General features: G+C 64.8%; 44 protein-coding genes, 1 tRNA gene and 2 rRNA genes (2 of these 47 cut by a window edge). 33 read left to right on the plus strand and 14 right to left on the minus strand.

Features of this window, described 5'->3' with window-relative positions; translation table 11 throughout:
• The 5 genes in view from narI to GB880_RS03925 are tightly spaced (at most 10 nt apart) and all read right to left on the minus strand, a layout consistent with a single transcriptional unit that may run on beyond the window.
• Positions 1 to 297: the 5' end (the start) of a respiratory nitrate reductase subunit gamma gene (gene narI, locus GB880_RS03905; protein ID WP_154493546.1), read on the minus strand. Its footprint begins 492 nt before the window's first position; the window shows 297 of its 789 coding nt (coding positions 1–297); it begins with the start codon at positions 295 to 297; its stop codon lies off the left edge, out of view.
• Between the two features lie 10 nt (positions 298 to 307).
• On the minus strand, positions 308 to 994 hold the full coding sequence (narJ, locus tag GB880_RS03910; RefSeq protein WP_154493545.1) for a nitrate reductase molybdenum cofactor assembly chaperone: 687 nt from the start codon (positions 992 to 994) through the stop codon (positions 308 to 310).
• Positions 991 to 2511 (minus strand): nitrate reductase subunit beta, encoded by a 1521-nt coding sequence (gene narH, locus GB880_RS03915; RefSeq protein WP_154493544.1) that lies wholly within the window; start codon positions 2509 to 2511, stop codon positions 991 to 993. Before narH ends, narJ begins: the two co-directional genes overlap by 4 nt.
• Positions 2508 to 6257 (minus strand): nitrate reductase subunit alpha, encoded by a 3750-nt coding sequence (locus GB880_RS03920; protein WP_154493543.1) that lies wholly within the window; start codon positions 6255 to 6257, stop codon positions 2508 to 2510. Before GB880_RS03920 ends, narH begins: the two co-directional genes overlap by 4 nt.
• Complete coding sequence (locus tag GB880_RS03925) at positions 6254 to 8986, minus strand: nitrate/nitrite transporter (protein ID WP_154493542.1); 2733 nt, start codon at positions 8984 to 8986, stop codon at positions 6254 to 6256. The genes GB880_RS03920 and GB880_RS03925 overlap by 4 nt, the downstream gene beginning before the upstream one ends.
• A 449-nt stretch (positions 8987 to 9435) precedes the next feature.
• On the opposite strand from GB880_RS03925, the gene GB880_RS03930 reads away from it, so the two are divergent.
• Positions 9436 to 9735: a hypothetical protein gene (locus GB880_RS03930; protein ID WP_263467306.1), complete on the plus strand. Its 300-nt coding sequence runs from the start codon at positions 9436 to 9438 to the stop codon at positions 9733 to 9735.
• A 214-nt stretch (positions 9736 to 9949) separates the two neighbouring features.
• Here the strand turns inward: GB880_RS03930 and GB880_RS03935 are convergent, their stop codons facing one another.
• Both GB880_RS03935 and GB880_RS03940 read right to left on the minus strand, forming a co-directional pair.
• Positions 9950 to 11290, minus strand: coding sequence for a DUF2384 domain-containing protein (locus GB880_RS03935; protein ID WP_154494624.1), 1341 nt, complete (start codon positions 11288 to 11290; stop codon positions 9950 to 9952).
• Between the two features lie 65 nt (positions 11291 to 11355).
• Positions 11356 to 12509 (minus strand): IS3 family transposase gene (locus tag GB880_RS03940; RefSeq protein ID WP_263467155.1). Its coding sequence is split into 2 segments (ribosomal slippage): positions 11356 to 12251 and positions 12251 to 12509, totalling 1155 coding nucleotides; the frame shifts between segments, so codons are not numbered across the junction.
• 464 nt (positions 12510 to 12973) lie between these two features.
• Here GB880_RS03940 and GB880_RS03945 point away from each other — a divergent pair.
• Together GB880_RS03945 and GB880_RS03950 are read left to right on the plus strand one after the other, a co-directional pair.
• Entirely contained in the window at positions 12974 to 14236 is a 1263-nt protein-coding gene (locus GB880_RS03945; RefSeq protein ID WP_154493008.1) for a DNA methyltransferase, read from the plus strand.
• The gene (locus GB880_RS03950) at positions 14233 to 15561 is read left to right on the plus strand and encodes a site-specific DNA-methyltransferase (protein WP_154493006.1); all 1329 of its coding nucleotides are present in this window, start codon (positions 14233 to 14235) and stop codon (positions 15559 to 15561) included. The genes GB880_RS03945 and GB880_RS03950 overlap by 4 nt, the downstream gene beginning before the upstream one ends.
• An 84-nt stretch (positions 15562 to 15645) precedes the next feature.
• Here GB880_RS03950 and GB880_RS03955 read toward each other — a convergent pair whose 3' ends face one another.
• The 3 genes from GB880_RS03955 to GB880_RS03965 form a co-directional block, all read right to left on the minus strand.
• A complete protein-coding gene (locus tag GB880_RS03955; protein ID WP_154493004.1) occupies positions 15646 to 16422 on the minus strand; it encodes an abortive infection family protein in 777 nt (258 codons plus the stop codon).
• Between the two features lie 98 nt (positions 16423 to 16520).
• A complete protein-coding gene (locus tag GB880_RS03960) occupies positions 16521 to 17087 on the minus strand; it encodes a DUF3489 domain-containing protein (protein WP_154493002.1) in 567 nt (188 codons plus the stop codon).
• A gap of 95 nt (positions 17088 to 17182) precedes the next feature.
• Entirely contained in the window at positions 17183 to 17410 is a 228-nt protein-coding gene (locus GB880_RS03965; protein WP_154493000.1) for a hypothetical protein, read from the minus strand.
• A 116-nt stretch (positions 17411 to 17526) separates the two neighbouring features.
• Between GB880_RS03965 and GB880_RS03970 the strand changes: the two genes are divergently transcribed.
• The 29 genes from GB880_RS03970 to GB880_RS04110 all read left to right on the plus strand — a co-directional run bounded on the left by GB880_RS03970 (position 17527) and on the right by GB880_RS04110 (position 46141).
• The gene (locus GB880_RS03970) at positions 17527 to 18063 is read left to right on the plus strand and encodes a hypothetical protein (RefSeq protein ID WP_154492998.1); all 537 of its coding nucleotides are present in this window, start codon (positions 17527 to 17529) and stop codon (positions 18061 to 18063) included.
• The gene (locus GB880_RS03975) at positions 18011 to 20065 is read left to right on the plus strand and encodes a phage terminase large subunit family protein (protein WP_154492996.1); all 2055 of its coding nucleotides are present in this window, start codon (positions 18011 to 18013) and stop codon (positions 20063 to 20065) included. Before GB880_RS03970 ends, GB880_RS03975 begins: the two co-directional genes overlap by 53 nt.
• Complete coding sequence (locus GB880_RS03980) at positions 20065 to 20280, plus strand: phage head-tail joining protein (RefSeq protein ID WP_154492995.1); 216 nt, start codon at positions 20065 to 20067, stop codon at positions 20278 to 20280. Before GB880_RS03975 ends, GB880_RS03980 begins: the two co-directional genes overlap by 1 nt.
• 2 nt (positions 20281 to 20282) lie before the next feature.
• Positions 20283 to 21794 carry a phage portal protein gene (locus GB880_RS03985; protein WP_154492993.1) on the plus strand — a complete coding sequence of 504 codons (1512 nt, stop codon included), beginning with the start codon at positions 20283 to 20285 and terminating at the stop codon, positions 21792 to 21794.
• Positions 21794 to 23116 (plus strand): S49 family peptidase, encoded by a 1323-nt coding sequence (locus GB880_RS03990; RefSeq protein WP_154492991.1) that lies wholly within the window; start codon positions 21794 to 21796, stop codon positions 23114 to 23116. Before GB880_RS03985 ends, GB880_RS03990 begins: the two co-directional genes overlap by 1 nt.
• Positions 23117 to 23170: 54 nt before the next feature.
• Positions 23171 to 23551 carry a head decoration protein gene (locus GB880_RS03995; RefSeq protein ID WP_154492989.1) on the plus strand — a complete coding sequence of 127 codons (381 nt, stop codon included), beginning with the start codon at positions 23171 to 23173 and terminating at the stop codon, positions 23549 to 23551.
• A 27-nt stretch (positions 23552 to 23578) separates the two neighbouring features.
• Positions 23579 to 24601: a major capsid protein gene (locus GB880_RS04000; protein ID WP_154492987.1), complete on the plus strand. Its 1023-nt coding sequence runs from the start codon at positions 23579 to 23581 to the stop codon at positions 24599 to 24601.
• An 11-nt stretch (positions 24602 to 24612) separates the two neighbouring features.
• A complete protein-coding gene (locus GB880_RS04005; RefSeq protein WP_154492985.1) occupies positions 24613 to 24927 on the plus strand; it encodes a head-tail joining protein in 315 nt (104 codons plus the stop codon).
• 4 nt (positions 24928 to 24931) lie between these two features.
• Positions 24932 to 25561: a DUF6441 family protein gene (locus GB880_RS04010; RefSeq protein ID WP_154492983.1), complete on the plus strand. Its 630-nt coding sequence runs from the start codon at positions 24932 to 24934 to the stop codon at positions 25559 to 25561.
• 63 nt (positions 25562 to 25624) lie between these two features.
• Complete coding sequence (locus tag GB880_RS04015) at positions 25625 to 25882, plus strand: type II toxin-antitoxin system ParD family antitoxin (protein WP_154492981.1); 258 nt, start codon at positions 25625 to 25627, stop codon at positions 25880 to 25882.
• Positions 25882 to 26226 carry a type II toxin-antitoxin system RelE/ParE family toxin gene (locus GB880_RS04020; protein WP_154492979.1) on the plus strand — a complete coding sequence of 115 codons (345 nt, stop codon included), beginning with the start codon at positions 25882 to 25884 and terminating at the stop codon, positions 26224 to 26226. Before GB880_RS04015 ends, GB880_RS04020 begins: the two co-directional genes overlap by 1 nt.
• 33 nt (positions 26227 to 26259) lie before the next feature.
• A complete protein-coding gene (locus GB880_RS04025) occupies positions 26260 to 26682 on the plus strand; it encodes an acyl-CoA transferase (protein ID WP_154492977.1) in 423 nt (140 codons plus the stop codon).
• 23 nt (positions 26683 to 26705) lie between these two features.
• Positions 26706 to 27644: a phage tail tube protein gene (locus GB880_RS04030; protein WP_154492975.1), complete on the plus strand. Its 939-nt coding sequence runs from the start codon at positions 26706 to 26708 to the stop codon at positions 27642 to 27644.
• A 2-nt stretch (positions 27645 to 27646) separates the two neighbouring features.
• On the plus strand, positions 27647 to 28084 hold the full coding sequence (locus tag GB880_RS04035; protein ID WP_154492973.1) for a hypothetical protein: 438 nt from the start codon (positions 27647 to 27649) through the stop codon (positions 28082 to 28084).
• Between the two features lie 98 nt (positions 28085 to 28182).
• The gene (locus GB880_RS04040; RefSeq protein ID WP_256376871.1) at positions 28183 to 28314 is read left to right on the plus strand and encodes a DUF7697 family protein; all 132 of its coding nucleotides are present in this window, start codon (positions 28183 to 28185) and stop codon (positions 28312 to 28314) included.
• Positions 28307 to 30748: a phage tail tape measure C-terminal domain-containing protein gene (locus tag GB880_RS04045; protein ID WP_263467307.1), complete on the plus strand. Its 2442-nt coding sequence runs from the start codon at positions 28307 to 28309 to the stop codon at positions 30746 to 30748. The genes GB880_RS04040 and GB880_RS04045 overlap by 8 nt, the downstream gene beginning before the upstream one ends.
• 61 nt (positions 30749 to 30809) lie before the next feature.
• Positions 30810 to 31436, plus strand: coding sequence for a DUF2460 domain-containing protein (locus GB880_RS04050; RefSeq protein ID WP_154492971.1), 627 nt, complete (start codon positions 30810 to 30812; stop codon positions 31434 to 31436).
• Complete coding sequence (locus tag GB880_RS04055) at positions 31433 to 32317, plus strand: DUF2163 domain-containing protein (protein WP_154492969.1); 885 nt, start codon at positions 31433 to 31435, stop codon at positions 32315 to 32317. The genes GB880_RS04050 and GB880_RS04055 overlap by 4 nt, the downstream gene beginning before the upstream one ends.
• Positions 32314 to 32760 (plus strand): NlpC/P60 family protein, encoded by a 447-nt coding sequence (locus GB880_RS04060; RefSeq protein ID WP_263467308.1) that lies wholly within the window; start codon positions 32314 to 32316, stop codon positions 32758 to 32760. The genes GB880_RS04055 and GB880_RS04060 overlap by 4 nt, the downstream gene beginning before the upstream one ends.
• A 9-nt stretch (positions 32761 to 32769) precedes the next feature.
• On the plus strand, positions 32770 to 36744 hold the full coding sequence (locus tag GB880_RS04065) for a baseplate multidomain protein megatron (RefSeq protein WP_154492967.1): 3975 nt from the start codon (positions 32770 to 32772) through the stop codon (positions 36742 to 36744).
• Between the two features lie 20 nt (positions 36745 to 36764).
• A complete protein-coding gene (locus tag GB880_RS04070) occupies positions 36765 to 38687 on the plus strand; it encodes a DUF2793 domain-containing protein (protein WP_154492965.1) in 1923 nt (640 codons plus the stop codon).
• Positions 38688 to 38712: 25 nt separating this feature from the next.
• A complete protein-coding gene (locus GB880_RS04075) occupies positions 38713 to 39021 on the plus strand; it encodes a hypothetical protein (protein WP_154492963.1) in 309 nt (102 codons plus the stop codon).
• Between the two features lie 67 nt (positions 39022 to 39088).
• Positions 39089 to 39763: a YcbK family protein gene (locus GB880_RS04080; RefSeq protein ID WP_154492961.1), complete on the plus strand. Its 675-nt coding sequence runs from the start codon at positions 39089 to 39091 to the stop codon at positions 39761 to 39763.
• Complete coding sequence (locus tag GB880_RS04085; RefSeq protein WP_442793770.1) at positions 39760 to 40005, plus strand: hypothetical protein; 246 nt, start codon at positions 39760 to 39762, stop codon at positions 40003 to 40005. Before GB880_RS04080 ends, GB880_RS04085 begins: the two co-directional genes overlap by 4 nt.
• A gap of 22 nt (positions 40006 to 40027) precedes the next feature.
• Positions 40028 to 40159, plus strand: a complete 132-nt coding sequence (locus GB880_RS04090) for a hypothetical protein (protein WP_256376870.1) — start codon at positions 40028 to 40030, stop codon at positions 40157 to 40159.
• Positions 40160 to 40342: 183 nt separating this feature from the next.
• Positions 40343 to 41077, plus strand: a complete 735-nt coding sequence (locus GB880_RS04095) for a hypothetical protein (RefSeq protein ID WP_154492959.1) — start codon at positions 40343 to 40345, stop codon at positions 41075 to 41077.
• A 157-nt stretch (positions 41078 to 41234) separates the two neighbouring features.
• On the plus strand, positions 41235 to 44090 hold the full coding sequence (locus tag GB880_RS04100; protein WP_154492957.1) for a UvrD-helicase domain-containing protein: 2856 nt from the start codon (positions 41235 to 41237) through the stop codon (positions 44088 to 44090).
• Positions 44091 to 44347: 257 nt separating this feature from the next.
• Positions 44348 to 45553, plus strand: coding sequence for an IS256 family transposase (locus tag GB880_RS04105; RefSeq protein WP_013654810.1), 1206 nt, complete (start codon positions 44348 to 44350; stop codon positions 45551 to 45553).
• Between the two features lie 75 nt (positions 45554 to 45628).
• Positions 45629 to 46141, plus strand: coding sequence for a hypothetical protein (locus GB880_RS04110; protein ID WP_154494659.1), 513 nt, complete (start codon positions 45629 to 45631; stop codon positions 46139 to 46141).
• Positions 46142 to 46237: 96 nt separating this feature from the next.
• Here GB880_RS04110 and GB880_RS04115 read toward each other — a convergent pair.
• Positions 46238 to 47391, minus strand: a protein-coding gene (locus GB880_RS04115; protein WP_263467155.1) for an IS3 family transposase whose coding sequence is annotated in 2 segments (ribosomal slippage) — positions 46238 to 47133 and positions 47133 to 47391 — 1155 coding nt in all. Because the reading frame shifts where the segments join, the coding sequence is not laid out codon by codon here.
• A 163-nt stretch (positions 47392 to 47554) separates the two neighbouring features.
• Between GB880_RS04115 and GB880_RS04120 the strand changes: the two genes are divergently transcribed.
• Positions 47555 to 48693, plus strand: a protein-coding gene (locus GB880_RS04120; protein ID WP_154494628.1) for an IS3 family transposase whose coding sequence is annotated in 2 segments (ribosomal slippage) — positions 47555 to 47818 and positions 47821 to 48693 — 1137 coding nt in all. Because the reading frame shifts where the segments join, the coding sequence is not laid out codon by codon here.
• Between the two features lie 255 nt (positions 48694 to 48948).
• On the opposite strand, the gene GB880_RS04125 is transcribed toward GB880_RS04120, so the two are convergent.
• The 3 genes from GB880_RS04125 to GB880_RS04135 form a co-directional block, all read right to left on the minus strand.
• Positions 48949 to 49025 (minus strand) — tRNA-Met (locus tag GB880_RS04125).
• A 37-nt stretch (positions 49026 to 49062) separates the two neighbouring features.
• Positions 49063 to 49177, minus strand: a 5S ribosomal RNA gene (gene rrf / locus GB880_RS04130).
• Positions 49178 to 49268: 91 nt separating this feature from the next.
• A 23S ribosomal RNA gene (locus GB880_RS04135) occupies positions 49269 to 52036 on the minus strand; it runs 68 nt beyond the window's last position.

The following is a 52036-nucleotide window of genomic DNA, read 5'->3' on the forward strand; positions in this document are numbered from 1 at the left end:
CGCCATCAACCCGGCAATGCCACCTGCTGTCATCGCCAGGATCTGCTTGGCCCCATGGCTGATGCCCAGCGCATCGAATACCGCGACCGGCGTCAGCAGGCCGACCAGATGGCCGAACAGGATGAACAGCACGCCGACATGGAACAGGACCGAACCCAGCACGAACTGGCGGCGGCGCAGCAGCTGGCTCGAGGACGATTTCCAGCTGAACGGCGCCAGCTCATAGCGCAGGACCGAGCCCAGCACCATGACGGCGATGGCGATATAGGGAAATACGCCGAACAGGAAATGATGCATCTGATCCTCCTTAGCGGGCGGGGGTGGACGGGGTGTCGATGCGGGCCAGCAGGTCGCGGCTGACCGGGCAACCGGCGTTCGGATCGGGGCCGAAGGTGACCTGTGCCTCGGCCCAGGCGGCATCCAGCGCAGCGAGATCCTCGGGGTCGTCGTCAGGCTCTGCCAAGAGCGGCGCCACCTCGGGGGTGTCGGGATCGGCCTCGGCCAGGGCCACCAGGGCCTCGAACACCGCCGCATAGGGCGAATGGCGCCGGGTCAACCGTTCGGCCAGCGCCAGCAGGATGTGACCGGCGCCTTGCAGGATGTCGCGCGCCTCGGCCAGGGGGCGCTGGGACAGGTATTCCAGCAGCACCGGCAGATGGTCGGGCAGTTCCGGCCCGGTCAGGTCGAAGCCGCCGGCGCGATAGGTTTCCAAGAGGTCGACCATCGCGCCGCCGCGGTCGCGGCTTTCGCCATGGACATGCTCGAACAGGTTCAGCGACAGCGTGCGCGACCGGTCGAACAGCAGCACATAGCGTTCCTGCAGATCGACCAGATCATCCTGGCGCAACTGCGCCAGCAGCGGCTCGAGCGCGGCGAGCCGACGCGGGCCGATCAGGCCTTCGGCCCGCAGGACCGCGTCGATCGCGTCGGCGGCCGCCTGAAGCTCGACCGAGGGATAGCCCAGCAGCGCCGACATTGCCTTGAACGTCCTCATGCGATGAACTCCTGCGGGCTGCGGAACTTCTTGCCGGAAAACAGCTTGGCGGTGCTGTGCCCGGACGAGCAGCCGTTGCCGTCGGTAAAGCCGCAGCCGCCGCGCAGGTCATAGGCGTCCTCGACCAGTTCGCGGTGGGTGGTGGGGATGACAAAACGATCCTCGTAATTGGCGATGGCCAGCAGCTGATACATCTCGTCGATCTGCTGCGGCGTCAGGCCGACGCGCTTGGCCACGCCCAGGTTCACAACCCCGTCGACGGTTTTCGAGCGCATGAAGCTGCGCATGGCCAGCATCCGTTCCAGCGCCGCCGCCACCGGCACCTCGTCGCCGGCGGTCAGCATGTTGGCCAGATAGCGCAGGGGAATGCGCAGGCTGCGGACATCGGGCATGTCGTCCTGGGCGGCGATGCGGCCGGCCTCGGCCGCGTTCTGGATCGGCGACAGCGGCGGCACATACCAGACCATCGGCAGGGTGCGGTATTCGGGATGCAGCGGGAAGGCGATCTTCCATTCCATCGCCATCTTCCAGATCGGGCTGTTCTGCGCGCCGCGGATCCAGTCCTCGGGGATGCCTTCGGCGCGGGCGGCCGCGATGACCTGCGGATCATGCGGGTCCAGGAACACCCCCAGCTGCGCCTGATACAGCGTGCGTTCGGATTCGACCGCCGCCGCCTCGGCGATGCGGTCGGCGTCGTAAAGCATCACCCCCAGATAGCGGATGCGGCCGACGCAGGTTTCCGAACAGACCGTGGGCTGGCCGCTTTCCAGCCGCGGATAGCACAGGATGCATTTTTCCGATTTGCCGGTGGACCAGTTGTAATAGATCTTCTTGTAGGGGCAGCCCGACACGCACATCCGCCAGCCCCGGCATTTTTCCTGGTCGATCAGCACCACGCCGTCGTCCTCGCGCTTGTAGATCGCCCCCGAGGGGCACGAGGCGACGCAGGCCGGGTTCAGGCAGTGTTCGCACAGCCGCGGCAGATACATCATGAAGGTGTTTTCGTATTCGCCGTAGATGTCCTTCTGCACGCCCTCGAAGTTGTAATCCTGGCTGCGCTTGGCGAATTCGCCGCCCAGGATCTCTTCCCAGTTCGGGCCCCATTCGATCTTTTCCATCCGCTCGCCGCTGATCTTCGAGCGCGGCCGCGCGGTCGGGAAGGCCTGCATCTCGGGCGCGGATTTCAGGTGGTCATAGTCGAAATCGAAGGGCTCGTAGAAATCGTCGATCTCGGGCAGGTCGGGGTTGGCGAAGATATTGGCCAGGATGCGCCATTTGCCGCCCTGACGCGGTTGCAGATGGCCGGCGCGGTTGCGGCTCCAGCCGCCCTTCCAGCGCTTCTGGTTTTCCCAGTCCTTGGGATAGCCGATGCCGGGCTTGGTCTCGACGTTGTTGAACCAGGCGTATTCGACCCCCTCGCGCGAGGTCCAGACGTTCTTGCAGGTGACCGAACAGGTGTGACAGCCGATGCACTTGTCCAGGTTCAGCACCATGCCGATTTGCGCACGCACTTTCATTCCGCTGCCTCCGGGATTTGGGTTGCGGGCTGGTCCATCCAGTCCACCCGCGACAGTTTGCGCACGATGACGAATTCATCGCGGTTGGCGCCGACGGTGCCGTAATAGTTGAAACCGTAGGACAGCTGGCCATAGCCGCCGATCATATGCGTGGGTTTGGGCACGATCCGGGTTACCGAATTGTGGATGCCGCCGCGCAGGCCGGTCACCACGCTGCCGGGGGTGTTCACGATCTTCTCCTGGGCGTGATACATGAACATGCTGCCTTCGCGGATGCGCTGGCTGACCACGGCGCGGGCGGTGATGGCGCCGTTCTGGTTGAACACCTCGACCCAGTCGTTGTCGACAAGGCCGGCGGCGCGGGCGTCGGTTTCGGAAATCCACACCACCGGCCCGCCGCGGTTCAGCGTCAGCATCAGCAGGTTGTCGGTATAGGTCGAATGGATGCCCCATTTCTGGTGCGGGGTCAGGAAGTTCAGCACCACATGCTTTTCCCCCGCCGCCAGCGCCCGTGTCGCCTGCGGTCCCAGCGTCTTGAGATCCAGCGGCGGCCGCCAGGTGACGAATGCCTCGCCAAAGGCGCGCATCCATTCGTGGTCCTGGTAAAGCTGCTGGCGGCCGCTGAGCGTGCGCCAGGGGATCAGCTCGTGCACATTGGTCCAGCCGGCGTTGTAACAGACCTCTTCGCTTTCGATGCCCGACCAGGTGGGGCTGCTGATGATCTTGCGCGGCTGGGCGGCGATGTCGCGGAAGCGGATCTTTTCGTCCTCCTTGACCTCAGCGAGGTGCTTGTGATCGCGCCCGGTGGCCTTTGACAAAGCCTGCCAAGCCTTGACGGCCACCTCGCCGTTGGTTTCGGGGGCCAGCATCAGCACCACCTCGGCCGCGTCGATGGCGGTCTCGATGCGGGCCATGCCCTGGGTGGGCAGGTCGCCGGTCACGGTGCCGTTCAGCGCCCGCAGATGCGCGACCTCGTGGCCGGTTTCCCAGCTGATGCCCTTGCCGCCGTTGCCCAGCTTTTCCATCAGCGGGCCCAGCGCGGTGAAGCGGTTGTAAAGGTTGGGATAGTCCCGCGTCACCTCGATATAGGCGGGGGCGGTGCGGCCGGGGATCAGCGGGCACTGGCCGCGTTTCCAGTCGGCGACCTGGGGCTGCATGACCTCGGACGGGCTGTCGTGCTGCAGGGGCAGCTGCACGACATCGGTTTCCACGCCCAGCACCTCGGGGGCAATTTCGGAAAACTTGCGGGCGATCGACTTGAAGATTTCCCAGTCCGATTTCGATTCGTAGGCCGGATCCACCGCCGCCTGCAGCGGATGGATGAAGGGATGCATGTCCGAGGTGTTCAGGTCGTCCTTTTCATACCAGCTGGCGGTCGGCAGCACGATGTCGGCATAGACGGCGGTGGTGGACATGCGAAAGTCGATGGTCACCAGCAGGTCCAGCTTGCCTTCCGGGGCGCGATCATGCCAGACCGCCTCGACCGGCTTCACCCCGCCCTGTTCGCCCAGATCCTTGCCCTGGATGCCGTGATCGGTGCCCAGCAGATGGCGCAGGAAATATTCGTGCCCCTTGCCCGACGATCCCAGCAGGTTCGACCGCCAGACGAACAGGTTGCGCGGCCAGTTTTCCGGCGCATCCGGATCCTCGCAGGACATCTGCAAGGCGCCGGATTGCAGCTCGCGGGCGACATATTCGGCCACCGGGATGCCTTCGGCGCGGGCGCGGCGGCCGACCTCGAGCGGGTTGGTGCGCAGCTGCGGCGCCGAGGGCAGCCAGCCCATGCGTTCGGCGCGGATGTTGCAGTCGATCAGGCTCAGCCCGTCCCAGTCGCCGCGCGGCGCGGTCGGCGACAGGATTTCCGATGGCCGCACGGTTTCATAGCGCCACTGGTCGGTATGGGCATACCAGGCGCTGGTCGAATTCATGTGCCGCGGCGGCCGCGCCCAGTCGAGCGCAAAGGCCAGCGCGGTCCAGCCGGTCTGCGGGCGCAGCTTTTCCTGGCCCACGTAATGCGCCCAGCCGCCGCCCGACTGGCCGACGCAGCCGCACATCACCAGCATGTTGATGACCGCGCGATAGTTCATGTCCATGTGGAACCAGTGGTTCATCGCCGCGCCGATGATGACCATGGACCGTCCGCGGGTCTTTTCGGCATTGGCGGCGAATTCCCGCGCCACCTGGATGATGCGGTCGCGCCGCACCCCGGTGATGCGTTCGGCCCAGGCCGGGGTAAAGGGCACGTCATCGTCATAGCTGCGCGCGACATGCTGACCGCCCAGGCCGCGGTCCAGGCTGTAGTTGGCGCACAGCAGGTCGAATACGGTGGCCACCAGCACCTGCTGGCCATCGGCCAGGGTCATGCGCCGCGCCGGGACGTTGCGGGTCAGCACCTGGCCGCGGTCGTCGACGACAAAGCCGTTGCTGGCGGCACCGCCGAACCAGGGGAAATCGACCCCGACCACCTCGTCGTGATCTTCGTCCAGCACCAGGCTCATCTTGGGCCGGATCTCGCGGTCGCCGGCGCGCGGTTCCAGGTTCCAGCGCCCCTGTTCGCCCCAGCGAAAGCCGATCGAGCCGTTGGGCACCACCACCTGGCCCGAGATCTCGTCCAGGGCCACGGTTTTCCATTCGGGATTGTTGTCCTGGCCCAGGGCGCCGTCGAAATCGCTGGCGCGCAACTGCCGGCCCGGCACCAGCCGGCCATCCTGTTCGTCAAGCCGCACCAGCATCGGCATGTCGGTATAGCGGCGGCAGTAATCCTCGAAATATTCGGCCTGCCGGTCCAGATGGAATTCGCGCAAGATGACATGGCCAAAGGCCATGCCGATGGCGGCATCGGTGCCCTGCTTGGCGTTCAGCCAGATGTCGGCGAATTTCGCGGCCTCGGAATAGTCCGGGCAGATCACCGCCGATTTCGTGCCCTTGTAGCGCACCTCGGTATAGAAATGCGCGTCAGGGGTGCGGGTCTGCGGCACGTTCGAGCCCCACAGGATCAGATAGCCGGCATTGTACCAATCGGCCGATTCCGGCACGTCGGTCTGTTCGCCCCAGGTCTGCGGGCTGGCCGGCGGCAGGTCGCAATACCAGTCATAGAACGACATGCAGGTGCCGCCCAGCAAGGACAGGTAGCGCGTGCCGGCGGCATAGGAAATCATCGACATGGCCGGGATCGGCGAAAAGCCGAAAACCCGGTCGGGCCCGTATTTCTGCGCCGTATAGGCATTGGCCGCGGCGACGATTTCGGTCGCCTCGTCCCAGCTGGCGCGCACGAAGCCGCCCTTGCCGCGGATGCGGGTATAGCTGTCGCGGGCGGCGGGATCGTCCTGGATCGCCCGCCAGGCCGCGACGGGCGACAGGGTCTTGCGCTTTTCGCGCCACAGCCGCATCAGCCGGCCGCGGATCAGCGGCGTTTTCACCCGGTTGGCGCTATACAGATACCAGCTGTAGCTGGCACCACGGGCGCAGCCGCGCGGCTCGTGGTTGGGCAGGTCAGGCCGGGTGCGGGGATAGTCGGTCTGCTGGGTTTCCCAGGTCACGATGCCCGACTTGACATAGATCTTCCAGGAACAGGATCCGGTGCAGTTCACCCCATGGGTCGAGCGCACGACCTTGTCGTGGCGCCAGCGCGCGCGATAGGTGTCCTCCCAGTCGCGGTTCTCGATGGTGGTCTGGCCGTGCCCGTCGGCAAAGCTGTCCTGACGCAGGGGGCGCAGAAAGTTCAGGCGGTCCAGAAGATGGCTCATGGCGATATCCGTTCGCTGGTTCCGGCAGGGGCGGCGATGGCCGCGCCCGCGTGTTCGATGTCATGCAGCAGGCCGCCGCGGCGGGTGTAGACACCCCAGGTCACCGCAAGGCACAGCAGGTAAAAGGCCAGGAAGCCCCAAAGCGCCGGTCCGGCACCGCCGGTCAGCTGGATAGAGCTGCCGAAGGCCTTGGGGATGAAAAAGCCGCCATAGCCGCCGATCGCGGCGGTAAAGGCGACGATGGCCGCCGATTCGCGTTCGGCGTGGCGGCGACGCTCTTCAGGGTCGGCATCGGGGTAAAGCCGCGCGACCTCCTTGCGCATGATCACCGGGATCATCTGGAAGGTCGAGGAATTGCCCACCCCCGAAAAGAAGAACAGCGCCAGGAAGCCGGCAAAGAACAGCAGGAACGATCCCAGGGCCAGCCCCTGCAGGATCACCAGGACCGAGCCGATCATGCCGATGAACACCCAGATCGTGACCCGGCCGCCGCCCACACGGTCGGCCAGCCAACCGCTGCCTGCCCGGCTGAGCGCGCCGATCAGCGGCCCCAGGAAGGCGTAGTTGAGCGCGTTCACCTGTGGAAACGCCAGCTTGGTCAGCATCGGGAACGCCGCGGAATAGCCGATGAAGCTGCCGAAGGTGCCGACATACAGCAGGCACATGATCCAGTTGTGCCGGCGGCGAAAGATCACCGCCTGCTCCTTGAAGCTGGCGCGGGCATCGGCGATGTCGTTCATCCCCAGCCAGGCCGCGACGGTCGATGCCAGGATAAAGGGCACCCAGATGAACCCGGCGTTCTGCATCCAGACCTGGCCACCATCGGACAGGGTCTGCGGCGCGCCGCCCAGGGCGCCGAACACCCCCATGGTGATCACCAGAGGCACCACGAACTGCATCAGCGAGACGCCAAGGTTGCCCAGCCCCGCATTCAGCGCCATGGCATTGCCTTTCTCGGACCGCGGGAAGAAATAGCCGATATTGGCCATCGAGGACGAGAAATTGCCCCCGCCCAAGCCGCACAGCAGCGCCAGCACCACAAAGATCAGATAGGGTGTTTCGGGATTTTGCACCGCGTAACCCATGCCCAGCGCCGGCACCAGCAGCGATGCGGTGGTCAGCGTGGTCCACAGCCGCCCGCCAAAGATCGGCACCATGAAGCTGTAGAAGATGCGCAGCGTCGCCCCCGACAGCGCCGGCAGCGCCGCCAGCCAGAACAGCTGATCCTGGGTGAACTGGAATCCGATCGCGGGCAGGCGGGCGATGACCACCGACCACACCATCCAGACGGCAAAGGCCAGGACCAGCGCCGGAATCGACAGCCACAGGTTGCGCCGTGCCACTTTCCGGCCGGTGTGTTCCCAGAACACCGGATCCTCGGGGCGCCAGTCCTCGATCACCCGCGGCATCTCGGTGACGCCGGGGCGGTGGATTTCGGCCAGTTCGGGCAGGCTGGGCAGCCGGTCCAGCGCCGCGCCCTGGGCACGCCGTTCCATCACCCGGATGGCGCCATGCATCCAGGCCAGCGAGACCACCGCCACCGCCAGCAGCAGCGCAAAGCACGAGGTATAGACCCCAGTCAGATCCAGCAGCGCGCCGAAGGCGATGGGCAGCACGAAGCCACCAAGACCGCCGATCATGCCGACAAGGCCGCCGACCGCGCCCACATGCTGCGGATAATAGACCGGGATGTGCTTGAACACCGCCGCCTTGCCCAGGCTCATGAAGAACCCAAGCGCAAACAGCGTGATCACAAAGGGCCACAGCCCCATGCTGGTGGAAAAGGCGATGGCGCCGTCCTTGCCATGGATGACGTAATCTGTCGGCGGATAGGACAGCATGAACAGGAACAGCGACGAAAAGCCAAAGGTCCAGTACATCACCCGCCGGGCGCCGAACCGATCCGACAGGGCGCCGCCATAGGCGCGAAAGACGCTGGCCGCCAGGCTGAACGCCGCCGCCGCCATGCCGGCGGTGCGCACGTCGACACCATAGACCGCGATCAGGTAATGCGGCAGCCACAAGGCCAGCGCCACGAAACCGCCAAAGACAAAGAAATAATACAGCGAGAACCGCCAGACCTGCAGCTTGCGCAGCGGCGCGAACTGTTCTGCGAGGCTGGGTGGTGCCAGACCGCGGGCACGGCGTTCAGCAAATTCCGGATCATCGCGCGCCAGCAGATAGAACAGAACGCCGGTGGCGGTGATGACCGCTGCCCAGATCGTCGCCACCCCCTGCCAGCCCATAGCCACCAGGACGAATGGCGCCAGAAACTTGGTCACTGCCGCGCCGACATTGCCCATGCCAAAGGTGCCCAGCGCCAGCCCCTGGCGTTCGGCCGGAAACCATTTCGACACATAGGCAACGCCGATGATGAAGGAACCGCCGGCCAGGCCGACGCCCAACGCCGCCAGCAGGAAGGAGACATAGCTGTTTGCCAGTGTCAGCGCATAGGTCGCCAGGCCTGTCAGGATCATCTGCAGCGAAAACACCAGCCGACCGCCGTAGCGCTCGGTCCAGACGCCCAGCACCAGCCGGGTCAGCGATCCGGTCAGGATCGGGGTGGCGATCAACAGCCCGTATTGCGATTCAGAGAGGCCCAGCTCGTCCTTGATCGAGATGCCGATGATCGAAAATATGGTCCAGACGGCAAAGCACAGCGTGAAGGACAATGTGCTCAGCCACAATGCGCGCTGCTGGTCGCCTGGGGTCGTGGGGGGGTGGGACATGGTCGTTTGCTCCATGCCGCGATGTCGGATCGCGGTGTCATCCCCAAGCCTGCACATCTGATTTGCAAGAGACTTGATGCAGATCAATCCGGATGCAGAACGCCGTGTTCACGGCGGACAGGATGTCGCAGTCGCCTGCCGACGCGATTGCCGGGATCGGACGGCTTCGGGACAGGCATCACTTGCCTGCACGCGCAGCGCGCAGCTTCCGGATGTAGTGCTCGGCCAGTTCTCTCGACCATGCCCGCCACCTGGCGGAGCAGAACCGCGGCGCGAGCGAGCGCATCGCCCGGCGCAACAGTGCCATTCGTAGCCTCGAGCAGAAGCGGCAGGGGTTTCGCGACGCGATCGCCGCGGGCCACGCGAACCCCTCGCTCTTCGAAGGGCTGACCGAGACGGAAGCTGAGCTGGCCGCCCTGCGGGCGGAGGTCGCAGCCGAGGCCGGCACGGTGATCGCCCTTCCCGCGGATCTCGGCGCGCTCTACCGCGCCCATGTCGCGGATCTGGCCCGGACGCTCTCGGGCGGCGAGGTGGTGGGCCGGGCGTCGGAGGAGCTGCACCGGCTGATCGCGCGGATCGATGTGTCGTGGAACGCCGCGGACGGCGGCCACGATCTCGACCTGCAGGGCGATCTGGTGGCGCTGCTGTCGGCGGCGGACAGCAAAAAAGCCGCCTCGTATGAGGCGGCTGGATCTTCGCTAAGACTGGTTGCGGGGGCAGGATTTGAACCTGCGGCCTTCAGGTTATGAGCCCATGGAAGGGCAAAACCGAATAATCAGAAAATTCAGCCACTTACGGGGCAAGCCTTTGTTCTGGCGTGATTTTTACCCTCACAAACATCAGCGTTCGCACGGATTCACACGCAAGACCGGCATGAAGCCCGCAGTCGCGGGTTGATGTGGTGTTGATGTAGCCCTTGCGCCCTCCCCCGCAGATCATCATCGCAGACTGTCTTGTCGCCCTTCATTTCCGATGTTCCTGCAGCCCAAGCTCGACCCACATCCAGCCGAAATCGTACTCGGAAATCGGACCCTCCCCATGCCCGGCGCTCCGGTTCTCCAGCATCTTAAGCCAGTCGATCACCTTCTCGCGCCCCGCGGACGTGCGCACAGCCTGGCGCGGTGACTTGCCGCCCAGTGCCGGAATCGGCGCGTCCAGCGTTTCGCGGTAGTGCTTGTCCAGGTGATCCCGCATGAGATGGCGCGCGATCTCGGGCGGGATTTCAGCGGCGGCGTCACTTGGCCCTTCACGCCGTTGGTCGGCCCGCATCTGCTCAACCGTCCGGATCGTGGTCAAAGGCGATCTCAACAGATCCCCGGCGGCCGCACCGATCAACTTCTGGACCTTGGCCGCGCGCTCGGCCGAGTTGACGGTCACGAGCAGCGTCTTGCCCGCCAATTCCAGCGAACCCAGAACGGTGGCGCCTTCCATCTGCGTATCGAGCATGATGCCGCTGCCTACCTTGCCAACGCGCACCTTCCGCGTGGCCAGCCAGTTCCAGAACTTCGGTCCTTCCGGCAGGAAGCCCTTCACCCGGTCCAGCCGCTCCGCCACTGCTTTCTGCGTTGCGCCGCTGGCAAGCGGGTACCGCAAATCGTGGAACAACACATCGTCGCCGTCCGAATTAGTGAACTGCGGCTCCGCTGGGGTGAGGGCACGGTCGATCTCGATGAACAGCCAGGCGGAAGTGAAGATGGGTGCGCAACCCAGAAGCTGCTCACGGGTGAGCCGCAACGCGTCTCGTTTCTTCAGCTTCAGAGCATCGCGCAGACCGGCAAACAGGAAATCCACCGCCTCGGCCCGGAAGGGCAACAGCGCCCCGGAGATCACATGATGATCACGCTCGGGCACCACCCGCACGGCGATGCGGTCCCATTGTTTCAGCGTGCGCGTGGCGGATTTCTCTCTGACCGTGACGGGTGCAGCATCCGACAGCAAGTCGCGCAGCACCATCGACGTCCCGGGCTGGACATCGCTGACCTCGTACAAGCTGACCGGCGCATCACGTAGCGCGGTGAAATAGGCCCGGTTCAAGGCCGTTTCCTTCCAGCCGCGCCGTTTCAGGTAGAGATCGACGATGTTGCCGTCCTCATAGCGCTGTCCAAGAAAATCCTCGAACCCACAGCCCCAAAGGACGCTCGACCACTGCTCGCCCAGCAGTTCGGCCAAGCCGTCCTGGTCGATCTCGAATTCTTCCAACGCGGGCATCAGGTGTTCGGCTACCACGTCCTGCAGCCGGTCGCGCCAGTCCCCTTCCCGGCCGATGAAGGCCAGAAGGCCGGAAATGTCGTTGCGTTCAGCCATCAATCCTCGCAGCCGCGGATCACCTTTGCTTAGCAGGATTGACCTGCCCCCCGGTCGTCCCTCGTTCATAACGAGAGTCCTTGGGGTTGATAGTGGTCGGTTTCGGGTGTGGCAAGCGCGCCGGGCGCGGAGCTCTCAGATTGCTCAAGCGCCCGGCGCGCTTCTGCTGGCGTTTGGTTGCCCAGCGAGGAATGCGGCCTGACGTTGTTGTAATCGTATCGCCAGAGGGCCAGCTTTCGGCGGGCATCAGCCAGGCTGTCGAATATCTCCTCGTTGAGGCATTCGTCGCGCAAGCTGCCGTTGAAGCTCTCGAGGTAGCCGTTCTGCTGCGGCTTGCCCGGGTCGATGTAATGCCACTCGACCTTGTTGTCATTTGCCCACTTCAGGATCGCCTTGCTGGTGAACTCGGTGCCATTGTCGGAGACGATGCAAGCGGGTTTTCCATAGATGCGGACCAGCGCGTCCAGTTCCCGTGCGACCCGCGAGCCCGAGATGCTGGTGTCTGCGATCAGCGCCAGGTTCTCGCGGCAGCAATCATCATTGACCGCCAGGATGCGGAACTTGCGGCAAGCCCCGAACGTGTCCGACAGGAAGTCCAGCGACCACCGCTGGTTTGGGCGCAATGGCACCGGCATTGGGGTTCGGCTTCCGCGGGCCCTCTTGCGGCCACGGCGTCGGCGCACCGACAGCCCCTCTTCCCGATAGATGCGGTAGAGCTTCTTCTCGTTCATGATCATGCCCTTGCGCTCCAGCAGGATGCCCACACGCCGATAGCCGAAGCGTCGGCGTTTCTCGGCGATCTTGTGCATCTCCTCACGGATTTCCGGGTTGTCGGGCGGCCTGTCCCGCCGCACCGTTTTCGGATCGACACCGATCAGGACGCAGGCCCGGCGTTGAGAGATCGGATGATCCTTCATCGCCCGCAGCACCGCGTCCCGCCGCGCCATCGGTGTCGTCAGGGTTTTCCCAGGAGATCCTTTAGAACCACATTGTCGAGCATGGCATCCGCCAGCAGGCGCTTGAGCTTCGCATTCTCGTCTTCGAGCTGCTTCAGCCGCTTGGCGTCGGACAGGTCCATCCCGCCATACTTGGCCTTCAGCTTGTAAAAGGTCGCGGGACTCAACCCGTGCTTCCGGCAAAGCTCGGAGGTCGGCAAACCAGCCTCCTGCTCTTTGATCATCCCGATGATTTGCGCCTCGGTGAAACGGCTTTTCCTCACGTCGTCTGCTCCTTCTCAGGTTGGGCAGACTCTACATCACAGCGAGGGAACTTCCGGGGGGCAGGTCACCCCCCTCCTCTGGTTCCTCCCCAGCCCTGAACGTATGCGGGGGGGCGCAGCGCGGCGGTTCGCTAGCGTGAGGTATTTTCACCGGGGAAGCCAGGTGGAAGCCACCTTGCGAGCCGGAGCCGGAAATCTTGAGTCAGATCAGCGACTTGCGGAATCACGATCTGGCCGGGGTGGATTCCCGGCGGGAAGCCAGGGAAGCCACCTTCGGGGAAGCCAGGTGGCCAGAAGCCACCACGGGAAGCCAATTCGTCAGAAGCGTTTGAATCCGCTTCATTTTTCTGGTTGACAGACCTGCCCCCATTGACCTACCCCTTGATCATCGAAGAATTGCGCCCGGAGGAACCCCCTCGCGGGCGCTTTTCATTTCCCATCCCCCGCATCGCGAGCCCCATCCCATGGACCTGGTCTTCGCGCCGAGCCAGATTGAAACTTGGCCGATTGCCCGGCTGCGCCCCTATGCCCGAAATGCCAAGATGCATGGCGACGAGCAGGTGGCAAAGATCGCCGCCAGCATGGCCAAGTTCGGCTGGACCGTGCCCTGCATGGTGGCCGACGACGGCGAACTGATCGCGGGGCACGGCCGGGTGCTGGCCGCGACCATGCTCGGCCTGACCGAGGTGCCGGTGATCCGGCTCAGCCATCTCGACGAGGCCGAGCGCCGGGCCTACCGGATCGCCGACAACAAGCTGACGGAACTGGGCGAATGGGACGAAGCCCTGCTGCGCGACGAGATCGCGGGGCTCTTGGCCGAGGATTTCGACCTGACCCTGCTCGGCATCAGCGATGATGAGCTGGACGCGCTGCTGCGGGATCCGGAGGCGCTGGGCGGCGATGGCCCGGTCGAGGGCGAGGACGACGTTCCGGAATTGCCGGTCACGCCAGTGTCGGTGGCAGGCGATCTCTGGCAGCTTGGGTCACACCGGCTGATCTGCGGCGACAGCACATCAGCCGATGTCGTGGGACGGCTGCTGGGCGATGTCCGCCCGCTGTTGATGGTCACAGACCCGCCCTATGGCGTCGAGTACGACCCATCCTGGCGCAACCAGGCTGGCGCGGGCAGGACCAAGCGCACCGGGAAGGTGCTGAACGACGACCGGGCAGACTGGCGCGAAGCCTGGACCCTGTTCCCGGGAGACGTTGCCTATGTCTGGCATGGCGCGCTGCACGCGGCGACGGTGGCCGACAGTCTGGTGGCTGCGGGTTTCGCCATCCGGTCGCAGATCATCTGGGCCAAGGACCGGCTGGTCCTCAGCCGAGGCGATTACCACTGGCAGCATGAACCCTGCTGGTATGCCGTACGCGCCAAGGGCAAGGGCCACTGGGCCGGGGACCGCAAGCAGACGACGCTGTGGCAGATCGCCAACCGGGATCAGGACGCCGACACGGTGCACGGCACGCAGAAGCCAGTCGAATGCATGCGGCGGCCGATCCTGAACAACTCGAGCCCAGGTCAGGCGGTATATGAACCCTTCATGGGATCCGGCACGACCCTGATCGCGGCCGAAACCACCGGCCGTGTCTGCCTCGGCGTGGAACTGAACCCTGCATATGTCGATGTCGCCATCGAGCGCTGGCAGTCCTTCACCGGCCAGGAGGCGGTGCTGGCGGAGACCGGCGAGAGCTTCGTCGCCCTCAAGGCCAAGCGGCACGCGGCATGACGATGCAGTTGCGTCCGAGCCAGATCGCGTTCTGGCCGCTGGATCGGCTGAAACCCTACGCCCGCAACGCCAAGACCCACGACGCCGACCAGGTCGCGAGGATTGCCGCCAGTATGGCCGAGTTCGGCTGGACCGTCCCCTGCCTCGTTGCCGCCGACGGCGAGCTGATCGCAGGCCACGGCCGCGTTCTGGCCGCAGCCCAGCTGGGGCTCGCCGAAGCGCCAGTCATCGTACTGGACCATCTAACCGAGGCGCAGCGCCGCGCCTATCGGATCGCCGACAACAAGCTCACGGAGATGGGCGGCTGGGACGACGCTCTGCTCGTCGAGGAACTGCGGGGGCTGATGGCCGAGGACTTCGACCTCGGGATGATCGGGATCCCCGAGGACGAGCTGGACACGCTGCTGAACGATGCAGACGACCGCGCGCCCATCGATGATGACACCGCCGATACCATCCCCGAGGCCCCGGCCGATCCCATCACCCGCCCCGGCGACATCTGGGCGATGGGCGATCACCGCCTGATCTGCGGCGATGCGACCGACCCGGCCGTGTTGGCGCGGCTGATGGATGGGGCGCAGGCGTCGCTGATGTTCACGTCCCCGCCTTACGCCCAGCAGCGCGACTATGGCGCCGCAAAGGAGAAGGTCGGTGATTGGGATGCGCTGATGCAGGGCGTCTTCGCCGCGGCTCCGGTCACTGACGATGCCCAGCTGCTGGTCAACCTCGGCCTCGTCCATCGGGACGGTGAGTGGCTCCCGTATTGGGAAGGCTGGCTCGACTGGATGCGGGCGCAGGATTGGCGGCGGTTCGGTTGGTATGTCTGGGATCAGGGGCCCGGCCTGCCCGGCGACTGGAACGGGCGGCTGGCGCCCTCGCACGAGTTCATCTTCCACTTCAACCGCCAGCCGCGGAAGCCGAACAAGACGGTCGAGAGCAAGCACGCGGGCGAAACCCTCGGCGGCGGCGGCCTGCGCGGGGCCGATGGCACCGTTCATCGCAAGACGGGCACCGGCAACGCGATCCAGAGCCACCGCATCCCGGACAGCGTCTTCCGCATCATGCGCCACAAGGGCGGGCTGGGCGCCGCCGGATCCCACCCGGCTGTGTTCCCGGTGGCGCTGGTCGAGGCGGTGCTGGAGGCCTTCTCCGACCCCGGCGACCTGGTGTTCGAACCCTTCTGCGGCTCCGGCACCCAGTTGATCGCGGCAGAACGCACCGGGCGGCGGTGCTGCGCGGTGGAACTGGACCCGGTCTATTGCGACGTCGCGGTGCGGCGGTGGGAGCTGGCGACGGGGAGGAAAGGATCAAGAAGAGCTATGTGACGCAGAAACTGGCCATAGGACCGGTGGATTGCTGCCGAAAGCGGTGAAATCGTCAGAGGTCGCAAGACGGAGATCGTCAATATCTCAGCTGCCCTCTGAAGGTGCTTTCACCCTTTCGAGGTAGGTCTCGACAAGGAATGTTGCAATCGCTCCAGCTGTATTGACTGCAAGGCTGGCATGTCGAGGTGATGGTCGAACGGGCAGCTTTCCTCCGCGCCCGTGAGAGTCGGATAATCGGTTACGCAACGTGCCAATTCCGTTGACGAGATTCATGGCACCTCCCAAGATTGCCTTGATCGGCTCTTCGGTGTGTTGCGTTGGAGCGAGGTTCAATGCTTTCGCAGCGCTTGCATACAGTTTCGGCAAATCGTCTTTGTCCGAGTACGGCTCGCCACACTCGTCGAGAATTCGCTTGGTCACGGTTTCAAGCAGCGTGCGCGCGACAGTAATGGCCCCCTCCGGGTCTGTACCGCGACGAGCGATTGCCTTGCCCCAGACCGAGTGCACCCCGTCCACATCGAACGTCTCGAGAGCTTCAGAAGCTACCTTATCGCCGGGAGCCGAATTGCGGCCTTCAAGAAAATCCATAAGTGGGGTGAAAGCCTTTCCAATGATCTCGCGGCGCTCGGCATAGCTACCTGCTTCGCGCTGGATGTATGGCCAGAATGCAGAAAGGTTGCGATATGTTCTCACAAATGGAGGCAGAAGATCACACAGCGCGGCCTCTGCCATGAACTCGCGGCGGAGATACTGGTATATGCCATCATCAGCGGTGCCACCTGTGGCACGCGCGATGAGTAAGCCCTCGAGCATTGCCGCTTGTTCGATGCGCGACGAAGGAATCTCGTCCTGTATGTACATTGGCCACCACACATTGCGGATTTCCTGTGATCCTATCGATGTTGCGGTTGGAGACCAAGACGCACAGAAGTGGTTTCAACAGCCACCACAGGCACCCATCAACTGTTGCTGAGAGTGTAGACCGTTCCCCTGCCCTCCACCTTCTCGGCGGTGATGGGCAGGCCCAGCTTTTTCCTCAGCGCCCCCGAGATCGAGCCGCGAACCGTGTGGGCCAGCCATCCGGTGGCATCGACCATCTCGGAGACCGTCGCGCCCTCGGGGCGCTGGAGCATGGCGATGATCTGGGCCTGCTTGGTGCCAGCGCGGATGGCGACGGGTTTCGCGGTGTCGGTGTCGCAGGGCGTCTGCACCGGTTCCGGCTTCGGCCTCGCTTTCCGCGCGCTGGCGACAGCGCTGGCCGCCAGCGGCTCGATCCCGATGGCCTCAAGCCCGGCCTCGGTGGCGATCAGCGTGGTGCCATGGCCGTCGCCGGTCTCGCGCCACATCGGCTCGCCGCGCCGCAGGTTGGCCTCGACCTCTTCAAGCCAGCCTCGGGCGATCATCTTGCCGACCACCATCTTGGCCGCGGCGCCGACCAGCCCCTCGGGCAGCGGCAGGGCGAGGTTGCCGGGCCGGGTCGCGGCGCGGGACAGGATCAGGGACTGGGTGTCGGACGGGGTGGTCATCGGGGCCTCCGGGCGCTTGGGCGCGCGCAGTGCGCGCCTTCTACGGAGGCAAGCCCCGTCATCGGACGGGGCGGCCGTCGCGCCGTGTGGGCGCGTCAGGCGGCGTGTTCGCCCTCGCCAAAGAGGAAGTCGGTGATCTTGCGCAGATCGGCGGCAACGCTGTTGAGTGATCCGACGGCACCCCAGTTGACGGCGTCCGGATCGAATTCGAAATGGTCATCGCTGAGGGCCTTCAGGCGCTCCAGCATGGTGTCGATCTCTGCCTTGGCGGCGATGAATGCGTCGAGGGCTTTGTCGTTCGGCCGGGCGGTGCGGCGGGTCATGGCGGGGCATCCTTTGGTGAGTTGCATCGTTTCCTTGCGATCAGACTCGCTCTGTCGCGCCCTCTAATCAACTGAATACCACGCGATATCATTGGGTTGATCGGATTATCTGCGCCATGAAAGGCATGAGCGAACGCGAGTATGCGGCCCATTCAGGCCTGTCTCGCGGCGGGGTGCAGAAGGCGCGCAAGAACGGGCGGCTGGTGGTCCATGACGACGGGTCGATCAACGCCGCGGCGTCGGATGTGCGGCGGGCGGAGATGACGGATCCCGACCAGCAGCGGCGGTCCTTGGGTGGCGAAAGCCTCGCCAGCGGTGCGGGCGAGACCTCGTCCTACATCAAGGCGCGCACGCTGCTGACGGTCTATGCCGCGCAGGACAAGCAGATCGCGGTCCAAAAGAAGAAGGGCACGCTGGTCGACCGTGCGCGGGCGGAAACGCTGGTGTTTCGCCTCGCGCGGCAGGAACGGGATGTCTGGGTGACCTGGCCCGGGCGGGTGGCCGCGTTGATGGCGGCGCAGATCATGGCGGAGGTGGAACGGCAATCCGGGGCATCGGTGACGATCGAAACCGCGATCATGCAGAGGGTGCTGGAAGCCCATGTCCGCGAACAGCTCGACGCCCTCGCCGACCTCAGGGTTTCCCTCGGATGACGATGATCTGGCCGACAACGACCTGACCGCGGATCTCGACCTCGGCTTCGACGGCGCCGAAGACCTGCTGCGGGTCTGGCGTCAGGGGCTGCGGCCCGATCCGAACCTGACGGTGTCGGAATGGGCGGATCAGCATCGCTGGCTGTCATCGCGCGGCGCGGCCGAACCGGGGCGCTATCGCACCGCCCGGGCCCCTTACCTGCGCGAGATCATGGATGCGCTGTCCCCAAGCCATCCTGCGCAGCGCATCACCTTCATGAAAGCCGCGCAGGTGGGCGCGACCGAGGCCGGGAACAACTGGATCGGCTTCGTCATCCATCACGCGCCGGGGCCGATGCTGGCGGTGCTGCCGAGCCTGGAACTGGCGAAGCGCACCTCGCGGGGCCGTCTTGATCCGCTGATTGCGGACAGCCCGGCGCTCCGCGAACGGGTGAATCCGGCCCGATCCCGCGATGCGGGCAATTCGATGCTGTCGAAGGAATTCCCCGGAGGCATCCTGGTGCTGACCGGGGCCAATTCCGCCACCGGCCTGCGGTCGATGCCCGCGCGTTATGTCTTCCTCGACGAGGTCGACGCCTATCCGGCCTCGGCGGACGAGGAAGGCGATCCGGTCACGCTGGCGGAAGCGCGGACCACCACCTTCTCGCACCGGCGCAAGGTGTTCATGGTCTCGACGCCCACGATCCGGAGGCTGTCGCGCATTGAGCGCGAGTTCGAGGCTAGCGACCAGCGGCGTTACTTCGTGCCCTGCCCGCATTGCGGAACGATGCAGTGGCTGCAGTTCGACCGCCTGCGCTGGGCGAAGGGAAAGCCGGAAACAGCGGCCTACCACTGCGAGGGTTGCGAGCGCCCCATCGCCGAGCACCACAAAACCGAGATGCTGGCCAAGGGCGAATGGCGGGCGACTGCAGTTTCCAGGGATCCGAAGGCCATCGGCTTCCACCTCTCGGCGCTCTATTCGCCCTTGGGGTGGAAAAGCTGGTCCGACGTCGCGCGGGAATGGCTGGCGGCCCAAGGATCGGACGAGACGCTGCGCGCCGCACGCAACACGCTTCTGGGCGAGACATGGGTCGAGTCGGGCGACGCGCCGGAATGGCAGCGGCTTGCGGATCGGCGTGAATCCTGGAAGCCGGGCACGGTGCCGATGGCGGGGCTGTTCCTGACCGCGGGGGCCGACGTCCAGAAGGACCGGATCGAGGCCGACATCTGGGCCTGGGGCCGGGGCATGGAAAGCTGGCTTGTCGATCACATCGTCATTCCGGGCGGGCCTGACGATCCGGCCGCCTGGGACAAGCTGACCGCCCTCCTCGGCCGGTCGTGGCAGCATGCCAACGGCGCCTTCATGACCGTGGCGCGGCTGGGGATCGACACCGGCTACGAGGCCGCGGCGGTCTATGCCTGGTCGCGCAAGGTCGGCTTCGAACAGGTGGCACCGCTGAAGGGCCTCGAAGGGTTCAACCGGTCGGCACCCGTTTCTGGCCCGACCTATGTCGATGCCACCATCGGCGGGAAACGGCTGCGCCGCGGCGCGAGGCTCTGGTCGGTGGCAACGGCGACGTTCAAGGCGGAGACCTACCGGTTCCTGCGGATCGAACGCCCCTCGGACGAGGACCGCGCCACCGGGATGCTCGACGCCCCCGGCACCATCCACCTGCCCGGCTGGGCCGACACCGAATGGCTGAAGCAGCTGGTGGCGGAACAGCTGGTCACGATCCGCAACAAGCGCGGCTATGCCCACCAGGAATGGCAGAAGATGCGCGAGCGGAACGAGGCGCTGGACTGCCGGGTCTATGCCCGTGCCGCGGCATGGATCCTCGGCGCCGACCGATGGGACGAGGCGACCTGGCGGCGGCTGGAAGCGCAGGCGGGCGTGGAAACGCGCATGCCGACGGCCGTCGCAACCGACATCGCCACACAAGACCCGGCCCAACCCAAGGCCGGAACGCTGACCACGCCGCGCCGGAAACGGCGGGCCTATACCCCGAACTTCATGAGGGACTGATGGACCTGGAACGCATGCAGGCCCTGCTCACGGCACTGCAGGAAGCCCGCTTCGCCGGGCTGCGGAGCGTCAGCTATGACGGCAAGACCGTGACCTATGGCTCGGATGCCGAACTGGCGACTGCGATCCGTGATCTGGAAGGGCGCATTGCAGCGGCCAGCGGCAACTCTTCCCGGCGCCGCCGCTGGGGCACTGTGGCCACGAAGGGTCTGTGACCATGGTTCTCGACGCCTTCCGTGCCCGCCTTGGGTCCATCATCGGCGGGTTCGACGCGGCGCAGTCGCACCGCCGCATGCGCGGGTTCCGCGCCACCCGCGCGCATGTGAACACGCTGATCGCCGCCTCGGGCGAGACCATCACCGCCCGTGCGCGCTGGCTGGTCCGGAACAATGGCTATGCCGCGAACGCCGTCGATGCCTTTGCCAATCACGTCGTCGGCGACGGCATCAAGCCCTCGTCGAAGATCGCGGACGCGGCGAAGAAGGAGGAGCTGCAGAAACTCTGGCTAGCCTGGACCGACGAGGCGGACGCCGAGGGGCTGACCGACTTCTTCGGCCTCCAGCGCCGGGCCGCGCGCGAGGTGTTTCTGGCAGGCGAGGTCTTCCTGCGCATCCGCACCCGGCGTCCCGAAGATGGTCTGACGGTGCCGATGCAGCTGCAGATGCTGCCCTCGGAAATGCTGCCCCAGGACATGACCCGCATCCTGCCCGGTGCGGGATCGATCCGGCAGGGGATCGAGTTCGACGGTATCGGGCGGCGTGTGGCGTACCACTTCCTGCGCCGCCACCCGGGCGACATGACCGATCCGGGGCTGGCCGGGGAAACGGTGCGGGTGTCCGCGTCCGAGGTTATCCACATCCTCGACCCGGTCGAGGCGGGCCAGCTGCGGGGCGTCTCGCGCTTCGCGGCAGCCGTGGTGAAGCTCTTCACCCTCGATCTCTATGACGACGCCGAACTGGAGCGGAAAAAGACCGCGGCGATGTTCGCGATGTTCATCACCTCCCCCGCCCCGGAAACCGCCCTCGATCCGGCGGAGGACGATCTCGAGGTGGAACCGGGCCAGGTCGTGCGATTGGACCCCGGCGAGGACGTGACGACGCCCTCTACGCCGGACTCCGGGTCCACTTACGAACCCTTCCAGTACCGCACGCTCCTGCAGATCGGCGCGGCGCTGGGCGTGCCCTATGGCTATCTGACCGGCGATACGGCGAAGGGGAACTTCTCGAACACCCGGATCGCCTTGGTCGACTTCCGCCGCCGCATCTCGGCCTTCCAGCATTCGGTGATGGTCTACCAGCTCTGCCGCGCCGTCTGGACGCGCTGGATGGACATGGCCGTGCTGGCGGGCGCCATCGATCTGCCGGGCTATGCCACCGACCGGCGCGCTTACCTCGCCTGCGACTGGCTTCCGACCAAGTGGGATTGGATCGACCCGGCCAAGGATGCCGCTGCAGAAATCCTGCAGATCGAGGCGGGCCTGAAATCCCGCACGCAGGCCATCGCCGAGCGGGGATACGACGCCGAACAGGTCGACCGGGAAATCGCGGCCGAACGCAAGCGTGAGGCTGAACTGGGGCTGGACTTCCGGCGGCCGGGATCCCCGGCACAGGCGGTGGGTGGCGGCGCTGGGTCGGGTGATGCCGAGGGTGAGCAGCGAGACCAGCAGGAAGAAGAAGACGCGGACAACCTCGGAGAGGACCGGGACCCCCGGCCCGCCCAGGACAGATGATGCATCACACCCATATCGCCCAGCGCGTCTTCAACACACCGCTGATGGTCGATCCCGCCAAGGCGCTGGCCTTCCTGACCGGGCTCGGCCCGCGGATCACCGGCAGGGAAATCACGGTCGAGGGAATGCCCGTGGATCCCGCAGATCAGGCCACTGCGGCACTCCCTGCCCGCGCCTCTCTCTTCAGCGACGACCTGACCAGCCGCCAGGCGCGGAACGGAAGCCAGCCCTTCGCTGTGGTGGACGGGATCGCCGTCATCGAGATCGCGGGCACGCTGGTGCATCGTGGTGCCTGGATCGGGCAATCCTCCGGTCTGACCTCCTACGAGGGGATCGCGACCCAGCTGCAGGCAGCGCTGGCCGATCCCGCCATCCGTGCCATCGCCCTCGACATCGACAGCTTCGGTGGCGAGGTCGCGGGGGCCTTCGATCTGGCTGACCGCATCCGTGCGGCGCGGGCGCAAAAGCCGGTCCACGCCTTCGTCGCCGATCATGCATTGTCGGCCGCCTATGCGCTGGCCTCCCAGGCCGACCGCATCATCCTGCCCCGCACCGGCGCTGTCGGCAGCATCGGTGTCGTGGCCATGCACAGCGACATGAGCGGGGCGCTCGACCAGAGGGGAATCGCCGTCACGCTGATCCATGCCGGGGCCCGCAAGGTCGATGCCAATCCGTACCAGCCTCTGCCCGAGACCGTCCGCGCCCGGATCGCGGGCGAACTCGAGGATCTGCGCCAGCTCTTCGCCGAAACCGTCGCGGAAGGGCGAGGCCACCGCCTCGACACCCTACGGGCGCTGGGCACCGAAGCCTCTGTGTTCCGCGGTGAGGCGGCCGTCTTCGCCGGTCTTGCCGATGAGGTGGCCGATCCCGTCACCGCCTTCCGCGCGTTCGCCGCCGCACCCCGCGGCACAACCACCCTCTCATCCAACCCCAAGGGAAAGGGCCTGATGATGACCACCGCCCCCGAAGACCATGCGCAGCCTGCGGCCGCGCCTGCTGCCAGCCCCACGCCGGAGCCGACCCCGCCCGCGGAAATCGCACCGCCGCCGACGGCGGCGGCCGCGATGTCGCCGGAAGCCATCCGAGCGGAAGCAGCCGAGGTCGCACAGGTCTGCGCGCAGGCCGCGCGTCTCGGCATCCAGATCAATGCTGCCGATGCAGTCGCCAGGGGCGTGAAACCCGAAGCCCTGCGCGCCAAGGTGCTGGCCGATCTCGCTGCGCGCAGCGATGCCGCAGGCATCATCGCCACCGCCCCGGCGGCGGGCGCCAAGGAAAGCCCCATCGTGGCTGCCGCGAAGAAATCGGCCGCCGCCTCGCGCTGACGCGCACCGCCCAGATCGGGCGCCCCCATCCCCCAACATCTCGGAGACTGAACCATGCCCGTCCTGACGGAACCGCCCAGCATGGGCGATGTCCTCAAATTTGAGGTCAACCCGAACTACACCCGCGAGGTGGTAACGCTGCTCGCGGGCCTGCCCTATCCCGTCGGCTCGGTGCTGGGGAAGATCACGGCCAGCGGCAAGTACACGCTATCTCCCGCGACCGGGGCCGACGGATCGCAGGTCGCAACGGCCGTCCTGCTCTATGCCGTCGATGCGACGCTGGCCGATGCCACGGGCATTGTGCTGGTCCGCGGTCCCTCGATCGTGTCGCGCGCGGCCCTCGCCTACGGCGCCACCGTCGATGACGGCACCAAGATCGCCGCGAAACTCACCCAACTCGCCGCCGTTGGCATCGTCGCGCGCGACGGCGTCTGATCACCCTCATTCTCCCGGAGCCCCACCATGACCCTCGTCCGCAATCCCTTCGACGCTGGCGGCTATTCGCTGGCCGAGATGACGCAGGCCATCAACATCCTGCCCAACCTCTACACCCGCCTCGCCCAGATCGGCCTCTTCCGCTTCGTAGGGGTCAGCCAGCGCTCGGTCATCATCGAGCAATACGAAGGCGTCCTCAGCCTCCTGCCCTCGGTCCCCCTCGGCGGCCCCGCCACGGTCGGCACGCGCGAGGGGCGGTCCATGCGGTCCTTCGCGTTGCCGTGGATCCCGCATGACGACGTCGTGCTGCCCGCCGACATCCAGGGGCAACCCGCGCTGGGCGCCTTTGACGCTGCCGATCCCCTCGTCGAGGTGATGAACCGCAAACTGCTGCTGATGCGGCGCAAGCATGCCCAGACGCGAGAATACATGGAGATGAACGCGCTCCGCGGCATCGTGAAGGATGGGGCCGGGACCACTCTCTACAACTACTTCACCGAATTCGGCCTGGCGCAAATCTCCGTCGACTTCATTCTCGGCACCGCAGGCACCAACGTGCAGGGCAAGGTGCGCGAGGTGCTGCGCGCCATCGAGGACAATCTGCTGGGTGAGGCGATGACCAGCGTGCACGCCCTCGTCAGCCGCGAGTTCTTCGACAAGCTGATCGCGCACCCGAAGACCGAAGAGGCCTACAAGTTCTACGCCTCGACCGGTGCGCAGCCCCTGCGCGAGGATGTGCGCCGGAACTTCCCCTTCGGCGGCATCCTCTTCGAGGAATACTCCGGCACCGTCACCCTCTCGACCAAGGCCACCGAACGGCTGGTCCCGGCGAACGAGGGCATCGCCTTCCCCTTGGGCACGATGGACACCTTCACCACCTACGGCGGCCCGGCGAACCTCCTGGAGACCGCCAACACCATCGGCCTGCCGCTCTACGCCCGCCAGCATCTGGACGAGAAGGGTCGCTGGATCGACGTGATGACCGAGGCCTCGATCCTGCCGGTCAACAAGCGGCCGCGCCTCGCCGTGCGGATCCACAGCTCGAACTGACAGGCCCCGCCATGTCCGTCTTTGCCGCCGCCATGGACCGGATCTTCACCCATGCCTCCATGGCGGCCCCGGCTCTCTGGATCTCGGCCACCACCTCCGAGGAACGCCCGATCCGCATCATCCGCCGCGCGCCCGACCGCGTCACCGACTTCGGCGCGGGGCGCTTCGTCAGCGACACGACGGTGGTAGATGTGCGCGTGGCCGACCTGCCCACCCCGCGACCAGGCGATGTGATCGTCATCGATGCGGACAGCCATGTCATCCAGGGGGAACCGCTGCGCGACCGCGAACGGCTGATCTGGACCCTCGATCTGCGCCCGGCGTGACCCGATGAAACTGAAGCTCACCATCGATCCTGACATCGTCGCGATGATGCAGGCGGAAATCGCTGCGGGCGAGAAGGCGGTCACCACCGCCATGCGCGAGGCGGGCGCGGGACTCAAATCCGCCTGGCGCGGCCAGATCACCGGCGCGGGGCTGGGCACCCGGCTCGGCAATTCGATCCGGCTGGCCACCTATCCCAAGGGCGGCGAAAGCCTGAACGCCGCGGCGCTGATCTGGTCGAACGCCCCGGTGATCGTCGGCGCGCATGACACAGGGCCGCTGATCCGGTCGCGCAACGGCCTCTGGCTGGCGATCCCCACCCCGGCCGCAGGCAAATCCACCCGCGGGGGCCGGATCACCCCCGGCGAGTGGGAACGCCGCACCGGTCTACGCCTGCGGTTCATCTATCGCCGCCGGGGACCGAGCTTGCTGGTGGCTGAGGGGAGGTTGAACTCGAAGGGCCGCGCCGTGGCTTCGAAGTCGAAGACCGGACGCGGGCTGAGCACTGTGCCGATCTTCCTGCTGTTGCCACAGGTCAAGCTACGCAAGCGGCTCGATCTGGCGCGGGATGCCGAGCGGGCCATCGACGGCGTGCCGGGCCGGATCGTGGCGGGGTGGGTCGAGAGAAGGTTCTGAAAGGGACCGTCGACACGCCGCCCGGATTGGCATATATTGCCAATGATCCTCAGTGAGACTCCCATGGCCACCCGAAACGTCGTCCTGACCGAAACGCAATCCGACCTTGTCGACCGCCTGGTGGCATCCGGTCGGTATCAGAACGCGTCCGAAGCGTTGCGCGCCGGGCTGCGCCTTCTGGAACGCGAAGAGGCGGAACTTGGCGCGTTGCGCAGCCGACTGACCGCCGGGCTCGAACAGGCCCGGCGCGGGGATCTGGCCGAGGGAATTGGCGAGGATGCCATCCGTCGGGCATTTGCCGCTGCGCGTGCAAATACCTGATGCCGAAACCCTGGCGTCTGACAAGGCAGGCGGAGGCCTCGCTGATCGAGATCGCCCGCTGGACCATCGAGACCTTTGGTCCACGACAGGCGGCGGCGTATGAGGACGACCTGATCTCCACCTGTCGCGAGATCGCCGCAGGCACCGCCCTGTCACAGGATTGCCGTCGGCTCATCGACCCCGCCTTGGCCGAGGACCTGCGCTTCGCGCGGGCAGGCCAGCATTTCGTGGTCTTCGTCGAAGACACAGAGCAGGTGGTCATCATCGATTTCCTGCACAGCCGCGCTGATCTGCCGCGACGGCTGGCCAACTTGCCTCTGCCGAAAGGCGACAGGGAACACTGACCCCGGGCCTGTCCCGGATCCCCGGAACAAGAGATGCCCACCACCCGCGAAACCGTCCTCGCTGCGCTGCTTGCGCGGCTGCAACCGCTTGCCGCCCTCACCCTGCGTGACGAGGTGTTGCCCGAGCGGATCCCCGCGGCGGGGCTGATCATCCTTCGCGACGGCCAGCCGGGCGAGCACGAGGTGACGCTGTCGCCCCTGCGCTACCACTACCAGCACCGGGCCGAGCTGGAGGTCGTCGTCCAAGCGGGCACCGGCCGGGCTAGCGCCTTTGACGACCTGATCGCCGCCATCGGCGCGGCGCTGGAGGCTGACCGGACGCTGGGCGGCCTCTGTGACTGGTTGGAACCCGAAGCCCCGGCTTCGGTCGATCTGCCTGTCGAGGGAGCCGCGGCGCTCAAGGCGGCGGTGATCACAGTCGTCCTGCACTACACCACCACCGGCCCCCTCGCCTGAATTCCCCCACATAGGAGACCCCCATGGCACGCGCACACGGCGCGCGGGCGCAGATGGCGCTTGCGTTCGAAACCGTCTACGGCACCCCACCCGCCAGCGGCTATCGGCTGATGCCGTTTGCCCGCACCACGCTGGGCGCGGAACAGCCCCTGCTGAACTCGGAGCTTCTCGGTTATGGCCGCGATCCCCTGGCCCCCATCAAGGACGCGGTCACCGCCGATGGCGAGGTCGTGGTGCCGATCGATGTGGAGGCTTTCGGCTTCTGGCTGAAGGCCGCCTTCGGCGCCCCGACCACGACAGGGACCACACCCAAGACCCACACCTTCCAGTCGGGGAATTGGACGCTGCCATCGATGGCAATCGAAGTGGCGATGCCCGAGGTGCCGCGGTTTGCGATGTACGCGGGTTGCGTGATGGACCAGTTGTCCTGGCAGATGAACCGCTCCGGCCTGCTGACCGCAACCGCCCGCCTAATCGCGCAGGGCGAAGCCATCGCTGCCACCACGGCTGCGGGCACGCCGACCGCGCTGGGCCTTCAGCGCTTCGGCCATTTCAACGGGGTGGTGAAGCGCAACGGCACCGCCTTGGGCAACGTCGTCTCGGCCGAGATAACCTATGCCAACGGCCTCGACCGGATCGAGACCATCCGCAACGACGGCAAGATCGAGGGCGCCGATCCCGGCATGGCCGCGCTGACCGGCCGGATCGAAGTCCGTTTCGCGGACTCTGCCCTCGTCACCCAAGCCATCGACGGCACGCCCTGCGAGTTGGAGTTCGCCTACAGCCTCGGGGCCAATGCCAGCTTCACCTTCACGGCACATGCCGTCTACCTGCCGGTCCCGCGGATCGAGATCCCCGGGCCGCAGGGCATCCAGGCCAGTTTCGACTGGCAGGCGGCGAAAGCCACCAGCCCCGCCCGCATGTGCACCGCCGTCCTTGTCAACACCGTCACGGGATACTGACCATGATCCGTCTGAACCTGTCGAACCGGCCCGAATGGCTGGACCTGCTGCCCGGCTTGCGCGTCCTGGTGGCCCCTCTCACCACCGCGCTGATGGCCTCGTCCCGCGCCGATCCGGCCATTGAGGGCCTGTCGGAGGCATCAAGCCAGGAAGTCATGGCGCTGGCCATGGCCAAGGCCGTCGCCCGCCGAGCGATCCTGGAATGGGAAGGCGTCGGCGATGAGGCAGGCAACCTCGTTCCCGTCAGCCCGGCCGGGATCGATGCCCTTCTGGAAATCTGGCCCGTCTTCGAGGCTTTCCAGGCGCAATACGTCGCCCGCGGCCTGATGCTGGACGCGGAAAAAAACGCCTCCGCGCCCTCGCCGACTGGTCCTTCGGCGGGGGCGACGGCTACTGCGCGGCCTGCGCGGACCCCTGCCCGAACTGCCCCGCTAGACTGAACCGGCCGCAGACGGTTGAGGGCTGGCAGGTCTGGGATCTGACCCAGCGCCTTGGCGGCCAGCTGCGCATCGCGCCGGGGGCCGTCATCGGATGGGACATGGGGTCGGCGCTGTCATTGGCGCAGGCGCTGGGAATTGCGCCGCTGATCGCCGCCGAACTGCTGCCCGAGATCGAGGCGGTGATGGTGCGCAAACTCAACGAGCAGATGGAAGGACGCCGCAATGGCTGAGAAAAAGGTCTCCGTCCGCCTCGTGGCGGAGGGCGGACGACGCGTGCGCGCCGAACTGGAGGGCATCGGCGAGGCCGGGGCGAAGGGCTTCGGTCGGCTGTCCTCCGAAATGGAACTGGCCAACACGCGTCTGGCCAGCTTCGCGCGCCGCGCCGGGATCGCGTTGGCGGCTGTCGCCGCAGCGGCTGCGGCTGCCGGGGTTGCCATGGTGCGCTCGGGGCTCGCCAACATCGACGCGCAAGCGAAGCTCGCGCAGTCGATGCGCACGACCGTCGAGAGCATCCAGACCCTGACCTGGGCGGGGGAGCTTGCGGGCGTCTCGATGGGCGAGATCGAGCAGGCGACGAAGAAGCTCACCACGCGCCTGTCAGAAGCGGCCAGCGGCTCGGGCGCGGCGGTCGGCGCGCTCAGGCGGCTGAACCTGACGGCGGCGGAACTGCAGGCCCTGCCGCTCGACCAGCGCATCGTCGCGATCCAGGACGCCCTGAACCAGTTCGTGCCCGAGGCCGAACGGGCGGCCGTGGCCTCCGACCTCTTCGGCGACCGGGCGGCGCTGGCCTTCCTGCGGATCGACAGCGCCACCCTGCGCGATGCTGCCCGCGACGTGCAGGACTTCGGGGTGGCGGTCAACGCGGCAGATGCCGCCCAGATCGAGCGGACGGGCGACGCCATCGCGCGCCTGAGCCTGATCTGGACCGGCCTCGTGAACCGCCTGACCGTCGCCGTCGCCCCAGCGCTCGAGACCATCGCCACAAAACTCGCCGACATGGCCCGCGCCACCGGCCCCATCGGGCAGGCGATCACGGCGCTCTTCGACAACCTCGGGCGTCTGGCGTCCTATGCGGCAACCTTCGCAGCCGTCATGGCCGGGCGCTGGGTCGCGGGAATGGCTGCGGCGGCCCTGTCGGTGCGCGGCCTTGCCACCGCCTTGGTGTTCCTGCGAGGCGCTCTGATCCGCACCGGCATCGGCGCGCTGATCGTCGGCGCGGGCGAGCTGGTCTACCAGTTCTCGCAACTCGTGGCCCGGGTCGGCGGCGTGGGCGAAGCGTTCCGGCTGCTGGGCGATCTGGCCAGCGAAGTCTGGTCGCGCATCGGTCTGTCGCTGGACGCGGCCCTCGCGCGGATGGCGGCCGGATGGGAGGGGCTGAAGGCTGCTGGTCTCTCAGCCTTTGAGGGCACCATCGCAGGCGTCGTCAGCTTCGGCGACCGGACGGCGGCGATCTTCCAGGGAGCCTATGACGCGGCGGTGGCGATCTGGGGCAGCCTGCCCGGAGCCATCGGCGACTTCGCCTTCCAGGCCGCGAACGGGCTGATCTCGGGCGTGGAGGCGATGCTGAACGGCGTCGTCACCCGCATCAACAGTTTCATCGAGACCCTGAACGCGGCCCTGGCGCTGCTGCCCGAATGGGCGACAGGCGAAGGTGGGGTGCGGATCGGCATTCTCGATCCGGTGGAACTTGGGCGCATCGGCAATCCCTTCGAAGGTGCCGCAACGGCCGCCGGTGCCGCCGCCGCGGATGCCTTCTCGGCCGCGCTGTCGCGCACCTATCTGGAACCACCCGACCTCGGCCTCGGCGCAATGGCCGACGACGCCCGCGCTCGGGCCGAGGGTTATCGCGAAGCGGCCGGGATGCTGGCCGATGCCGCCGGTCGGCCGCTCGCCAGCTGGCAGGCGCTGAAGGATGCCGTCACCGGCACGGGGACCGAGGCCGAGACCGCACTGGCGGATGCGGCTGGCGCGGCCGATGCCCTGACAGCCGGTCTGAACGATACGGCGACCGCCGCCGATGGCGCTGGAGGCGCTGCACGCGACGCGGGCGCTGCGGCGGCCGAGGGTGCGGACACCGCTCTCACTGGCTGGCAGGCGGTCACGGCTGCGCTCGCCGATTACGCCGCCAAGGCGCGCGACATCGGCGGGGATATCGGCAGCGCGCTGGTGGGCGCCTTCCAGAGCGCCGAGAACGCCATCGGCGACTTCGTGAAGACCGGCAAGCTCGACTTCCGCGATCTGGTCACATCAATGATCGCCGACCTGGCCAAGCTTGCCGCGCGACGCTTCATCCTCGGCCCCATCGCGAACGCCCTTTCCGGCGCGCTGGGCGGGGCGGGTGGGATTTTCGCGAACATCCTGCACGCGGGCGGCATCGTCGGGTCTCCAGGCCGCGGCCGAATGGTCCCCGCGCTGGCCTTTGCGGGTGCCCCGCGCATGCACAGCGGGGGCTGGGCCGGTCTGCGCCCGGACGAGGTGCCCGCGATCCTGCAGCGCGGCGAGCGGGTGCTCTCGCGCCGGGAAGCCGCGGGTTACGGCCAGGCAGGGGCCTCGACCGTGAACGTCACGATCAACGCCCGCGACGCCGAGAGCTTCCGGCAATCCCGCACGCAGGTCGCCAGCGACATCGCGCGCGCCGTGTCGCTGGGCCGGAGGGGCATGTGAGTGCGACCCCGCAAGTGGGCACCGGTTGCGGGGGCCAGAGCACGAACCATGGAGAAACTTGATGGCGTTTCACGAGGTCCGCTTTCCGGACAACATCAGCCGTGGCGCGCGCGGTGGCCCGGAGCGGCGCACCCAGATCGTCGAACTGGCGAGTGGGGCCGAGGAACGCAACGCCAGCTGGGCCAACAGCCGCCGCCGCTACGACGTCGCCTATGGCATCCGCCGCGCCGACGATCTGGCGGCGGTCGTCGCTTTCTTCGAGGCGAGGAACGGCCGCCTGCATGGCTTCCGCTTCAAGGACTGGGCCGACTTCAAGTCCTGCTTGCCATCGCAGACGCCGGGTCCGACCGATCAGCCTATCGGCACCGGCAACGGGTCGGCTACCCAGTTCCAGCTCGCCAAGCGCTACACCTCCGGCGCGCAGTCCTGGACACGGTCCATCACCAAGCCCGTCGCCGGGACAGTGACTATCGCCCTGAATGGCACGCCGCAGGCGTCCGGCTGGTCGGTCTCGACCGCGACGGGCTTGGTGACCTTCACCACGGCCCCCGCCGCTGGCGTTGCCGTCACCGCAGGTTTCGATTTCGACGTCCCCGTCCGCTTCGACACCGACGCCCTCGATGTCACCCTCGACCTTGAACGGCTCGGGTCGATCACCTCGATCCCTCTCTTGGAAATCCGCACATGAAGTCCCTGAACCCCGCGCTGCAGGCGCATCTCGACGAGGGCACGACGACGCTTGCCTGGTGCTGGCGGATCACCCGCGCCGATGGGGTGAACTTCGGTTTCACCGACCACGACCGGACCCTGTCGTTCGACGGCACCGAGTTCGAACCGGAAAGCGGCCTGACAGCCTCCGAGGTGCGGTCTGGCTCTGACCTTTCGGTCGACGCGCAGGACGCGCAAGGCGTGCTGTCGTCGGACCGGATCACCGAGACAGACATCCTCGACGGCCGCTGGGACAATGCGGCGGTTGAGGTCTGGCGGGTGAACTGGGCAAACCCGGCGCAGCGCGTGCTGTTGCGGCGCGGGGCCATCGGCCAGATCCGGCGCGGACGGCTGGCCTTCGTGGCCGAGGTGCGCAGCCTCGCCCATGTCCTAGGCCAGACGGTCGGGCGGACGTTCCAGGCCAGTTGCGACGCGGCCTTGGGCGACACGCGCTGCGGCGTGAACCTCGAGGCCCCGGCCTTCAAGGGGACCGGCGCCGTGATCGATGTGCTGCGCGACCGGGCCTTCACCGCTTCCGGACTCGGCGCCTTCGCTACGGGCTGGTTCGCCTTCGGGCTGGTCGAATGGTCGACCGGCGCGAATGCCGGGCGGCGGGTTGAGGCGTTGTCCTACGACATCGTCGACGGCGTGGCGATCCTGACCCTGCTGGAGGCGCCGGTGCGCCCGATCGCGGCGGCAGACGCCTTCGTGGTCCGGGCGGGTTGCGACAAGCGGATCACGACCTGCGGCGCAAAGTTCGCCAATGTCGCCAACTTCCGGGGCTTCCCGCACATCCCGGGCCAAGACGCCGTGCTGCGCTATGCCACCAAGGACGGCGGCCACGAGGGGGCGGTCCTGTGAACGCGCCCGTCCCGACGGCCGATCCTGCCCGCGTCATCGCCGCCGCGCAGTCGTGGCTCGGCACGCCCTACCACGATCAGGCCAGCCTGCGCGGGGTCGGCTGCGATTGCCTCGGCCTCGCGCGTGGAGTCTGGCGTGAAGTTGTGGGGCCGGAGCCGTTCCCCATCCCGCCCTATAGCCGGGATTGGGGCGAGACCGGGCCGTGCGAGGTGCTGGCCGAAGGGGCGCGACGGATGATGCCGGAACTTGATCCGTCCGCGGCCGGGCCCGGTGCGCTGATCCTGTTCCGGATGGTGCCGCGCGCCATCGCCAAGCATGTGGGGATCCTGACCGGTCCCGACACCTTCCTCCACGCCTACGAGCGGCTGTGCGTGATCGAGGAACCGCTGACACCCGCATGGCGGCGGCGCATCGCCTTCGCCTTCCTATTCCCTGCAAGTTGAGATTTTCCCATGGCCACGCTCGTCCTCGGCGCCGTCGGTTCCGCCATCGGCGGGGCCTTCGGCGGCGCGATCCTCGGCTTTTCCGGGGCTGCCATTGGTGGCTTCATCGGATCGACCATCGGTTCGGTGGTGGACAGCTGGATCGTGTCCTCACTGGCCCCGGCGCAGAAGATCGAAGGGCAACGGCTGGATTCCCTGCGGATCACGTCCGCCACGGAAGGCGCGATCATCCCGCGCCTCTACGGCCGCATGCGCATCGGCGGCAACATCATCTGGGCGACCGATTTCCGTGAAGAGACGAAGACCACCTCGCAGGGCGGCGGCAAGGGCGGTGGCGGCGGGAGGGTTCGGACGACAGAATACCTCTACTATGCCAGCTTCGCCGTGGCGCTGTGTGAAGGCCCGATCACCGGCATCGGCCGCATCTGGGCCGACGGCAAGCCGCTCGACATGACGCGCATCACCTGGCGCTGGTATCCCGGCAACGAGACCCAGACGGCCGATCCGTTCATCGCGGCGAAGATGGGGGCGGCCAACGCCCCGGCCTATCGCGGTACGGCCTACGTCGTCTTCGAGGAGCTGCCGCTTGCCACTTACGGCAACCGACTTCCGCAGCTGTCGTTCGAAGTGTTCCGGCCGCTCGCGGATCCCGACACCGCCGAGGGGCTGGTGAAGGCGGTGACCATGATCCCGGCCTCGGGAGAGTTCACCTATGCGACGGAGACGATCCGCAAGAGCGCGGGCGGATTCGGCGGCACGACCGTGGCCGAGAACCTGAACGCGCTGCCGGATGAAGCCGATATCGTCGTGGCCCTCGATCGGCTGCAGGCCATGGCCCCGGCCGTCGAGAGCGTCAGCCTGGTCGTCGCGTGGTTCGGCAACGATCTGCGCGCGGGCAACTGTACGATCAAGCCGGGCGTCGAAGTGGCGACCAAGGTCACCAGCCCCAAGGAATGGACGGTCAACGGCGTGGCGCGGGCGAATGCGCATCTGGTCAGCCGGGACGTCGAGGACCGGCCGGTCTATGGCGGCACGCCTGCGGATTTCGCGGTGGTGCAGGCGATCCGCGAGATGAAGGCGCGCGGGATGCGGGTCACCTTCTATCCCTTCCTGCTGATGGACGTCCCGCCCGGCAATACGCTGCCGAACCCCTACAGCGCGAATGCCGCGACGCCGGGCCAGCCGAGTTTCCCGTGGCGGGGCCGGATCACCTGTTCCCCGGCGGCGGGGTATGCCGGGACCGCAGACAAGACCGCCGCTGCGGCGACGCAGGTCTCGGCCTTCTTCGGCGCGGCCACCCCCGCGCAGTTCGCGGTGTCGGGCGACAATGTGAACTGGACCGGGTCCTCGGGTAACTGGGGCTTGCGCCGGATGATCCTGCACTACGCGCATCTGTGCAAAGCGGCCGGGGGCGTCGATGCCTTCCTGATCGGATCGGAAATGCCTGGCCTCACCACGATCCGGTCGGGTGCCAGCACGTATCCCGCCGTCACGGCATTCAAGGCTCTCGCGGCAGATGTGCGCACGATCCTCGGCGCGGATCCCAGGATCGGCTATGCCGCCGACTGGTCGGAATACTTCGGCCACCACCCTGCAGATGGGTCGGGCGACGTGTTCTTCCACCTCGACCCGCTCTGGTCGGATGCCAACATCGATTTCATCGGCATCGACAACTACATGCCGCTCTCCGACTGGCGGGATGGCTTCGACCACGCCGATGCGCTGGAAGGCTGGTCCGCGATCCACGACCGGGGCTACCTGCAGGCCAATATCGCGGGCGGCGAGGGCTTCGACTGGTTCTACGCCAGCGCTGCCGACCGGTCGGCCCAGACCCGGACGCCGATCACGGATGGTGCTCCAGGCAAGCCCTGGGTGTTCCGTTACAAGGATCTGCGGGCCTGGTGGACGAACCCGCATTTCAACCGTCAGGGCGGAGTTGAAAGTGGCACGCCCACGGCATGGGTGCCGCAGTCGAAGCCCGTCTGGTTCACCGAACTGGGTTGCCCCGCCATCGACCGGGGCACGAACCAGCCGAACGTCTTCTTCGACCCGAAGTCCTCCGAGAGCTTCACGCCCTACTTCTCGCGCGGCTGGCGCGATGATGCCATCCAGCGTGCCTATCTCGAGGCCAGTTACCTGTGGTGGGGCGAGCCCGCGAACAACCCGCTATCCTCGGTCTATGGCGGCCGGATGGTGCGTGTGCCGGAATGCGCCGCCTGGACGTGGGATGCGCGACCCTATCCGTTCTTCCCGGAACTGACCGGGGTCTGGACGGACGGCCCCAACTGGCGACTTGGCCACTGGCTGACCGGACGACTCGGCGCGGTGTCCCTCGCCGCCCTCGTGCGCCACCTCTGCCTGCGCGCCGGGCTGGCGGAAGACCTCATCGACGCCTCCGGCCTCTGGGGCGCGGTCGAAGGCTATGTGATCGGGGCGCTGGAAAGCCCGCGCGCGTCGATTTCCACCTTGGCCCGGCATTTCAGCTTCGATGCCATCGAGACCGAAGGCGTGATCCGCTTCGTCATGCGCGGGCGGGCATCGCGCCTGACCCTCACGGTGGATGATATGGTCTCCAGCCGCGAAGGCGAGGCCTTCGAGCTGACCCGTGGCCAGGAGACCGAACTGCCGCAGGCTCTGAAGTGGCAGGTCGCGCGGGCGGACGAGGACTATGACGCGGCCCTTGTCGAGGCCCGCCGCATCACCGTCGACACCACCCGCATCGCGTCCGAGTCCTTCCCCATGGCGATCCCGCCCGAGGAGGCCGAACGCCGTTGCCGCCGCGCGCTGATGGAGGCGTGGATCGGTCGCGAAAGCGCCACCTTCCGCCTGCCGCCCTCGCGGCTGGCTCTCGATCCGGCCGACGTGATCCGGCTTGCGCATGACGGCCGTGAGGTGGGATTCCGCCTCGTCTCGGTCGCCGATGCTGAGGCACGCGGGATCGAGGCCGTCCGTCAGGATCGTGCCGCCTATGATCTGCCGCCCGGCGATCCCCGCCCGGCCTCACTGGCGAGTCCCGTCGTCTTCGGCACGCCGGAGGTGGTGATGCTGGACCTGCCGCAGATCACCGAGGATCAGCCCGCCCATCGCCCCCTGATCGCGGCCCATGCCACCCCTTGGCCGGGCGAGATCGCGGTGTTCCGGAGCGCCTCGACAGATGGCTTCAATCTGCTGACCACCTTCGGCAGTCGCGCGCGGATCGGTACGCTGGCCTTCGACTTCTTTCCGGGGCCGACCTCGCGCTTCGATCTGGGCAATCAGCTGGCCGTCGATCTGCTGTCCGGTACGCTGGAAAGCGTGACCGACGTGGCCCTCTTCAGCGGGGCCAATGCGGTAGCCGTCGAGCCCGCGGCTGGGGTCTGGGAAATCGTCCAAGCAGGCGCGGCCGAACTGATCGCCCCGGGCCGCTATCGCCTGACCCGCCTCCTGCGCGGTCAGCGAGGGACGGAGTATGCGATGGGCAATCCGGCCCCGGCCGGTGCGAGGGTCGTGTTGCTGGATTCGACGCTGGCCTCGCTGCCCATCGCCGAGGGCGACCTCGGACTACCATGGAACTGGCGCGTGGGCCCGGCCGCTCGCTCCGTCGGCGACGCGAGCTATGCCGCGCTGGGCTTCACCCCGACCGGCCGGGGCCTTGTCCCCTTCGCCCCAGCCCATGTCGAACAGCCCTGGCGGACGGCCCGCAGCCCGGGCGATCTGACAATCCGCTGGACGCGCCGATCCCGCGCGCTGGTGGCTGATGCCTGGGAGCAGGTCGAGGTGCCGCTGGCCGAAGACGTTGAGTCCTACGAGGTGCAGATCCTCGACGGGATGACCGTCAAGCGCACGCTGACCAGTAGCACGACCTCCGTCCTCTACACCGCCGCCCAGCAGACCGCCGACTGGGGCGCGTCGCTCGGTCCCGGCCAGACGCTGGCGATCCGCATCCACCAGCTTTCGAACCGCCTCGGCCGCGGCACGCCTGCGTCCGTCACTCTGCAGTTCTGATCCCAACACGCGGGAACCCCATGTCTGACACCTCCACCCATCTGGGCCTGCCGTATCTTCTGGCCGGCCAAGCGCAGAAGCACGTCACGCATAACGAGGCGCTGCGCCTGCTCGACGCGATGGTGCAGCTCTCGGTCCTCGACCGCACGCGGACTGTCCCGCCCGCGAGCCCCGCCGATGGGAACCGGCACCTGGTGGCCTCGGGTGCCACCGGCCTCTGGGCCGGGTGGGATCTGAACATCGCCTTCTGGATCGACGGCGCTTGGATCCGGCTGGTGCCGCGGACCGGCTGGCTCACTTGGGTTGCGGCCGAGGGATTGTTCCTCGTCTGGACCGGCAGCGCGTGGGATGTGGTGGGCGAGCCACGCGACGTGTCGGACGCGGTCTTCAGCCTTGTGAACGACACCGATCCTACGAAGAAGGCCACCTTCTCGCTGGCGGGGATCAGCGCGGGGACCACGCGCAGCTTCACGATGCCAAACACCTCGTCCGAACTGGCGATCCTCGCGGGGACGCAGACCTTCACCGGCAACAAAACATTCTCGGGCACGCTGACCGCTTCCGGGACAGTAACCACGTCCGGTGCAACGGCGACCATCGGCACGTCCACCGGTACTGCGACCTACGGCATGGGCACCGGGGCCACGACCACGGGCGTCACCAAGACCGTGAACCTTGGCACCGGCGGTGCCTCCGGATCGACCACGGTCGTGAACATCGGCTCGGCCACGGCAGGTTCTGGCGGGACAACGGTGATCAACACACCGACCGTCACCTTCGCCAATGCCGTCACGCAGGTCGGCATGCCCCAGGCGAACCTGACCGCGCAGCTCTTGGGCCTCGGCGGGGCAACCGCTGACAGCTACAACCGGCTGTCGGTCAACACGCCTGCGGTCCTTCTGAACAACGCAGGGGCGGGCATTGAGGCGACCGTAAACAAGGCGGCCGCCGGAAACGACGCAGCTTTCGCCTTCAAGACCGGCTTCTCCGCCCGCGCGCTGATCGGGTTGCTCGGCAACGACGACTTCAGCTTCAAGGTCAGCCCGGACGGATCGGCCTTCTACGACGCGATCCGGATCGACCGAGCGAGCGGCCAGGTGGAATTGCCGCAACCAACGGTTTTGCCGGGACTGGCCGCAGCGCCATCGCCTCCACCGGCAGGCAAGGCCTCCGTCTATGCGCGCAACCGCGCCGGGGCGCCATGGATCGACGTGATGCGCCCTTCGGGCCGGGACTTTCCGCTGCAGCCGCATTTCGGGGTGAACCGGATCGCCAACTGGGCGCCTTCGACCGGCACGACGATCACCAGCGAAGGCCTGCCCGTCACCTCGGTCGGCACCGTCTCCCACCCGACGCTGGCCGCCACGAACCTGGCCGCCTCGATGCGGCGCTGGCGTCTGACCTCTGCGGCGGTGGCGGACTCGGTCGCCGACCAGCGATCCGCTGGCTGGGCCTGCTGGCGCGGCAATGCGGCAGGATTGGGCGGCTGGACTTTCGTGACGAGGATTTCGCTGACGACACTCCAGACGACCGGCATGGGGTTCTTCGGCCTATATGGATCGACGGCCGCGCTGGCCACCACCCTGACGCTTCCCGCCGTGGTGAACTGCATAGGCATCGGCTTCCAGCGCGGCACTCACACCCGTTGGCAACTGGTCGCAAACGACGGCACCGGGGCGCCGACCCTGACCGACATGGGCGCGTCCTTCGCCATCGCCACGGGCGGCGTGCTGACCCTGTTCATCGCGGCGCCACCAAATGGGTCATCCGTCTGGGTGCGCGTCGTCGACGAGGTCTCTGGCGTGGTCTTCGAGCAGGAGGTCACCGCGGACCTGCCCGCAGCGACGCAATTCCTGTCGCCACGTCTGTTCATGAACACCGGCGCGACCGCCGCCGCCGTCGCATACGACTGTGCCGGGGTCTACCTCGAAACCGATTTCTGAACAGCATGACCGCGAAAGGACCATCATGAACGACCAGACCACCCTGACCAGCGAGGTCGCGCGGGCCTTTCGGGACCATGGGATCACCGCCGCGCTGACAGCCCTGATCGGCGGCACCATCGCCCTGTTCGCGGCGATCACGCGCAAGGCCTTCACCAACGAGGCCCTGCTGGACCGCCTCGACCGCGAACTGGTTTCCGAACGGGACCGGATCGACCGCCAGCGCAGCGAGGACCGCAAGGCCGATGGCGACCGCCTCGACCGGATCGAGACGGACATCCGATCCATGCGGGACATGCTGTTCGACGCATTCCAGCGCAGCCGATCCGACTGACCCATCCGAACCTCGCCAACCGACACCCCACCCGCCCCAGAGGCGGGTTTTTCATTTGGAGGATCCCATGCCCACCCTGAGCTACTCCCACTGGCGCGACGTGCCCGTGAACACCTGGCGCTGGCCGAACTTCTCGGCCGCCGAAATCGCCTGCCGCGGCACCGGGGCGATCAAGATCAACACCGAGGCGATGGACAAGCTGCAGGCCCTGCGTGACAGGCTGCGCAAGCCGCTGATCGTGCGCTCGGCCTACCGCAGCCCGGAACACAACCGCGCCGTCGGCGGGGCCCCGGCCTCGAAGCACATGCAGGGGACCGCTTTCGACATCGCCATGGCGAACCACGATCCCGCGGCCTTCGAGGCAGCGGCGCGGGCAGTCGGGTTCCTGGGGTTCGGGTATTATCCCCGCTCCGGCTTCATGCACATCGACCTTGGGCCCGCTCGTTCGTGGGGCGATCCGTTCCCGGCGCGGCCGGTGCCTTTTGCACCTGAACTGCCACTGGCGCGCGAAGTGCTGTCGGGAAGCCGCACGCTCCGTGGCGGCGGGGCGGCCGGTGCCGCCACGGTCGGCGCAGCTGGGGTCGAGGTACTGCAGGACGTTCTCGCCGAGACCCAGTCCACCATCCAGCCGCTGGTGCCATATCTCGACACGCTGCGCTGGGTGCTGATCGTCATCGCGCTGATCGGTATCGCCGTCACGATCCATGCGCGGATTGATGACTGGAAGCGGGGCCAGCGGTGATCGGCTGGCTCCTCAACCAAGGCCCGGCGCGCAAGGCGCTGGGCCTGATCCTCACCGCAGCAGCGATCCTGCTGTTTCTGTTCAACCTGCGCCGAACCGGTGAACGCGCTGGGCGCGCCGCCGAAAGGCTTGATGCCAGAGAGAGAAACGATGCCATCCACCGACAGATGCTCGACGCCGCCGCTCGCCGCCCTCATGATCACGACGCTCTGGCTGACCGGCTGCGCGACGGGCGGTTCTGACACCCGCGCGCCATGTCCGCCCGTGGTCGACTACACAGCCGCCGATCAGGTGCGCGCAGCTGACGAGCTCGAGGCGCTGCCAGAAGATGCCATCGTCGTCCGGATGCTCAGCGACTACGCCGTGCTGCGCGACCAAGCGCGGGCTTGCCACTGAAGTCCGGGCCGGGCGGGCCCTCATGATCAGTGCCAGTGGTTCGCCGTCGATCGGTGGTGAGAAATGCGGCCAAGGCCGCGGTGCGTGCAGACTTGACCGGTCCTTGACTCTCAATGCTTTACGCATCCAAATCAACCTAGGGCGGCCGGCCAACCTGGCACATTATCAATGGAACAAATCTGAATGGCGCTTTTCGGCAAGCAATTTTTCAAAAGCTCGGATGCCCGGGCGGAAGACGAATACAGATCAGGCGTCCTAGCCGTGAGCGCCAAGAACTTCCAAGCTGCTTATGATCACTTCAATCGGGCCGCCGAAGGTGAGCACGGATCCGCGTATTACAACCTGTTCCTCCTGCACGGAGGCGGCTATCTGCCCACCTTCGATCTCGATGCCGCAGCGGACAATTTCTACAAAGCGGCGGCGATAGGCCATCCCAAAGCAGAGCAGCAGCTTTACATGTTGGAGGGTGCTGATCGGGCCGGTTTCGGAATGGACAACCTTGCCGCGTTGGCCGCAGGCTCAGTCGAAACCGGCTTTCTCCCACCGATCTTAATGGTCTGCGCGTGTCGTTTTGTGACCGCCGTCAGCATCAAATATGGTGCTACGATGGACGTCATTGCCTATGAATTGGACGCCGCGAGCTCCAGCGAGGACGGATATGTGCAAGCTTTCATTCGTCGAACGGGAATAGCCTCAAGTCTCTACAGGGGTGGCCTAAATCGACTTGTCGAAGGATCTGCTGCCGACCAGATCACCGATGGTCTGAACGATTTCAGCTTGGCGCTCAGTCGGTCTGGAATGGGAAGCAAACTCGGAAAGATGGCCCGCTGCACTGTTGTCGGCCACATGATCAAGAAATCCTATCTAGGAGAGAACGCAGCGCCGCTTCTGGGCGTAAAGCGCTTCTTCGAAGTCTGAATGCAGAACGGACCGCCGACAGTTCGACATCGTATTCACGATGAAACACACAGCCTTCAGAAGACTTCGCCTCGTAGCCGACCGTTTTCGGTCGCACAAAGGTCACTTGGCACGGCCAATGCACAGTCTCGACAGGTGATGGTGGGCGGTCTAGGCAATGATTGAGTGGCTGATCGGTGCGGCTGTTTTCGGATTGGTTGGAGAACTCTTCGGCGCATCGCGTCGGCCGTCATCGGCTCCGTCGTACCAGCCGGTCAGCACCCGCCCAAAGTTGACCCTGACACCGCAGGCTGCCGAGGACCAGAAGCCGGAGACCGCGTGGGATGTCGCAAAGTTCCACGATTTGTCGGCGGCCTTGGACTGGCTTGAAAGCGCGTCCCGGTACCCTGCGGCCTGCGTGACGCCACCGATCCTGTCCGAGGCCGCAAAATATCGCGGATTTTTGAAGCAGGAACTGGCCCGCGTAGAAGGGATGATTGCCGACAAGGCGGTTTGCGGACGGATCAATGACTTCTTGAAAGATCCCAAACTAGCTAGGGAGAGCGCAATAGCGGCGCACCTGGAACGCGAACTTGCCCGTTGGGCCGGCTTTCTCGATGGAGTCGAGTCTCAGCCACTCACAGCAGAACAGCGGCGCGCCGTTCTCAGCGAAGAAGACGCCACCCTCGTTCTGGCTGGTGCAGGGTCAGGCAAGACAAGCGTCATAACTGCGAAGGCCGCTTACCTGCTGAAGTCGGGGATGCGTGAGTCAGGAGAAATTCTTCCCTTGGCCTTTGGTAAAGAGGCCGCAAATGAGATGGCCACGCGCATAGGCCGGGCGTGTAACGTGCCAGTCAAGGCGTGGACATTTCACGCGTTGGCCTACCACATCATCGGCCACGTAGAGGGCACGAAACCACCTCTTGCTTCACATGCCGGAGACCAGAAGCGGTATTCCGACCTTATCCGGCGGATTCTTCGGCAGCTCGTCGCGACGGACGAAAAAATTGCGAATGTGGTTGTCGATTGGTTCACTCAGTTCCCCATCGAATGCGGCAGCGAATGGGACTACGATACCAAGCACGCTTGGTATACCCACGTCGAAAGCCTCAATCTTCGAACGCTTCAAGGCGAAAAGGTTCGCAGCTACGAAGAATTCCTGATCGCTAACTGGCTGTATCGAAACGGTATCGATTATGAGTATGAGCCGCAGTACGAACACCGCCTGCCAGATTCGGGACGGCGAGGCTATACTCCGGACTTTCGCCTGACCGAGAGCGGCATCTACCTTGAACACTTCGGTGTCAGAAAAGCCAAATCACCAATCGGCTTTGGAGAGATGCTTGTCACCGCGCCGTTTGTCGATCGCAAGGAATACCTGGCGTCGATGGACTGGAAGCGAAAAGTCCATGCCAGTTTTGAAACCAAACTCATCGAAACCTACAGCTATGAACGCCAGGAAGGACGGCTTCTCGACGCACTGGCCGAAAAGCTTGGTCCGCATGTGATGATGCGACCGCGACCGATTGAGTCGATCTATGACCGTGTTGTCGAGCTGGGGCATGTCGATAGCTTCACGCAACTCCTTGGCACCTTCCTGCTTCAGTTCAAGGGCGGCACCTATACCCTGGGAGCGTGCCGATCAAAGGCGGACAAGCTCAAAATGGGCGAGCGCGGCAGAGCGTTTCTAGCGGTCTTTGAGCCGGTGCTCCGCCAATATCAGCATGAATTGGGCGAGAGGATCGACTTTGAGGACATGGTTCTTCGGGCCGCCGGATATGTCGAGAGTGGGGCTTATCAGAGCCCGTTCCGGCATATCCTTGTCGACGAGTTCCAGGACATCTCGCAAGATCGGGCGCGCTTTGTCGGTGCCTTGAAGGCCCAGCATGGGGATGCGAGGATCTTCGCGGTAGGGGATGACTGGCAGTCGATCTACCGCTTCGCCGGAGCGGACATTCAAATCATGCGCAGCTTTGGCCCCAAGTTCGGTGGTGAGTTCGGCGCCGAGAAGGATATTCATCAAGTCGTGGACTTGGGCCGCACTTTCCGGTCGGTGGACAAGATCGCTCTCGCAGCCCGACGCTTCATACTGAAAAACCCCGCTCAGATCGAAAAGACGATCATTCCGGCCGGAGAAGCAGAAGGCCCTGCGCTTCGTGTGGTTTGGACGAAAAAAGCCAAGCAAGAGGCTGAACTCCTCGAGACCTTGACGAATCTGACGGAACTCGGGGCCAAGGAACGCGGGACCGGCAACGTGACCAGCGTTCTTCTCCTGGCAAGGTATCGCCACGAACGGCCCGACATGGTGGCTCTCGGGCGGAAGTTCCCAAATTTGTCTATGAGCTTCAAGACGATCCACGGCTCAAAAGGCCTGGAAGCCGATCATGTCGTTATACTTGGATGCAACAACGGCAAGTATGGCTTCCCGTCCGAAGTCACCGATGACCCGATCCTGAGCTTGGTCTCACCGGAAGGAGAGCCATTTCAACACGCCGAAGAACGGCGGATCATGTATGTGGCAATGACCCGCGCACGCTCAACCGTCACACTGCTTGCGTCCGAAGCCGAACCCTCATGCTTCGTGCGGGAACTGGTTTCCGAGACTGAATACGGTCTAGCGACTTCGACCGGGTCGATTGCGGGTCACGTACCTTGCAGCGAATGCGGTGGACGCTTGCTTCCAGTGCCCGCCCAGGATGGCCGAGTATGGTATCGATGCGAGCACAGCCTCATGTGCAGCAATTACATGCCTGCCTGCAGTCACTGCGGGATCGGGATGCCGACGGTTTCGGGGACTTCAGGGATCCTCGAATGCTCACATTGTGGGACGGAACACCATCAGTGCCCGAAATGCTCGGATGGCTGGCTTGTGGAGAAACACGGTCGCTACGGAGACTTTTTCAGCTGCGTCCGCTACCCGGACTGCACAGGAAAGGCATCAGTGGCGGAAATCAGAGCCCGCGAGATAGGACACGTTGGCGGTGCGGAAGAACTCAGGCTCGCTGTCTCGAAGCCTGGAGCCAGAAAACAATGACATTGGTGTGCCAGAAAACGGGTCGCCGCGATGCCCCAGGCTCCGTGGCTCAAAATGACTGATGCTCAGTGTCGAACGAACAAGAACATACAAAGGAAGGAAAATCAGTGTTTGGCCTTTTCAAGAAGGAAACGCGTTAGCGTCCGAGGAGCTGGTGTAATTTCATCGCCGTCGGCGGTGTGATCCCAGGTGGCCATCGAGGTGTATGTTCGAGGTGGAGTTTGGCGACTTCAACCACGGCCCCTACGGAGACCCCGATGACCAAGACGAACATGGACCTGTCCGAGCTTCTGGCCAAGCACGATCAGGGCGACTTCTTGCGCGGCATTGCCGAAGCCGTGCTGCAACTGATCATGGAGACCGATGTGGAAGGCATCATCGGCGCCGGCCGGCATGAACGCAGCGGTGAACGCACGACCTGGCGCAACGGGTATCGAGAGCGCGCTCTCGATACCCGTTTGGGCACGCTGAACCTGCGGGTGCCGAAGCTGCGGCAGGGCAGCTATTTCCCGGGCTTCCTCGAGGCCCGCAAGACCTCCGAGCAGGCGCTGGTGGCGGTGATCCAGGAGGCTTGGATCGGCGGCGTCTCCACCCGCCGCGTCGACGAGCTGGTGCAGGCCATGGGGCTCAGCGGGATATCGAAGAGCACGGTCTCGAAGCTCTGCAAGGATATCGATGACAGGGTCGGGGAGTTCCTGAACCGGCCGCTCACCGGCGACTGGCCCTATGTCTGGCTCGACGCCACCTATCTCAAGGTCCGCCAAGGCGGGCGCATCGTGCCGGTCGCGGCCATAATTGCGGTGGCGGCCAACACCGAGGGCCGAAGGGAAATCATCGGCTTGGGCATTGGGCCCTCAGAGGCCGAGACCTTCTGGACCGAGTTTCTGCGTTCCCTCCGCGCCCGGGGGCTGAGTGGGGTCAAGCTGGTGATCAGCGATGCCCACACCGGCCTCAAGGCAGCCATTGCCCGGGTGTTCGAAGCGACCTGGCAGCGATGCCGCGTTCACTGGATCAGGAATGCTCTCGCCCACGTCTCGCGCGGCCAACACACCGTTGTCGCCGCCGCGATCCGCCAGGCTTTCGACCAGCCCGACCGCGCCCATGCGGGCGAAACCTGGCGCAAGGTTGCCGAACAACTGCGCCCGCGCTGGCCCAAGCTGGCCGATCTCATGGACGCCAGCGAGCATGACGTGCTGGCCTACATGTCCTTCCCGCGCCAGCACAGGACCAAGCTGCACAGCACCAACCCGATCGAGCGCCTGAACAAGGAGGTAAAGCGGCGCTCCGATGTCGTCGGGATCTTCCCCAACGAGGCCTCAATCATGCGCCTGATCGGCGCCGTGCTCTTCGAAGCCAACGACGAATGGCAGACCTCGAGCCGCTACATGATGGTCGAGGCCTTCGCCGAGATCGACAAGGAGGAGATCGACCCCATTCTCAGCATAACCACGAAAGCCGCCTGATCATGCCCTCAGGCCATCCAGGAATTTACACCAGCTTGACGGACGTGACCGGAAACGCAGAGCAAGCTTCGGGTCATGGGTCATGATTTGGAAGTCGTCTCGATAACTCGAGGTGGAAGGATTCTTTTCACAGGAGAGGCCGTTCGAAGGTTCCCCAAGGATCACTTTGAGGGCAAAATCATGGAGGTTGCTTTCGTCTGCAAATCTGGCAGCCCGTACTTTGCCTATTACACCTGTCCGGATTATTATTTCGCCGTTGCAGCACCTGGTGGTTCTGCATCCTTTGGAGGCCCATTCGAGACAGAGAAATTCAGATCAGCTGTCTCGCAAGCCATCGGAGTCTTTCTGGTGAAATGCTTGAGGGACACACTGAAGGTCGATGCTAGCCGGGAAATTGTCTCGTTCAGCCATAATCGCGCCCACACAAACGTGCTTGCCTATATCTCGTCGATGGGTATCTGGGCCCCGATCCAGCACAATGATGCCGAAGGTGACGATGCATCTGAGAGAAAGGCTGCGGCTGTCGACAGTGGGCGGGTCAAACTGTCTGACGTCATTGCTGTAGATGAACTTTCACCTTCGGCCTAACGGGACAGTATGATCAACGGCGGCAACTCTTCGGTTGCCGCCAAGCATGCGTGAACGAAGCTAAAGGAGATGACCTGCCCCCCGGTCGTCCCTCGTTCATAACGAGAGTCCTTGGGGTTGATAGTGGTCGGTTTCGGGTGTGGCAAGCGCGCCGGGCGCGGAGCTCTCAGATTGCTCAAGCGCCCGGCGCGCTTCTGCTGGCGTTTGGTTGCCCAGCGAGGAATGCGGCCTGACGTTGTTGTAATCGTATCGCCAGAGGGCCAGCTTTCGGCGGGCATCAGCCAGGCTGTCGAATATCTCCTCGTTGAGGCATTCGTCGCGCAAGCTGCCGTTGAAGCTCTCGAGGTAGCCGTTCTGCTGCGGCTTGCCCGGGTCGATGTAATGCCACTCGACCTTGTTGTCATTTGCCCACTTCAGGATCGCCTTGCTGGTGAACTCGGTGCCATTGTCGGAGACGATGCAAGCGGGTTTTCCATAGATGCGGACCAGCGCGTCCAGTTCCCGTGCGACCCGCGAGCCCGAGATGCTGGTGTCTGCGATCAGCGCCAGGTTCTCGCGGCAGCAATCATCATTGACCGCCAGGATGCGGAACTTGCGGCAAGCCCCGAACGTGTCCGACAGGAAGTCCAGCGACCACCGCTGGTTTGGGCGCAATGGCACCGGCATTGGGGTTCGGCTTCCGCGGGCCCTCTTGCGGCCACGGCGTCGGCGCACCGACAGCCCCTCTTCCCGATAGATGCGGTAGAGCTTCTTCTCGTTCATGATCATGCCCTTGCGCTCCAGCAGGATGCCCACACGCCGATAGCCGAAGCGTCGGCGTTTCTCGGCGATCTTGTGCATCTCCTCACGGATTTCCGGGTTGTCGGGCGGCCTGTCCCGCCGCACCGTTTTCGGATCGACACCGATCAGGACGCAGGCCCGGCGTTGAGAGATCGGATGATCCTTCATCGCCCGCAGCACCGCGTCCCGCCGCGCCATCGGTGTCGTCAGGGTTTTCCCAGGAGATCCTTTAGAACCACATTGTCGAGCATGGCATCCGCCAGCAGGCGCTTGAGCTTCGCATTCTCGTCTTCGAGCTGCTTCAGCCGCTTGGCGTCGGACAGGTCCATCCCGCCATACTTGGCCTTCAGCTTGTAAAAGGTCGCGGGACTCAACCCGTGCTTCCGGCAAAGCTCGGAGGTCGGCAAACCAGCCTCCTGCTCTTTGATCATCCCGATGATTTGCGCCTCGGTGAAACGGCTTTTCCTCACGTCGTCTGCTCCTTCTCAGGTTGGGCAGACTCTACATCACAGCGAGGGAACTTCCGGGGGGCAGGTCAGAGAGCTAACAGATCTGGCTGCGGTGATCTGAACAGCCGGGATAAGTGGATTTTCCGCGCAACAGCGGCATGATGCTGCGAGCGAGGAGAAGACCATGGCAAGACGACCGCGCCGGAACCACAGCCCGGCTTTCAAGGCGAAAGTGGCGGTATCCGCGATCAAGGGCGAGAAGACCATGATCGAGCTGGCGCAAGAATTCGACGTCCATCCGAACCAGATCAAGCAGTGGCGTGACCAGTTGCTTGAGGGCGCGACCGGGGTATTCGGGGAAGCCCCGAAGGCCGAGCCGGAGCCGACCATCGATGTGAAGACCCTGCATGCGAAGATCGGAGAGCTGACGCTGGAGAATGATTTTTTGTCCGGCGCGCTCGGCAAGGCGGGTCTGTTGCCGAGCGCAAGAAAATGATCGATCCCACCGCCAAGCTGAGCGTCAGCCGCCAGGCCATCGTGCTGGGGATCAGCCGGGGCAGCATCTACTACAGGCCCCGCCCGGTGTCGGACGCCGATCTGAAGCTGATGCACCGGATCGACAAGCTGCATATGGAATTCCCCTTCGCGGGCAGCCGGATGCTGCAGGGTCTGCTGGTTCAGGAAGGGTTCAAGGTCGGGCGGCTGCATGTTGCCACGCTGATGAAGCGTATGGGCATCGAGGCGCTCTATCGTAAGCCGAACACCTCGAAGCCAGCGCCGGGGCACAAGATCTACCCCTATCTGCTTCGAGGCCTGCCCATCACCCGGCCCAATCAGGTCTGGGCGATGGACATCACCTACATCCCCATGGCCCGCGGGTTCATCTATTTGGCTGCTGTGCTCGACTGGTTCACCCGGCGCGTCCTCGCATGGCGAGTGTCGATCACGCTGGAGGCCGAGTTCTGCATGGAAGCTGTGAAGGAGGCGTTGGCACGTCACGGCACGCCCGAAATCTTCAACACGGATCAAGGCAGTCAGTTCACATCGACCGAGTTCATCAAGGTGCTGGCCGCCCGCGAGATCAAGATCAGCATGGATGGCAAGGGCGCGTGGCGCGACAATGTCTTCGTCGAGCGCCTCTGGCGGACCATCAAATACGAGGAGGTTTACCTGAGGGCCTATGCCAGCGTGTCCGAAGCCCGGACCGGAATTGGCCGGTATCTGAGCTTCTACAACAGCCGACGGCCGCATTCGTCGCTTGACGGGAAAACGCCCGATCAGGCCTACTTCAACCAGCCGATGCCCGAAGCGGTGGCGGCGTAACCAAGGCGGAAAGCCACTTAGAAAACGCCCGGAACCCGTTCAGATCAACCGAACCACCTCTAACGGAGCCCAGAGGCGGCGATTAGCGCTGCTTGCCGCCACCATGAACCTACCCTCCGATGCGCGCCTATGCCCGCGCATGCATGCTGTTGCGGTTTTTCTGTTGTTGTGTTGATGTGGCGTTGATGTAAACTGCAAACGACAAAAGCCGAGCGTTATGCTCGGCTTTAAAGTCTTTGATAATACTGGAATTTCTGGTTGCGGGGGCAGGATTTGAACCTGCGGCCTTCAGGTTATGAGCCTGACGAGCTACCGGGCTGCTCTACCCCGCGTCATGATTTGTTCTGAGGGATTGTCGCTTCTTTTCAGGTCTGGCGGTGACCTACTCTCCCACGTCTTGAGACGCAGTACCATTGGCGCTACGGCACTTAACGGCCGAGTTCGGGATGGGATCGGGTGTTTTGCTCGTGCTTTGGCCACCAGACCTGAGAAGGAGCGACATCGGCGTTATCCTGATTTTTCAGGATGGGTTGTCCAAGGCTGCTTCTGGAAGGAGGGTCTGCCTTCTTCCGGATCAAATCAAGCCAATCGAGCCATTAGTACCGGTCAACTGAACGCATTGCTGCGCTTACATCTCCGGCCTATCGACGTGGTGGTCTTCCACGGCTCTCAAGGGATACCTTGTTTTGAGGGGGGCTTCACGCTTAGATGCCTTCAGCGTTTATCCTGTCCGTTCATAGCTACCCAGCACTGCCGTTGGCACGACAACTGGTCCACCAGTGGAACGTTCACCCCGGTCCTCTCGTACTAGGGGCAACTCCTCTCAAGTATCCTACACCCACGGCAGATAGGGACCGAACTGTCTCACGACGTTCTAAACCCAGCTCACGTACCTCTTTAAATGGCGAACAGCCATACCCTTGGGACCTGCTCCAGCCCCAGGATGAGATGAGCCGACATCGAGGTGCCAAACGATGCCGTCGATATGGACTCTTGGGCATCATCAGCCTGTTATCCCCAGCGTACCTTTTATCCGTTGAGCGATGGCCCTTCCACTCGGGACCACCGGATCACTATGGCCGACTTTCGTCTCTGCTCGACTTGTCAGTCTTGCAGTCAGGCTGGCTTCTGCCATTGCACTCAACGAGCGATTTCCGACCGCTCTGAGCCAACCTTCGCGCGCCTCCGTTACTCTTTGGGAGGCGACCGCCCCAGTCAAACTACCCACCACGCAGGGTCCCGGACCCGGATAACGGGCCGCGGTTAGACATCAAGAGTGCGAAGGGTGGTATCTCAAGGGTGGCTCCACGGGGACTGGCGTCCCCGCTTCGATGCCTACCACCTATCCTGCACATCACAATCCTGATGCCAGTGCGAAGCTATAGTAAAGGTGCATGGGGTCTTTCCGTCTAACCGCGGGAAGTCTGCATCTTCACAGACAGTTCAATTTCGCTGAGTCCACATTTGAGACAGCGGGGAAGTCGTTACGCCATTCGTGCAGGTCGGAACTTACCCGACAAGGAATTTCGCTACCTTAGGACCGTTATAGTTACGGCCGCCGTTTACCGGGGCTTCAATTCAAGGCTTGCACCTCTCCTTTTAACCTTCCGGCACCGGGCAGGCGTCAGACCCTATACGTCGCCTTACGGCTTCGCAGAGCCCTGTGTTTTTAGTAAACAGTCGCCACCCCCTGGTTTGTGCCCCCCGCCCACAGTTGCCTGCGAACGGGGCCTCCTTCTCGCGAACTTACGGAGGTATTTTGCCGAGTTCCTTAAATGTGGTTCTCTCAAGCGCCTTGGTATTCTCTACCAGTCCACCTGTGTCGGTTTAGGGTACGGTCATGTGGAGGGCTATTTCCAGGAACCGCTCAGCAGCCCGATCAATCCGTTAAGACCGAACTACACCTGCGATCCGTCACCATCTCCTGGCCCAGGAATATTAACCTGGTTCCCATCGACTACGCCTTTCGGCCTCGCCTTAGGGGCCGGCTTACCCTGCTCAGATTAGCTTTAAGCAGGAACCCTTGGACTTTCGGCGACAGGGTCTCTCACCCTGTTTGTCGCTACTCATGTCAACATTCTCACTTCTGATCACTCCACCGGATGCCTTACAGCCCGGCTTCACAGTCAGAACATTGCCTCCGCTGCTTCTTGCGAAGCAGAAGAGGCAGCGTTCCATATCACAGAACGCTCCGCTACCGCACATCCCGAAGGATGCACCCAAAGCTTCGGCTCGTGGCTTGAGCCCCGTTACATCTTCGCCGCAAGACCTCTTGATTAGACCAGTGAGCTGTTACGCTATCTTTAAAGGATGGCTGCTTCTAAGCCAACCTCCTGGTTGTTTTGGAAGTCTCACATGCTTTCCCACTTAGCCACGAATTGGGGGCCTTAGCTGTTGGTCAGGGTTGTTTCCCTCTCCACGACGGACGTTAGCACCCGCCGTGTGTCTCCCGGATAGTCCTTCCTGGTATTCGGAGTTTGCTTAGACTCAGTAAGGCTGTGGGCCCCCATCATCCATGCAGTGCTCTACCCCCAGGAGGATACGTCCGAGGCGCTACCTAAATAGCTTTCGCGGAGAACCAGCTATCTCCAGATTTGATTGGCCTTTCACCCCTAGGCACAAGTCATCCCGACCTTTTTCAACAGGTGTGGGTTCGGACCTCCAGTTGGTGTTACCCAACCTTCATCCTGCTCATGCCTAGATCATCTGGTTTCGGGTCTGATCCGTCTGACTCATGCGCCCTTTTAAGACTCGCTTTCGCTGCGCCTACACCTAACGGCTTAAGCTTGCCAGACAGACCAAGTCGTTGACCCATTATACAAAAGGTACGCCGTCACCGCGCAAGGCGGCTCCGACTGCTTGTAGGCGTCCGGTTTCAGAAACTGTTTCACTCCCCTCGTCGGGGTGCTTTTCACCTTTCCCTCACGGTACTGGTTCGCTATCGGTCAGCAAGGAGTACTTAGCCTTCGAGGGTGGTCCCCCGATCTTCAGACAGGATTTCACGTGTCCCGCCCTACTTGATACGTCCGATCAAACTTCCCATACGGGGCTGTCACCCACTCTGGCTGGCCTTTCCAGGCCATTCTGGTCATTTTCACGGCTCGGCTGGTCCGCGTTCGCTCGCCACTACTAACGGAGTCTCTATTGATGTCCTTTCCTCCGGGTACTTAGATGTTTCAGTTCCCCGGGTTCGCTTCTTGAACCCTATGTATTCGGGTAAAAGATACCTGGTCATGCCGGCTGTTGATATCCGCAAGGATAACAACAGCAAGCATTCAGGTGGGTTTCCCCATTCGGAGATCCATGGATCAAGGCTTATTCTCAGCTCCCCATGGCTTATCGC

Source organism: Paracoccus sp. SMMA_5_TC (assembly GCF_009696685.2).
GTDB lineage: Bacteria > Pseudomonadota > Alphaproteobacteria > Rhodobacterales > Rhodobacteraceae > Paracoccus.

What these genes read in the sequence shown, in the direction of transcription:
- GB880_RS04100 (WP_154492957.1), top strand. Translation starts at nt 41,235, where the DNA reads ATGATTGAGTGGCTGATCGGTGCGGCTGTTTTCGGATTGGTTGGAGAA.
- GB880_RS04010 (WP_154492983.1), top strand. Translation starts at nt 24,932, where the DNA reads ATGAAACTGAAGCTCACCATCGATCCTGACATCGTCGCGATGATGCAG.
- GB880_RS04015 (WP_154492981.1), top strand. Translation starts at nt 25,625, where the DNA reads ATGGCCACCCGAAACGTCGTCCTGACCGAAACGCAATCCGACCTTGTC.
- GB880_RS03955 (WP_154493004.1), bottom strand. Translation starts at nt 16,422, where the DNA reads ATGTACATACAGGACGAGATTCCTTCGTCGCGCATCGAACAAGCGGCA.
- GB880_RS04000 (WP_154492987.1), top strand. Translation starts at nt 23,579, where the DNA reads ATGACCCTCGTCCGCAATCCCTTCGACGCTGGCGGCTATTCGCTGGCC.
- narJ (WP_154493545.1), bottom strand. Translation starts at nt 994, where the DNA reads ATGAGGACGTTCAAGGCAATGTCGGCGCTGCTGGGCTATCCCTCGGTC.
- GB880_RS04035 (WP_154492973.1), top strand. Translation starts at nt 27,647, where the DNA reads ATGATCCGTCTGAACCTGTCGAACCGGCCCGAATGGCTGGACCTGCTG.
- GB880_RS04020 (WP_154492979.1), top strand. Translation starts at nt 25,882, where the DNA reads ATGCCGAAACCCTGGCGTCTGACAAGGCAGGCGGAGGCCTCGCTGATC.
- GB880_RS04040 (WP_256376871.1), top strand. Translation starts at nt 28,183, where the DNA reads ATGGGGTCGGCGCTGTCATTGGCGCAGGCGCTGGGAATTGCGCCGCTG.
- GB880_RS03995 (WP_154492989.1), top strand. Translation starts at nt 23,171, where the DNA reads ATGCCCGTCCTGACGGAACCGCCCAGCATGGGCGATGTCCTCAAATTT.
- GB880_RS03950 (WP_154493006.1), top strand. Translation starts at nt 14,233, where the DNA reads ATGACGATGCAGTTGCGTCCGAGCCAGATCGCGTTCTGGCCGCTGGAT.
- narH (WP_154493544.1), bottom strand. Translation starts at nt 2,511, where the DNA reads ATGAAAGTGCGTGCGCAAATCGGCATGGTGCTGAACCTGGACAAGTGC.
- GB880_RS04065 (WP_154492967.1), top strand. Translation starts at nt 32,770, where the DNA reads ATGGCCACGCTCGTCCTCGGCGCCGTCGGTTCCGCCATCGGCGGGGCC.
- GB880_RS04045 (WP_263467307.1), top strand. Translation starts at nt 28,307, where the DNA reads ATGGCTGAGAAAAAGGTCTCCGTCCGCCTCGTGGCGGAGGGCGGACGA.
- GB880_RS03985 (WP_154492993.1), top strand. Translation starts at nt 20,283, where the DNA reads ATGGTTCTCGACGCCTTCCGTGCCCGCCTTGGGTCCATCATCGGCGGG.
- GB880_RS03920 (WP_154493543.1), bottom strand. Translation starts at nt 6,257, where the DNA reads ATGAGCCATCTTCTGGACCGCCTGAACTTTCTGCGCCCCCTGCGTCAG.
- GB880_RS03960 (WP_154493002.1), bottom strand. Translation starts at nt 17,087, where the DNA reads ATGACCACCCCGTCCGACACCCAGTCCCTGATCCTGTCCCGCGCCGCG.
- GB880_RS04050 (WP_154492971.1), top strand. Translation starts at nt 30,810, where the DNA reads ATGGCGTTTCACGAGGTCCGCTTTCCGGACAACATCAGCCGTGGCGCG.
- GB880_RS04080 (WP_154492961.1), top strand. Translation starts at nt 39,089, where the DNA reads ATGCCCACCCTGAGCTACTCCCACTGGCGCGACGTGCCCGTGAACACC.
- GB880_RS04105 (WP_013654810.1), top strand. Translation starts at nt 44,348, where the DNA reads ATGACCAAGACGAACATGGACCTGTCCGAGCTTCTGGCCAAGCACGAT.
- GB880_RS04025 (WP_154492977.1), top strand. Translation starts at nt 26,260, where the DNA reads ATGCCCACCACCCGCGAAACCGTCCTCGCTGCGCTGCTTGCGCGGCTG.
- GB880_RS03945 (WP_154493008.1), top strand. Translation starts at nt 12,974, where the DNA reads ATGGACCTGGTCTTCGCGCCGAGCCAGATTGAAACTTGGCCGATTGCC.
- GB880_RS03990 (WP_154492991.1), top strand. Translation starts at nt 21,794, where the DNA reads ATGCATCACACCCATATCGCCCAGCGCGTCTTCAACACACCGCTGATG.
- GB880_RS03970 (WP_154492998.1), top strand. Translation starts at nt 17,527, where the DNA reads ATGAAAGGCATGAGCGAACGCGAGTATGCGGCCCATTCAGGCCTGTCT.
- GB880_RS04075 (WP_154492963.1), top strand. Translation starts at nt 38,713, where the DNA reads ATGAACGACCAGACCACCCTGACCAGCGAGGTCGCGCGGGCCTTTCGG.
- GB880_RS03980 (WP_154492995.1), top strand. Translation starts at nt 20,065, where the DNA reads ATGGACCTGGAACGCATGCAGGCCCTGCTCACGGCACTGCAGGAAGCC.
- GB880_RS04005 (WP_154492985.1), top strand. Translation starts at nt 24,613, where the DNA reads ATGTCCGTCTTTGCCGCCGCCATGGACCGGATCTTCACCCATGCCTCC.
- GB880_RS03935 (WP_154494624.1), bottom strand. Translation starts at nt 11,290, where the DNA reads ATGGCTGAACGCAACGACATTTCCGGCCTTCTGGCCTTCATCGGCCGG.
- GB880_RS03975 (WP_154492996.1), top strand. Translation starts at nt 18,011, where the DNA reads ATGTCCGCGAACAGCTCGACGCCCTCGCCGACCTCAGGGTTTCCCTCG.
- GB880_RS04070 (WP_154492965.1), top strand. Translation starts at nt 36,765, where the DNA reads ATGTCTGACACCTCCACCCATCTGGGCCTGCCGTATCTTCTGGCCGGC.
- GB880_RS04055 (WP_154492969.1), top strand. Translation starts at nt 31,433, where the DNA reads ATGAAGTCCCTGAACCCCGCGCTGCAGGCGCATCTCGACGAGGGCACG.
- GB880_RS04110 (WP_154494659.1), top strand. Translation starts at nt 45,629, where the DNA reads ATGGGTCATGATTTGGAAGTCGTCTCGATAACTCGAGGTGGAAGGATT.
- GB880_RS03925 (WP_154493542.1), bottom strand. Translation starts at nt 8,986, where the DNA reads ATGTCCCACCCCCCCACGACCCCAGGCGACCAGCAGCGCGCATTGTGG.
- GB880_RS03965 (WP_154493000.1), bottom strand. Translation starts at nt 17,410, where the DNA reads ATGACCCGCCGCACCGCCCGGCCGAACGACAAAGCCCTCGACGCATTC.
- GB880_RS04095 (WP_154492959.1), top strand. Translation starts at nt 40,343, where the DNA reads ATGGCGCTTTTCGGCAAGCAATTTTTCAAAAGCTCGGATGCCCGGGCG.
- GB880_RS04030 (WP_154492975.1), top strand. Translation starts at nt 26,706, where the DNA reads ATGGCACGCGCACACGGCGCGCGGGCGCAGATGGCGCTTGCGTTCGAA.